The sequence below is a fragment of the Streptomyces sp. NPDC004610 genome, from assembly GCF_040609715.1.
Taxonomy (GTDB): domain Bacteria; phylum Actinomycetota; class Actinomycetes; order Streptomycetales; family Streptomycetaceae; genus Streptomyces.
Genome location: NZ_JBEXLA010000020.1, coordinates 118,326 through 172,617, shown reverse-complemented (window position 1 = coordinate 172,617; position 54,292 = coordinate 118,326). Strand labels below are relative to the sequence as shown.

Below are 54,292 nucleotides of genomic sequence, written 5' to 3'. Positions count from 1 at the left end.
GTCCGCGGCCGGGCCGCGGACCGGGTCGTCGGCGGGGGCGCGGGGTACGGGGCGGGAGGGTGAGGGGGAGTCTCCTCGGGGCGGGGGCGGGGGCGGGGGCGTGGATGCGGGCTGAGGGCTGAGGGTGGGGAGTGGGAGTCTCGGGGCGGGGGCGGGGGCGGGGGCGTGGATCCGGGCTGACGGCTGACGGCTGACGGCTGAGGGGGGAGTGGGCTGAGGGGGGGGAGTGGGCTGGGGTGCTGCTGCGTGGGGCGGAGCGGGGCGGTTCGGGGACGTAGACTGGTGGGCTGTTGTGCGGCCTCGCCGTCGGCTTTCGCTCTTCTCTCCCCCCTTCACGTACTGGAGTCGTCCCGCCATGCAGGCAGAACCTAGGAAATCGCTGGTCGGGGCCGAGTACGAGGTCGAGGTCGGGCCCGTCGCGCACGGGGGGCACTGCATCGCGCGGACCGCTGAGGGGCAGGTGCTGTTCGTCCGGCACGCGTTGCCCGGCGAGCGGGTGGTCGCGCGGGTGACCGAGGGCGAGGAGGGGGCGCGGTATCTGCGGGCGGACGCCGTCGAGGTGCGGGAGGCGTCGAAGGACCGGATCGAGGCGCCCTGTCCGTACGCCGGTCCCGGCCGGTGCGGTGGGTGCGACTGGCAGCATGCGAAGCCGGGGGCGCAGCGGCGGCTGAAGGGCGAGGTGCTCACCGAGCAGCTGAAGCGGCTGGCCGGGCTGACCCCGGAGGAGGCCGGGTGGGACGGCACGGTGATGCCGGCCGAGGGCGACAAGCTGCCGGCGGGCGAGGTGCCGCGGTGGCGGACGCGGGTGCAGTACGCGGTGGACGCGGGGACGGGACGGGCGGGGCTGCGCCGGCACCGTTCGCACGAGGTCGAGCCGGTCGAGCACTGCATGATCGCCGCGGAGGGTGTGGACGAGCTGGGGGTCGAGCAGCGGGACTGGACCGGTATGGAGTCGGTGGAGGCCATCGCGGCGACGGGGTCGCAGGACCGGCAGGTCATTCTGACGCCGCGGGAGGGTGCGCGGCTGCCGATCGTGGAACTGGACCGGCCGGTGTCGGTGATGCGAGTGGGGGAGAAGGACGGCGGGGTGCACCGGGTGCACGGCCGGCCCTTTGTCCGGGAGCGCGCGGACGGCCGTACGTACCGGGTCGGCAGCGGTGGCTTCTGGCAGGTGCATCCGAAGGCGGCGGACACGCTGGTGACGGCGGTGATGCAGGGGCTGATGCCGCGCAAGGGCGACATGGCGCTCGACCTGTACTGCGGGGTGGGCCTCTTCGCGGGGGCGCTGGCCGACCGGGTCGGGGAGAAGGGCGCGGTCCTCGGCATCGAGTCCGGCAAGCGGGCGGTGGAGGACGCGCGGCACAATCTGGCGGACTTCGACCGGGTGCGGATCGAGCAGGGCAAGGTGGAGGCGGTGCTGCCGCGGACCGGGATCACAGAGGTCGATCTGATCGTCCTGGATCCGCCGCGGGCGGGGGCGGGGCGCAAGACGGTGGAGCAGGTGGTGGGGCTGGGGGCGCGGCGGATCGCCTATGTGGCGTGTGATCCGGCGGCGCTGGCCCGGGATCTCGGGTACTTCCGGGAGGGGGGGTATCGGGTGCGGGTGCTGCGGGCGTTTGATTTGTTTCCGATGACGCATCATCTGGAGTGCGTGGTGATTCTGGAGCCGGTGGGGAAGGGGAAGGGTTCCTGAGCTGCGGTTTTGCGGGTGCCCGGTACTGCGGGGGCGCTTGCGGTTGGCGGCGAGGGGGGATCCCGTCGGCGTTCATCCTGGCCCCAGGCCAGGCCGGGCCGCGGACAGGCCGTAGTTCATCCCCGTCCTGATGAAGGCACGGGTACGCGGGCCCGTCCGGCCGACCCCTCATCCGGCCGGACGTGCGGTGGCGCGGTCGCAAGCTCACAGCTTGGCGCGGCGGTCAGCCAGCCGTGGACGCGGGGTCTTACCCGTGGATTCCGCGTCGGTGCCGTCGGTGCCGTTGGTGTCGTCCGTGCCGTCGGCGCCGCCCGTGCCGCCCGTGCCGTTGGTGTCCTCCGTGTCATCCGTGCCGCCCGTGCCGTCCGTGATCACCGGGCCGTGGGGAAGTATCCGGTCCAGCCACTTCGGCAGCCACCAGTTGGTTCGGCCGAGGAGTGTCATGGTCGCCGGTACCAGCACCATGCGTACGACCGTGGCGTCGATGAAGATCGCGGTGGCCAGGCCGAGCCCGAACATCTTGGTGGAGGGGTCCTCGGCGACGGCGAAGGACAGGAAGACCGCCACCATGATGAGCGCGGCCGAGGTGATGATCCGGGCGGTGCGTGAGACGCCCTCGACGATCGCCGTGTTGTTGTCGCCGGTGCGCAGGTACTCCTCGCGGATGCGGGCGAGGAGGAACACCTCGTAGTCCATCGACAGGCCGAACAGGATGGCGAAGAGGAACATCGGGATGAACGACACGATCGGAACCGTCGATTCCAGCCCGATGAGTGCGCCTCCCCAGCCCCACTGGAAGACGGCGACCATGATGCCGTAGGCCGCGCCGATGCTCAGCAGGTTCAGCAGTACCGCCTTGAGCGGTACGAGTATCGAGCGGAAGACCGGCACCAGCAGCAGGAACGACATCGCCAGCACGGCGGCGACGAGCAACGGCAGGCGTTGACTGGTGCGTTGGCCCACATCGGACAGGCTCGCGGTGGCGCCGCCGACGTGGGCCCTGGCCGGGCCGTGTCCGATCGCCGTGGGCAGTGCGCCGGTGCGCAGCCGGGCGATGGTGTCGGCCGTGGCCTTGTCCTGGGGGCTGGTGGTCGGGAACACCACGAGGGTCGCGATGCCGCTGGCCCGGTCGATGTGCGTCGGCGCGACGGAGGCGATGCCCGGATCCGCCGAGACGGTCGTGACGAGTCGGTCCAGTACGCCCGGATCACCGGCCGGGTCCGCGGCGATGACGAGGGGACCGTTGGTGCCCGGGCCGAACCCCTCGGCGACGAGGTCGTAGGCGCGGCGCTCGGTACGGCTGTGGGGCTGTGAGCCGTCGTCGGGCAGGCCGACGCGCAGGCCGAGCACGGGCAGCGTCGCGGTCAGCAGCAGCCCCGCCGCGCCGATCGCGTACGGCAGCGGGTGGCGGCTGACGTGGCCGATCCAGCGCCGCCAACCGGCGGCGGGAGCGGTGCCCCCCGCCGTCGTGTCCCGTCGCCGTGCGGGTCGGCCCGGCTTCCCCGTCCGCAGCGCCCGGCCGATCCGGCCAGCCCGGCCAGCCCGGCCGGTCCGGTTAATCCGGCCAGCCCGGCCGGTCCGGGTCAGGCGTGGGCCGGCCGCGCCGAGGAAGGCCGGCAGCAGTGTCACCGACGCGACCACCATGGTCAGCACGACGATCGAGACGGCGAGCCCGCCCACCGTCACGAACGGCACGTTCGCGACCGCGAGGCCGAGGATCGACACGACGACGATGCCACCGGCGAAGACGACGGGCCGGCCCGCCGTGGCCACCGCCCGCCCCGCCGCCTCGTGGGGAGCGAGCCCGCGCGCCAGGTACTCCCGGTGCCTGGCGAGCACGAACAGCGCGTAGTCGATGCCCACTCCGAGCCCGACCATGCTGCCCAGGACCGGGGCGAAGGCCGGGACGTCCGTCACCCCCGCCAGCACGGTCATCGTGGCCACTCCGATGGTCAGCCCGAAGACCGCCATGCCGATCGGCAGCGCGGCGGCGACGAGCGAACCGAACGCCAGGAACAGGATCGCCGCCGCGGCGAGGAGACCGATCAGCTCGCTCACGCCGCCGCCGGCTTCGGAGAAGGCGTAGAAGAGGTTCCCGCCCATCTCGATGCGCAGGGGCAACTCCGCGCGCAGCCGGTCGCCGAGACCGACGAGGGCGTCGAGGTCTTCGCCCGACAGCCGGCTCTGGTCGGGATACTGCACCCGGACGACCGCGATCCGCCCGTCGGTCGAGACAAGACCGCCGCGTACGGCGGTGTCCCCGCCCGCGTCGAGGGCCCCCGCCGGGTCGCTGGTGCCGAGCACGTGCGGCAGCCGCTCCACCTCGGCCTGGAGCCGCGTGAGAGCGGTGCGCGCGCTGCCGTGGTCGAGGAACGTCGTACCGCCGTCGAGGGGGGTGACGACCACTTGGGCGGTCATCCCCTCCTGGCCGGTACCGGCCCGTTCGATCAGTTCCGCGGCCCGTTGGGAGTCCAGCCCCGGAGCGGTCATCGAGTCCGCGGTCCGCCCGCCGAAGGCGAGCGCGGCGAGGACGGCGAGCGCGGCGGCGATCAGCCAGGCCGTGATCACCCGCCAGGGATGGCGGGCGGCGCCTGCGCCCAGGCGCAACAGGGCTTTCGAGAGCATCGGGTCCTCCAACCACGTCGTCGGCCGCACTGGTACGGCCGCCGCTGCCGAGGCTCGTCGCCAGGGCGCTCCGCCGCATCGGCTCGCGGGCCGTGGATCCGTCGGCCCCGGGGCGGAGTGACGCCCCGTCCTTTCGGCCGATGCGCGGCGCGGTGTGGTGCCTAGGCTGAGCACCGTGCTGCGAGACGACCTGCGAACCCTGTGGAGCGAACCCCGGCCGCCCGGTGCGCCCGCCCGGGTGTGGCGGGACTGGGCGCTGCTCGCCGTCGGCCTGGGCGGGGTGGTGCTGGAGGCCACCCTGCGCGAGCACGTGGTGTGGCGGCCGGTGGCGGTGGTGTTCGCCGTCTGGCTGTGCCTGCTGCCCTTGTGGCGTCGGACGCGGCCACTGGCGGTGGTCACGCTGGCGTTCGGTTCGGCGATGCTGTTTCACGTGGCCTCGCTCGTCGCGGCACCGGGCGAGTCGGTCGGCCTCGCCACCGGCACGGTCGTGATCGTGCTGGTGTACGCGCTGGCCCGGTGGGGGGCGGGACGGGAGATCGTGCTCGGCGGCGCGGTGATCCTCGCGGCCTGCACCCTGGGGACGGTCACGGACGGGACCCCGGTCGTCGAGAAGGTCGCGGTCTTCGTCTTCCTGCTGCTGCCCGGCGTGGTCGGGGCTGCCGTACGGCTCGGGGTTCTCGCTCGCGAGCGGCAGTGGGACCAGGTGCGTTCCCGCGAGCGCGAGCAACTCGCCCGGGAACTGCACGACACGGTGGCCCACCATGTGTCGGCCATGGTGATCATCGCCCAGGCGGGCCGGGTGCTCGCGGACACCGACCCGTCCGCCGCCGTCGAGGCGCTGGAGGGGGTCGAGGAGGAAGGGGCGCGCACGCTGGAGGACATGCGCGCCATGGTCGCCGCGCTGCGGGACCGCGGCGTCGGCGCCGAACTGGCGCCGCCGGGCGGCGTCGCGGATCTGGAGCGCCTGGTGCGGACCCCGGGTGGCCGCCTCAGGGTGGACCTGGGACTCGACGGCGAGCTGGACGCCTTGCCCCCGGCCGTGGACGCGGCCGTCTTCCGCATCGTGCAGGAGTCGGTGACCAACGCGATGCGCCACGCGGTCGACGCGACCGAGGTCGTCGTCCGGGTCACCGCCGAAGGGCACACGGTACGGGTGAGTGTGCGCGACAACGGTCGGCGGGTCGGCCGGGGCCGGGCGGGACCCGGGTCCGCCGGATACGGGCTTCCCGGATACGGGCCTGCTGGACACGGGCCTGCTGGAGACGGACTTCCCGGATACGGGCCCGCCGGACACGGCCTTGCCGGATACGGGCTCGCCGGGCTGCGTGAGCGTGCTGCCCTGCTCGGCGGCAGACTACGAGCCGGCCCGTGCGCCGACCAGGGCTGGCATGTCGAAGCCGAACTGCCGAGAGCGAGGAGTGACCGTGGGCATTCGCGTCCTCGTCGCTGACGACCAGGCCATCATCCGCACCGGGCTGCGGATCATGCTGAACGCCCAGCCCGGCATCGAGGTGGTCGGCGAGGCCGCCGACGGACACCGAGCGGTACAGCTGGCCCGCGAACTGCGCCCCGACGTCTGTCTGTTCGACATCCGCATGCCCGTACTCGACGGGCTCGAAGCCACCCGGCTGATCGCCGGCCCCGGCGTCGCCGACCCGCTCGCCGTGGTCGTCATCACCACGTTCGACCTGGACGAGTACGTCTACGGCGCGCTGCGTGCCGGTGCCCGCGGATTCCTCCTCAAGGACACGGGACCCGACCTTCTGGCCCAGGCCGTACGGTCGGCGTCCGACGGTGAGGCGCTCATCGCCCCCAGCGTCACCGTCCGTCTGCTCCAGGCATTCGCGGACCTGCCCGCCGGGCGGCGCGCGGCCCAGCCGGTCTCCCCCGTCACCGCCCGTGAGGAGCAGGTGCTCCTCGCCGTCGCCCGCGGGCTGACCAACACCGAGATCGCCGACGCACTCCACATCAGCCTCAGCACGGTGAAGACGCATCTGGCGAGCCTGATGGCCAAGCTCGGCGCCCGCAACCGGGTCGAGATCGCGATGTGGGCCTACGAAACGCGCCGTATCCTCCCCGGGACCTGAGCGGGGTGCCGTGCCGGGCCATGTGCTGCTGCCATGAGGCCCCGCCCGGACGTCAGCGCAGCGGTCGTCCCATCGTCGGCTCCCCGTGCCTCTTGGCCGACCTCCGACCTGGCTTTTCTCCTGACCCGTCCCGGTCGGTCCCTTTCCGCTGACGCATCATCGCGCCGTACGGCCCGCCGGGCGCAGGAGGACGGGCAGGGTGAGGACGTCGTTGCCGATGAACGACGGCTGGGGGGCCGGAGTTTTGCCCTCGTCCGCGAGGACGATGTCCGGGAACCGGGCGAAGAGGGCGGGCAGCGCCACGGCGGCCTCCAAGCGGGCGAGCGGAGCGCCGAGGCAGTAGTGGATGCCGTAACCGAAGGCCAGATGGTCTCTGTCCACGCGGTCGATCTCGAAGCTGTGCGCGGCGTCATGCAGGGACGGGTCCCGGCCGTGCGCGCCGAAGCCGATGAGGATGGGCTCCCCGGCCGCTATGGTGACGCCCTCGCCGAGATCGATGTCACGGAGCGCGAACCGCAGCGGGAGATGGACGACCGGCGGATGGAGCCGCAGGGTCTCCTCGATGACATCGGCCCAGCGGGCGGGCTCGGCCAGGGCCGCGCTCAGCTGCTGACGGTGGGTGAGAAGGGCCCGGACGGCGTTTCCGATCAGCGCGATCGTGGTCTGGCTCCCGGCGCCGATCATCAGGAGCAGGGTGGAGATCAGCTCCGGCTCGCTGAGCCGGTCCCCCTCGTGGGCGGTGAGCAGCAGACTGGTCATGTCGTCGCCGGGCTTGTGCCGCTTCGCCTCCACGAGTTGGTGCATGACGGTGACCAGCCCGGTCGCGACCCGCTCCGACTCCTCCTGGGGGACATCGGTGGCCAGGATCGCGTCGGCGACGGAGAGCACGTCGGGGCGCTGGTCCTCGGGAACGCCGAAGAGATCGCAGATCACCCGGGTCGGCACCCCGTGCGCGAAGTGCGCCCGCAGATCCACCGCGGCGCCGCCCTCCAGGGTGTCCAGGGCCTCCAGGTCGTCCAGGAGGTCGGTGACGACGGACTCGATCGCGGGCCGCAGCGACTCCATGCGCCGCGGTGCGAAAGCGGGGCTGATCAGCTTCCGCAACCGGGTGTGCTCGGCCCCCTCGGAGGTGGCCATGGAGTGCACGTCGAGCCAGGGGGAGAGCCAGGGGACGGCGCCCGGCTGGTAACCGGGCCAGGCGCCACGGGCGTTCCTGGTGATGTCGGGATGGGTGACCACGCGCTTGACGACATCGCCGCGGGTGATGGACCAGGCGATGACGTTCTGGGGCAGCCGGACCCGCGTGGCGGGCCCGGTGGTGCGGAGTTCCTCGATCTGCTCGTACAGCCGGTCACCTCCGTCGCTGTCCAGGACCGGGATGGAAACCTCGTGGCTGGTGGTCATGAGACACCTCCGGTCACACGGGCGGCCCGTCGGGGGAGCGGCGATGGTGGTGCGGTCGCGTTCCTGGTGCCGGGTCGTGCCGGTGCGTGGATGGATGGGCTTCGCGGCGACGGGGGAATCGGTACCGGGGATTGTGGGGGGCCGGGTCGGGTTCGGGTAGAGGGGGAATCGGCCTCTTGTCTGGTTTCTGAGGTGATTCGGGGTTGCCTGGGCGTCTGCACGTCCGCGGATGGGTGCGGTTCAGGCTGAGGTGGGTGGGGAGTCGTCCCTTGCGGAACACGGTGCGTGTGGGGTGGTGTTCGACGTCATGCCTCTGGGTCCGGACCGGATTCGAAGGCCGCGAAGCACTCACGCTTGGGGGCGCGCACTGGCCGCGTACTGCCCTGCTGGGCCGCCTATAGGCATCGGACACGGGTGGGGGACGGTGCGGGCGTTGCCCGCCTGGGGTCGTGAGCATGGATCCTGCGGCCATGTCCGCCCGGGTTCACTTGGACGCTCTCTCCGAGAGCATCACTGTGATCATCTCCTCGGCGGTCCCTGAAGCGGCCAGGTCCGTCGGGAACGGAGCTGATCGGGACCTGCCCGGCAGCGCCCGCCCAGATGTCTCGGGCGTGCGCGGCTGCGTGCGCCCTGGTGTGCCTCGGTCGCACCGGAGGACCGGGTAGAAGCGTTCTGCTCTCCGGGCACCGGGTGCTGAGCTGTAGAGATGACGCACGTCTCGAACCGCCGCGGTCGCGCGACCTTCCTCCACACCCTGTCGCCCGAAGCGCGCAGGGACTTCATCCAGCTCGGAAGCCGACGCCCCTACGTGGCCGGAGAGGCACTCCTCCACGAGGGCGACAGCGCAGAGGAATTGCTGGTCCTCCACAAAGGCGTGGTGAAGGTGACCGTCCGGCTGGAGCGTGGCCGGGAATCGCTGGTCGACATCAGAATCGGCGAGGACGTGCTCGGCGAGGGCACGGCGATGGGGGCAGGCCCTCGATCGGCCACGGTCACCTCGTGCGGCCATGCGTGTGCCACCATCGTTCCGCGCGATGAATGGGAGCCCTTCCTCCGCGATCACCCCGAAGCGTCACTGGCGCTCAACCGCATTTTCTCCGCCAGACTGCGCCGAGCCGACCGCCTGCGGCTGGAACTGGGCCGCTATCCGGTGCGGGTGAGGCTGGCGCGCATTCTCGTCGAACTCGCGGAGACGTATGGGGAGCGTGCCCGGCCCTACGGGAAGCCCGACCCGAACACGGTACGGATCGATGTGTGTCTGTCCCAGCCAGAACTCGCGGCCCTCACCGCGTGCGCCACGGACACCGTCCACCCGGCCCTCACCCAGTTGCGGAGAGACGGGATCATCTCCACCGAATCACGGCAGACCATCGTGCGGGACATGGCCCGGCTGCGCGAGGTGGCTCTGCTGCGTGTGCCCACCGCTCGAAGGGGGCGACCGCCCACGCGTCGGTGAACGTGCCTTCTGCTTCCGCGACGCACCCCAGTCGCCACAGGGACGGATCTCGGTGCGCCCGGCCTCCGGCACGGGAACATCGACTAGGTCAAGAATCTCGTACTAATACGGCATTGTGGCTGGCTCATGCCCCTTCCGCCCACAGTTGGCGTGCACCGCACCCAACCCCACTTGGAAGGTGGCGAGTTGTCATGCAAGAGATCTCTCCTCCCCGGGCGCCGGCCTCTCCGCCGCGCCGCCGACTGTGTCTGGCGGTGGACGTGGAACAGTACAGCCGGCTCGACACCCGGGCACAGTCGGTCGTCCAGTCCGCACTGGTCCGGTCACTGGACGAGGCGGCGGCGCTGACCGGTCTGGACAGGACGGCCTGGATGTGTCAGCCGCAGGGCGACCTGGAGTTCGCCGTGCTCCCCGAGGCCACGCCGGAAGACGCCGTGCTGGGCCCGTTCGTCCACCATCTGGCCGTCCGCCTCCGGGACCGCAACACCCGCCCGGCCGCTCATCGGGTCAGGTTGCGGATGGCGGTCGACGTGGGCGTGGTCGCGGACGCCGCCCTCGGCCATGCCGGTCCGGCCCCGGTCGCCGTGGCCCGGTATGTCAACGCGCCCCAGCTCAAAGCCGTACTTGCCGCCCTCACCACGGCGGATCTCGCCGTCGTCGTGTCGGACCGGCTGTACCAGGACGTCGTACGGTCCGGACGGCCGGACCTCGATGCCGCCCAGTACGTGCGGGTCCATGTGCGGGTGAAGGAGTTCGGCGGCTACGGCTGGGTCCGTGTGCCGGGCCACGCGCCGGACGACGTGCGGGCGGCAGTGGCGGTGGAGGCGCCGGAGTCGAAGCATGCGCCGAGGGCGGACGCAGCGGACCGGGCGAGGCTGTCGCAGTACGTCCACCAGGGTGCCGCCGTCGGCGGGGACGTCTTCGGCGGTCTTGACGTCGGCCTGCCCGTGCCCCCCGGGCGATCAGGTCCCGGGCTCCCCGGGCCGTCCGGTCCCGGCTCTCTCCGGTGACCCCGCCCCACCCCGCCCCGCTCCGGCGTGAGCAGGGGGACATCCAGTGGACGGACTTCGGAGTCAACGTGGGTCACACGGTGTACGGCGGCATTCACTTCCACCCACCCGTCCTCTCCGCCGGGCGATCCCTGGGCCGGGACGAGGCAGCGCGACCGGTCCGCCCGCTGCGGCACGCGGCCGTCAGGTCGGCCCTGGTCGATCTCGCCCATGCCTGCGGTCGCGCCGCCGACGCCCTGGCGCACCTGCTCCGGCCCGACGAGGCCGGAAAGGAGGAGAAATGACATCGACCGGACTCCCCGGCGTGGACACCGGTCTCTTCGCCCGGATCGACCTGGGCGTCCTCGGGACGGATGACGACCGGCGACCGGCCCTCATGGTGCACGCGGGCCCGCGTGCGGTTCTTCTCTCCCTGGAGGAGAGCCGGAGGGCCCTCTACGGTCCCGGACGGGACGCCGTGCTCGGCGCGGCGGTCTGGCGACAGGCCGTCACCCAGGCACGGCGGGAGCCGCCGGGAGGCGCAGGTCGGCTGCTCGTCGTCTGGCTGGCGCTCCCCGGGCTCTACCGGAATCTGCATCGTGTCCTGCGCCGCTGGCCGTGGATCGAACGGGCCGACCTGGAGGCGGAGGCCGTCCTCGCGGTACTCGCCGTCCTCGACTCGGCCGACCCCGACAGCCCGGACACGGGCCGCCGCCTGATCAAGGAGGCGGTGAACCGGATGTGGGCCTACGCGAGGGGCATCACGCGGGAGATCCCCGTGGTCGACATCAGCGCCTACGCCCAGGCCCGCAACGCCCCCCTCCCGGCGGAGACACGGCCCCGCCCGCCCGAGGGGTGGGAGGTGCACATCACGCCCCCGCCATGTCCCGAGGGCCTGTACGCCACGCTCCGCTTCGTCGAGCGGCGTCCCCGGCAGGACGACCGGCACAGCGCCGCCCGCCTGTCCGACCTGGTGGCCCGAGCCCGCCGCCACGAGGAGGCGGACCTCATCGGCACCCTGGTCCTGCGCCCCGCGGGAGCCCTGCGGTGAGCGGGCGGTCCGGCCGATGGCTCGGCTTCGCGGAGGCCCTCGACCTGCCCCTGTGCGTCGATCTGCGCACCGCCGCCCGCGCTTTCGGGATCTGCCCCGCGACGGCGTCCAAGCTCATCCGCCTCAACGCCTTCCCGTGCCCCGTGCTCCGGGTCGGCGAGCGCTACCGCATCCCCACCGCCGGTCTGCTGCGTGCCCTCGGCATCGAGGAGTTGCCGGTGTACGCCGTCCCCCCGGACGACGGCGCGGCGCCCGCGGCCCGGCCCCACGACCACCACACCCGTAGCCCGGAGGTTCCCTCATGATCACGTCACAGACGCTCCCGCAGGAGTCCGACCAGCCCCTGAAGTGCTTCGTCGTCGGTCCCATCGGCGACCCGCACGCCGCGCACGGCAGCCCCGAGCGCGAGTCGTACGAGCATCACCTCGGCATCTTCGAGCAGGTGATCGCCCCCGCCTGCGAGAAGTACGGCATCAGCGCGGTGCGTGCGGACGGCATCACACAGGCCGGTGACATCACCGAGCAGATCTGCCGCCACGTCGTCGAGTCCGATCTGGTCGTCGCGGACGTCAGCGGCGGCAACCCCAATGTGATGTACGAACTGGGGCTGCGCCACATCACCGGCAAGCCGACGATCCACATCGGAGAGGCCGGACAGCTCCCCTTCGACATCGCGACGATCCGGACGGTCCGCTACCAGCGGACCCGCAGTCATCTGGCCGGTGCGCGCAAGGAGATCGAGAGTGCTCTGGAAGCCGGGCTCCGGGACGGCTTCGAACTGCTCACGCCGGCCCGGGTGCTGCGCGGACTACAAGCCGATGACGGACCGGACTCCGCCTCGGAGACCGGCAGCGAAGGGAAGGAAGAGGACGAGGATGTGCCTGGTCTGCTCGACGACTTCGCCGTCATCGAGGACGGGGTGGACCACATGACCGCCGACATGGAGGCGATCACGAAGACCATTGAGACGATCCGCGCGCTGACCGATCAGTCCATCACCGAGATCCTCGACCTGACCCGGGCGAGCGCGCCCGTGAGCGCGCGGCTCGCCGCCGTCGCCCGGTACGCGGAGACCCTCAGCCCACCTGCCGGTGAACTGAGCACCGTCGCCGCCGCGTTCGCGGAGCGGATGGCGACGCTGGACAGCGGGGTCCGGGCCGCTCTCGGACTCATCGAGATGACGCCGCCTGACGAGCGCGGCGAGGGTGCGAGGCAGTTCCTGGAGCAGTTGATGTCCCTGGACGAGACCGCACAGGAGGCTCGGGGGCAGATCGGGATCTTCGGCACCTCGGCCGCGGCCATGGCCCGATTGAGCCGGCACCTCCGCAAGCCGGTGAAGGACATCTCCGCAGCGACGAGGCACCTGACCTCGGCCATCACAAGGATGGGAGAGTGGGCCGCCAAGGCCCGGGAGCTGGCAGGGCCGCACGGCCCAACCGCCTGACACTCGCCCTCACCGGGACCCGGACCTCTTCGGAGGCCCGGGTCCTGCCTACGACCGGATGCCGTCCGGGCTCTCCCCGCCGTCCGGCCGGGGCACCCGGCTCAGTCGAACACCCCCGCCAACCCCGCCCCACCCCCGCTGATCCGCCACGCAGGCACCCGTACCGTCCGCCCCACCGGGCACACCTTCGCCCCGTAGCCCCCCGACGGCAGGCCGGTCAGCAGGTCGGCTCGGGCGTGGGTCAGGCGGAGGTGGCGGGCCGGGTCGGTGGTGGGGGACGGGCCGGGGTCGATCAGGACCGCCGTGTTCTGTCCGGCCTCGGTGAACAGGAGGTCCACCGGGTGTCCGCCCACCGTCGTGGCCCGCTCCAGGTCGGTGATCCCGCGTTCCGTCAGGTGCTGCTGGAGGCTGTCGGCCAGTCCCTCGCGGAACGCGCTCACCGCCCCCCGCTCCGGCGGCGGCGGGATGTCGGCGCCGCCCGGCGTCCCGAGGGGGACCGAGCGGTCGGCGAGGAGGGCCGGCAGCCCGCTCCGCCCCTGCCAGAAGCCGTGGCCGCCCACCGTGATGAGCTGGGACTTGGCCCGGGTCACCGCCACGTTCCACAGATTGACCTGGCCGGCCACCCAGTGGGCCGTCCGGGGCGGAGTGTTGTCCGTGGCGACCGGGCTCAGCACCATCACATCGCGCTGCCCGCCCTGGAAGGCGTGCACGGTACCGACCCGCACCCGCTGGTCGTCGCGCCATACCCGGGCCAGCGCCTCCTTCTGCGCGCGGAACGGAGTCACCACGCCCACGGTCGCGTCCTCCGGCAGCGCCGCCAGCACTCCGCCCACCACCCGGCGTACGGCCTCCGCCTCCGCGTCGTTGCGCCAGGACCGACCGCCGCTGCCGCGGGCCGACTCGCCGTGCGGTACGTCGACCCAGCCCAGCACCGGCGCGGGGTCGGCCGCGCCCACCGGGTCGAGCGCGGGGACCTGGCGGCGGACATCCGTGAGCACGCGCAACTGACCGGCGTAGCAATGGCCGTTGACGATGTCGGCGATCTCCGGGTGACAGCGGTAGTGCTCGTCGAGGAGCAGCGCGGAGTCGCCGTGCTGCTCGGCCGCGTGGTACGAGGAGTGCAGGTGGTAGGTCAGCCGGTGGTGCTCCAGTTGCGCGGCGCTCAGCCCGGCCCGGACCCGCGCCTGCCGCTCCTGCTGCGGGGACACCCCGGGAATGTGCCCGAGTTGCATGGGGTCCCCGATGACCAGCACCCGGCGGGCCCGGAACAGCAGCGGCAGCACCGAGGGGATGGAGCACTGGCTGGCCTCGTCGATCACCACGAGGTCGAACAGCTTCGGGGTGAGTTCGAGCTGCCGCACCGAGTGGGTGCTGATGGCCCAGCCCTTGAGATGGGTCATCAGGTTCTTCTGGCTGCGCCGGACGCCCCTTTGGCCGCGCAGCGTCTGGAGGCGCTGGCCCATCAGCCCGCGTGCCCTCCCCAGGGTCTCGGCGGACACCGCCCGGGACAGCTCCGCCGACAGCTCGGACAGGGTGTCCGCCGTCGAGAGCCGCGCCTGCCTGAGCCCGTCCTCGTCCCACTCCTCGTGCCGCGCGACAAGTTCCCGTACGTCCCGCTCCACGGCCAGCGTGTCCGCGAGTGACTCCAGCCGTTCGCCCGGCACCGGCCGTGCGGTCGCCCAAGGCGGCCACTCCTCCCCGGACCCCGCCGCCACCAGGGCCGACAGCGTCCGGCTCCGGCGCCGGCCGCCGAGCGCCCACCAGCGGGCACGGGCCGCCTTCCGGGCCCGCTCCTCCCAGCGGGCCAGGGCGGTCACACCGTCCTCGGCCGCCGCCCAGGCACCCTCCAGCAGCGGCACCGGAAGCCCCAGCCCACCGGCTCGCTCCGCGCGCTCCCGAAGCAGCTCCAGCAGCCGCCCCTCCTCACGGACCCGCTGCCCGGCCTGCGCCCGCAGATCCTCGGCCCGCTTGCGGACCGTGCGCAACTGCCCGCCCACGGTGGCCGATCCACGCCGGGGCGGCTGCTCGGGCTCACCGAGGAGCCGCTCCAGCTTCGCCGCCTCCCGCTCCCGCGCCTCCTTGTTGCCCGTCCGCATGAGCAGGCCGGGCGCGACGGCGTCGCAGCGGTCGGCGACGACCTGCACGGCCTCGTTGTTCGTGGACGCGACCAGCACGGACTGCCCGGCCGCGACACAGGTCGCGACGACGGCGGTGACGACCTCGCTCTTGCCCGTGCCCGGCGGCCCGGTCGCCACCGTCACCGGCCGGGTCATCGCCGAGGCGATCACTCTCTCCTGGCTCTCGTTGCACGGCCCCGGAGCCACTACCGCGACGCCGCTCCTGCCCCCGTCGGCGGGGTCCGGTCCGCCGCCGCTCAGCAGCGCGTCCAGCGCCGTGCCGGGGATCTCCCCGACCCGCCTCGACATCTCCAGCAGGTTCTCCACCACGCCCTGGGCGGCCGTGGCCTCCGCACCCGACGGCACCAGCAGCATCGCCGCGTTGTGCGCGCCGGGTCGCAGCGCCTGCATCACCGTGCGGTCACTGAGCGCGGACGGGTCGAGCGGCTCCAGCTCCGGCAGGTCCAGCTCCTCCAGCAGCTGGCGTACGGCGCGCAGCATCTGTGCGTCGTTGCCCTCCTGCCAGGCCGGCTGCCACCGGGCGACCAACTCGGCCGCGTCCTCGGCTTCGAGCAGTTCGGACACCACGCCCGTGTGCAGGGACGGCACGCCGCTGGGGCGCAGCATGTCCAGGCCGTTCTCGTCCGGGGCGAGTTCCATCTGCTGGATCAGCAGGGGCGCGACCTCCACCGTCGTGCGCCGTCCGGCGTGTCCGCTGCCCCGGACGGGCAGGGTGATCGCCGGATAGCCGTACCAGTACTCCTGCTGGGTGCCCGGATCGTCGAGGCCCCCACGGCCACCCTGGGGTCTGGGCCCGGGCAGTCGGCCGGGCGCGCGGATGGCGGAGCCGCGACCCGACTGGATCTCCTCCTGGCCCTGTCCCAGCAGGAAGTACGTCGAGTCGCGGCCGCCGTCCCGGTCGGGCCGCATCGCAGCCGCCGCCTGCGCGGTCAGGCAGTTCGCGTAGTACTGGAGCAGTCGCTGCCGGTCGACGCCGTCCCGTTCGTCCAGCGCGGCCAGTTCCCTGGCCTTCAGCAGGGCCGGGGAGTGGCGGGCGGCCTCGGTCGCCTCGCGGGTCAGCGCCGGGAGGTGCACCGGGCGGGCCACCGACCGGGCGAGGGGCAGGCTGTGGGTGGCGCGGATGGTGGACTTGGTGGGCCGCTGGTCCTCGGGCACCTTGTTGCGGGTCATCTGCGCGGTCAGGTACTCGAACAGATCGTCCGGGGTGATCCACCCGCTGCCCTTGATCCATCCGTTGCGCAGTCCCTCCACGATCTCCCCGGTGAACCGGGACGTCCCGAGACCCGACCCCGCCGGGGCCATCGCCGACGCCGACTGAAGAGCGTCGGACGCGGTGATGAAGTACACACCGGTCGGCCGCAGCAGCGTGCTCGGCGTCTCGCGTACGGGCTCCCCGGCCGGTCCCTTGGCCGTCCAGCCCTGGACGACGGACCCGCTGGAGCAGCAGTCCAGGAGCACCACCTTCGAGGAGGCCCGGCAGGACTGGAGCATCCGCTCCAGGAACTCCGCCGGGACCGCCGTCCCCGGCAGATCGTCCGGGTCGGTGTCCCGGGTGAGGAAGTACAGCTGGTTGTCGTCCTCGCAGAACTCGCCGTGCCCGCTGAAGTACAGCAGCGCGGTCTCGCTGGCCTGCCGGGCCTCCAGGAAGGTCTCCAGGGCATGGAGCATCTCCGCGCGGGTCGGCTCCTGGACCATCTCGCAGTCGTTGAACATGCCGATCTCGACGTTCTGGAGCACGGCCTGCATGTAGTGCAGATCGGCCCGGACCGGCGGCAGGTCGTGGTAGGCGTCGCTGTCGTAGGTGGAGACGCCTACGAGCATGGCGTAGCGGTCGTTGTCCGTCATGCGCGTTCAGCCCGCGGTGGGGGTGTCGCCGCCCGCGAGGAAGCGGTCGATCCGGTCGTCGTCCTCGCGTGCCTGCCGCCCCGTGATCCGCAGCTCCGCGCCGTCGGCCCGCCGGACGACGATCGTCCGCTGCGGCACCCGGGACAACCAGAGCTGCACACACGCGACTGCCAGGGCGCCGCCGCTGATCAGCACCCCGACCAGCTCAAGGGACGGCGCCCCCTTGTCCGTCCCGCCCGCCGCCGCCCGGTCCCCGGGCACGTCCAGCGTCGCCGCCCCGGGATCGACCGCGGCCACCTCGGCGACCAGCTCCCGCGCTTCTCTGCGCGCCCGCAAAGGGTCCTCGTCCAGGAGAAAGATCCGGTACCCGGTGGGGGCTTCGGGCATGGTGGTCACAGCGTGCGTCTCCTCGTTCGCGCCACCTCTGAGGGAGGCATGGGCGGACGACGATATCCGGTGGATCTGACAACGGGCCCTGGCCTCGGACGATCCCGTCAGCCGCCGCCCGGAAAATGGCCGATCCGCGTCTTCGCCTCCGGCAATCGAACTCCGCCCACCCGGTCTTCGTGCACTGGCTCCGCCCTCGTCGAGGGGGAAGGGTCGTGATTCATGTGGTCCACGCTGACGTGCGGGTTTCCGCGCCTTCGGGGGCCAGTTGAAGCGGTTCCGGTTGCGCGCGGGACTGGAACGGCCCGAGTTCGGCGCGATGAATGCCGTCTACGCCGTTCCGGGGCTGTTGCAGACCGAGGAGTACGCCAGGGCGGTGTTCGCGATCCGTCGTCCGTTGCTCGATGAAGACCAGATCCAGCGGGGCTCGGGCGGGCGGCCGGCCAGGCAGGAGATCTATCGGCGCGAGGCGGCGCCGCTGATGAGCACTCGAAGGTCCGTCAGCTTGAGGCCCGTTACGGAATCCTGCGAGCACAGGCCCTCACACCCACTGAGTCACTGGCATACGTAGAGAAGCTATCGGGAGAGACATGAGCGTTCGGCCCGAACTGGCTTGGTTCGAGGGCAGTTACAGCACGGGCGACGGAGGCGAGTGCATCGAAGTCGCCGTCCGCCCGCACATCGTCCACGTACGTGACTCCAAAGACATAGCCCACCCCCCATCCGAGTGACCCCACCCCGAACCCGCCCCGGCGCGTGCGCCGTGCGCGAGTCTCGTGCCCGTTCGCCGGACAGGGCCGCTGTCCGGGTGCGTGCCCCCAGGGAGGTGTGGAGTGGATCGGTCGGTGCCGCGCGGCGGCGTACGCGAACGCCGTGTCCGGACGGGTGGTGGTCCAGGACGGAGTGCCGAGGCGGAGCCCCCGGCCCGGCCCGGCGTCTCGCGTGCCGGGCCGGGCCCCCGCTCAGAAGTCCCAGCTCTGGCTGAGCGCCCCGTTGCAGCTCCAGCTCACCAGGAGCTGCCCGTTCTCGGGCCGTCCGCCCAGGATGTCCAGGCACTTGCCGTTGAGCCGGCTGCGGATCTCGCCGCCGTTGCGGAACCACCGCTGGGTGGCGGAGCCGTTGCAGTCCCAGGTGTCCACCGAGCCCTGGTCGCCCTGGTGGGACGCGTAGATCTCCAGGCACTTCCCGTTCATCGAGGAGCGGATCTGCTCACCGTCCCAGAACCACTGCTGGTTCTGGCCCCCGTGGCAGTCCCATGTCACCACCGAGGAGCCGTTCTCCTGGTGGAACATGAAGATGTCGGCGCACCTGCCGTTCAGCTGGGACCTGAGCAGGGGTGCCGCGGCCTGCGCCGGCGTTCCCGCCAGGGTCGTGCCGACCGCGAGGCCGACCGCGATCAGCAGCGGCATCAGTCGTTTCGTGGCTCTCATGGTGTCCCTCCGCGGGGTCGGTGCGCGATTGCGCTGACCCATGGCTACCGGCCGGAGGTTGTCCGGCGCCGGAGACCGCCCGCCGGACATCAACCGCCGGACAACACCCCCGCGCCGGGCCCGCGCGGCGGCACGGAAGGAGACGCGCATGCCACGCGCCGAACGCCCGCTTGACCCCGGCACCGGCCCGCTGACCCGTTTCGCCGCCGACCTGCGCGCCCTGCGCGAGTCCGCGGGGCGGCCCCCGTACCGGACGATGGCGCAGAAGGCCCACTACTCATCCACGACCCTGTCGGACGCGGCGGGCGGGCGGACCCTTCCCAGCCTCGCCGTCACCCTCGCCTATGTCGAGGTGTGCCAGGGCGACCGCGGTGCGTGGGAGTCCCGCTGGCACGCGGTCGCCGCCGAACTCGCCGAGGCCCGGCCTGATGCGCCCGGTGCGCGCGGTGCGCCCGGTGGGCCCGGTGGGCTCGGTGCGCCCGGCGCCGAACCCGTCGCCACCGAAGTCGCCCCCGCACTCGTCCCCGAAGGGCCCCGCGCCCCGTACGCCGGACTGGCGGCGTTCCAACCGGAGGACGCCGACCGGTTCTTCGGGCGGGAGCGGCTCACCGAGGAGGCGTTCGCGAAGGTGCGGGACAGCCGGTTCCTGACGGTGTTCGGGCCGTCCGGCGCGGGCAAGTCGTCGCTGCTGCGGGCGGGGCTCGTCGCGCGGGCGCGGGCGGCGGGGTGGCCGGTGCTGCTGTTCACGCCGGGGCCGCGGCCCGTCGAGGAGTGCGCGGTCCGGCTGGCCGCGCTGACGGGAACGCCGCCCGGCGCGCTGCTGACCGAGTTGCGCGCGGACCCCGCGGCGCTGCATCTGCGGATCCGGCAGGCGCTGGCCGACCGGGAGCCGCGGACCGACGCGCTGATCGTGGCCGACCAGTTCGAGGAGGTCTTCACCCTCTGCCGGGACCGGGACGAGCGGGACGCGTTCCTCGCCCTGCTGATCACCGCCGCCACCGCGCGGACCAGCCGCACCCGGGTGGTGCTCGGGGTGCGGGCCGACTTCTACGCCCACTGCGTCCAGGACCCCCGCCTGGTCGAGGCGATGCGGGACGCGCAGCTCGCCGTCGGCCCGATGAGCAGCCAGGAACTGCGCGCGGCCGTCACCGGACCGGCCCGGCTCGCGGGGTGCACGGTGACCGGCCCGCTGCTGGCGGCCGTGGTCGCCGACGCGACCGGGCAGCCGGGCGCGCTGCCGCTGGTCTCCCACGCGCTCGTCGAGACCTGGCGCCGCCGCAGCGGCAACCGCCTCACCCTGGACGGATATCTGGCGGCCGGCGGCATCCAGCACGCGCTGGCGCGGACCGCCGAGACCGCCTACCGGGCGCTGTCGCCCGAGCGGCAGAGCCTCGCCAGGTCACTGTTCCTGCGGCTGACCGCGCTCGGCGACGGCACCGAGGACACCCGGCGCCGCATCCCCCGCGCCGAGCTGGACCCGGGCCCCGACACCGCGTACGTCCTCGAAGCCCTCGCCCGGCGGCGGCTGGTGACGCTGGACGAGAACGGGGCCGAGATCACCCACGAGGCCGTCATCCGGTGCTGGCCGAGGCTGCGCGGCTGGCTGGCCGAGGACCGGGACCGGCTGGTCCTGCACCGGCGGCTCACGGACGCCACCGCCGACTGGGAGGCGCACGGCCATGACCCGCACGCCCTGTGGCGCGGCGCCCGGCTCGCCGCGGCCCTGGACCTGTCCACCGCGGACCCCGGCGGGCTGACCTCCCGCGAGCGCCGCTTCCTCGACGCGAGCGGCGACGCCCAGGCCGGGGAGACGGCGGCGGCCCGGCGGCGCACGGTCCGGCTGCGGCAACTGGCCACCCTGCTCACCGTGCTGATGGTCACCGCGGTCGCCGCCGGGGCGCTGGCCGTCGGCTCGCGCGACGCGGCCGTCCGGCAGCGCAACGTCGCCCTCGCCCGCAAGGCCGCCGCCGACGCGGCCGAGCTGCGCCACCGCGAGCCCGCGCTCGCCGCGCAACTGAACCTCGCCGCCTACCGGCTGGCGGCCACCGACGATGTCCGCGACCAGCTGATGAGCACCTTCGCGACCCCCTACGTGGCCCGGCTCACCGGCCACACCTCCGATGTGGTCTCCGTCTCCTTCGCCCCCGGGAGCAAAACCCTGGCCACCGCGAGCTGGGACGGCACGGTCCGGCTGTGGGACATCGGAAACCCCCACCGCCCCGCCGGTCTGGCGGTCCTGAGACTGCCCCGGCGCCCGCTGTCGGTGGCGTTCGGCGGGGACGGCCGGGTACTGGCCGCGGCGAGCGACCGCGCGGTACGCCTCTGGGACGTGACGGACCCCCGGGCGCCGACCGTGCTGAGCACCCTCCCGACCCAGCCCACCGCCCCGACCTGGGTGGCGTTCCACCCCGACGGCGGCCTCGTCGCCACCGGCCACGCCGACGGCACGACCCGCCTGTGGAACGTACGGGACCCCCGGCGGCCCCGGCGGCTGGCCACGCTCCCCGGTCACTCGGGCGCGGTCACCTCGGCGGCGTTCAGCCCGGACGGCCGCAGGCTGGCCACCACCGGCGACACCACCGCCCGGCTCTGGGAGGTCACCGACCCCGGACGCCCCCGCCCGCTCGGCGTGCTGCGCGGCCACACCGACACCGTGACCTCGGTGGCGTTCAGCCCGGACGGCGAGACGATGGCGACGGGCAGCTGGGACCACACCGCCCGCCTCTGGCCGGTCGGCGAGGGAGCCGGCGACGGCGAGGGTGAGGGAGTCGGCGACGGCGACGAGGACGGCGAGCGGGTCGGCCCCGCCTCCACCGAACCGCCCGCCCCCGCCCCCACCTCCACCGAACTCCTCGGCCACGCCACCATCGTCTGGTCCGTGGCGTTCCACCCCGACGGCCGGACCCTCGTCTCGATCGGCGGGTCCACCCTGCTCTGGGACGCCGCCGACCCCGCCCGCCCGCAGCGGGTCGGCGCGATCCCCGGCGGCGCCTACCAGGCCGCGTTCAGCCCGGACGGCCGTACGCTCGCCGACTCCGACCGGGTGCTGGATCTGCGGGACCTGTCGATGGGGACCCATGAGGATGTCGTCGCGTCGCTGGCGTTCGCCCCGGGCGGGCGGGTGCTCGCGAGCGCCGGCTGGGACGGCACCGTACGGCTGTGGCGGGTGACCGGGCGCCGGTCGCTGTGGCCGCTGGCGCCGCTGCGCGGGCACACCCGGTTCGTGCGGTCCGTGGCGTTCGGCCCCGACGGGCGCACCCTCGTCAGCGCCTCCGAGGACGGCAGCGTCCGCGTCTGGGACGTGACCGATCCCCGGACGCCCCGGCAGTTGTCCCGCTTCAGCCCCGGGGCCGGTGAGGTGGCCGGGGCGGCCTTCGCCCCGGACGGGCGGACGCTCGCGGTCTGGGCGATGGCCGAGACGGCGCTGTGGGATCTGAGCGACCCCCGCCGCCCCCGGCGGCTCGCCCGGATCACCGAGGGCGCCCCGGATGTCACGGCGGCCTCCTTCGCCCCCGACGGCCGCACGCTGGTGACCAGCACCGGGGAGTCCGGCTCCCCCCGCTTCTGGGACATCGCCGACCCGCGCGCCCCGAGGGAACTCCCGTCCCCGGCGCGCTCCGCCCCGCTGAGCGGCGCCGTCCTGGCCCCCGACGGCCGGACCCTGGCCGCAGTCCACCGCCCGGACCGGGCGGTCTGGCTGCTGCCGGCCGACCGTGGCGCCCGCCCGGTGGAGCCGGGTGAGGAGGGGGCGGTGCCGAGGCTGCGGGCCTCCGGTTCCTGGCTCTACGCGCTGGCCTTCTCCCCGGACGGCGGGCGGCTCGCGGGCGGGGCCGCCGATGGCAGGGTCCCGCTCTGGGACACCAGGAGCGAGGCCCCGCCCGTCCTCCTCATCGGCCACTCCAACCCGGTACCGGCCGTGGCGTTCGGCCCGCGCGGCGACACCCTGGCGACCGGGGGCAACGACTTCACGGTCCGGCTCTGGGACACCGATCTGGACCGGGTGATCACCCGCGTCTGCGCCGGCGCCCACCCCCGGATCACCCGCGCCCAATGGGCCCGCCACTTCCCGGGAGTCGACTTCGACCCGCCCTGTCCGGCCCCCTGAGCCCCGCCCCGCCGACGCCCGCCCTCAGGACGCCCACCCCGAAAAGCGCATGATCAGATCACGTACGCTGGCCGTCGAAGCCGCTCCACGCTGCCCCGCAGCCCGACGCCGAGAGGGAACCCCGATGGCTGGCAGGAATGCCCCACCATTTCTTGTCCTGCACGACCTGGACGCCGTGAAGGCGGAGATCACCACCGCCCTCGCCACCGCGGACGACACCCAGCGCCCCGGACTGGAGGCCGCCGCGCGGATCGTCGACCGGCATCTGACCCACTCCGACGCACAGCGGACCCAGGACTGGGTCCGCCGCTTCGTCCAGGACACCGGAATCGATGTGGAGCGGGAGCCGGTCAAGGCGGTGAAGGCCCTGCGCGAGGCCGTCCCGGGACTCGGGCTGATCGCGGCGAACGATCTGGTGACGTCGGTCCGCTAGACGGCTCCCGGGAGGGGGGAGGGGCGCCGCGGTCGCCAGAGCGACGCCCCCCCCCGCGCTACTGAAGCCCGGTATGGAGCGAACTCATCAGCAGACCGCCGGGTGTGTCGCCCGACATCTCCCAGACCATTCCGCCCAGTAGCCCCTTCGATTTGATGTACTCCGTCTTTCTCGCGATCGACCAGGTGTCGTCGAACGACCACCACGTGCCGTTGTTGCCGGTGTAGCCGTAGGTGGAGATGGACTGGGCGTCGTGGACGACGGTCATGTTCGGGTAGTTGGTGATCAGGTTCTGGTAGCCGCGGGTCCCGGCCTCCTCCGGGAACTGGCCGGGTGCCGCCCCGGTCGCGGTCTGCCACTCGCCGTTCACCCCGCCCGCGGCGACCCCCTGCCAGCCTCGGCCGTAGAAGGGGAAGCCGATGGTGAGTTTGCGGGGGCTGACGCCTGCGTCGGTGTACGCCTTCACCGCGCTGTCGATGCTGAAGTCGTTCGGGTAGGGGGACTGGGCGTCGGCGTAGAGGTTGGCCTGGTGGCCGGTGCGGTTGGGCTCCCAGGAGTTGTCGCTGCCGGCGCCGTGGAAGTCGTAGCCCTGGACATTGGCGAAGTCCAGGTCCTCGAAGATCTTCGAGGTGTCCCAGCCCGCCTCGATCTTCTTGGGGTCGGCCGGGGTGAACGCGGTGAGCAGCTTGTGGTCGCCGCCGAGCGCGTCGAGCTGGTCGCGGAACTCGGCGATCAGGGCGGTGTTGTTGGCCTTGTCGGCGGTGCTCCAGTGGTTGCCGGGGTGGCCGTCGGGGGAGCCGGGCCACTCCCAGTCCAGGTCGATGCCGTCGAAGATCCCGGCGCCGGTGCCCGGTCCTCCGGCCCCGTTGTAGGCGGGCAGATCGCCCTTGATGTAGAGGTCGATGCAGGATTTCACGAACTTCTTGCGGGACGCGTCGGTCGCGGCGACATCGGAGAAGTACTTGGAGAACGTCCAGCCGCCCAGCGAGATCACGATCTTCAGATGCGGGTACTTGGCCTTGAGCTTCTTCAGCTGGTTGAAGTTGCCGCGCAGCTTGCCCCAGCCGTCGTCGGCCACGCCGTCCACCGACTGGGCGGCGGAGAAGGCCCGCCCGTAGTCCGCCTCGGCGTCCCCCGCGCCATCGCCCTCGTTGGGGTCCTGGGGGTTGCCGGAGACGCCCTTGACGACCCCGTTGAGGCAGGTCAGATTGACCGGGTCGATATTGCCGAAGGCGTAGTTGATGACATCCAGTTTGGCGGCGGCACCCGAGGTGTCCAGGTTCTTCACGAAGTACTGGCGGCCGTAGATGCCCCACTGCACGAAGTAACCGACCGTCGCGTAGCGGCCGTTGCCGACGGCCTCCTGGGTGGTGACGGGGAGGGTGTTGCTGGCGGCCGAGGGGTTGTCGGCGGTGTCCCGGGCCTTGACGGTGAAGGTGTAGGCCGTGGCGGGGGAGAGGCCGGTGACGGTGGTCGTCAGGGTGCCCACCGGGACCGTGGCCACCAGGACGGCGCCCCGGTACACGTCATAGGCGGCGACGGCGACATTGTCGGTCGACGCGTTCCAGGCGAGGGCGACGGTGCTGGAGGTGACGGCGGTGGAGCGCAGGTTCCCCGGGGCCGACGGCGGCACGGGGTCGGTCGCCGGGTCCACGGTGGTGACGGCGACCGGTGCGCTCGGGGCGCCGAGGTTGCCGCGGGTGTCCTTGGCGCGGACGGTGAAGCTGTAGGCGGTGGCCGGGGTCAGTCCGGAGACGGTGGCGGTGGTGGTCGCGGTCGCCGCCACGACGGCGTCGCCGCGCAGCACCTCGTACCCCGCGACCGGGAAGTCCCCTCGGGTGGAGGCGTTCCACTTCAGGCTCGCGGTGCGGGCGGTGGTGCCGGTCGAGGCCACCCCGGTGGGCGCGGAGGGCGGCGCGGCCGGGCTGCCGTCGCACTTGTCGCCGTTGATCAGACAGCCGGTCGGCGCGGTGATGGGGCCGCTCGCCACGAACCAGTAACTGTAGGGCTCGGTGCCGCCGTTGGCCGGGACGGTGGCGTTGTAGTGGGCGTTGGTGACGGTGACATGGGAGCCGCTCACCGTCGCGGTGCCGTTGTAGTGCTGGCTGATGGTGACCCCGGCCGGGAGGTCGAACTCCAGGGTCCAGCCGGTCACCGGGGCGGCGCTGTTGTTCCGGATCGGGAAGACGCCCCGCCACCAGGAGCCGTTGTCGGCGCTGGTGAACGAGGCGGTGAGGGCACCGGCCGCCTGGGACGGTGTGGCGACGCCGATCAGCCCGCCGAGGGCGAGCGCGAGCGCGGTGAGGGTGGCGATGAGACGGCGCCGGGTCGGCGCCGGATATCCGGTCGAGCTGGCTCTGGCTCTGGTTCTGACTCTGCTGAACACGGCTCTCCTTGGGGTGGGGACGGCCGTGAGACGCGCACCTGTCCGGGGCGCCTTGGCCGGGAGCGGGCACGTGTGCCGGGGATGGTGGGGTGGTGGTGCCGTGCTGGTGCCGTGCGAAGAACGTCAGTTGCGGTGCCGTGCGGTGCCGTGCGGGGCTGTGCTGTGCCGTGCCGTGCGGGGCTGCCGGTTGCCGTACGAGGTGAGAGGTGACTCCCGTACGTCCGTGTACGTCCGTACGTTGTCGTTGTCGTACGTCGCCGTACCCACGTCAATGAGCGCCGGACGGGATTGGACTGGACCAATCGCGCACACTTTTCGCCACGCCGCGCTCCCGCCCCTGGCAGGCGTGCCTGGAAAGGGCTAGACCAATTGCCGTGATTTTACGGTCTCTTGGTACTCCCTGTGCGTTCCCTGATCCGCGACGCCCGCGCGGATGCCTGACGCGTCTGGTCTATACCAAGCGCTTCCGTCCCCGTATCCTCATCCGCAGCCAGGAGCACACTGTCCCCCACCCTGTCCCCCACCCCCTGTCCCCCACCCCTCAGGTCTGCGCGCCGGCGCGGGCGGCCCCCTGAACGAGCCGCGATCGGCCCCGGCACTCCCGCACTCCCGCAGCCGCGCGACCTGCCGATCACCGCCTCCAGGAGGATCCCGGTGAGAGTTCGCACCCGAAGCACGGCGATCATCGGCACCATCGGTCTCGTCGCCTCCCTCGCCCTGACCACCGCATCGGCCGATGAGCGCGCCGCCCCCCGACCAGCGGCGAACATCGCCCTCACGACCGTGGCCACCGCCAAGAACCCCATCGCCGGCACCGCAGGACCCGGCGGAAAACTCTGGATCGCCGAACGCGCCGGCACCGTCAGGATCCTGGGCGACCAGGGGCTCGGCCAGCCCGTCCTGGACATCTCCGCCGAGACCACCACCGACGGTGAACGCGGGCTGCTGGGCATCGCGTTCGACAAACGGTTCGCGTTCTTCTACATCTCGTACACCGACCTCGAAGGCACCAGCACCGTCGACGAGTTCGCCGTACGGCACGGCAGGATCCAGCCGCAGACCCGGCGCACGGTCATCACCCAGACCCAGCCCTACGCCAACCACAACGGCGGCGACATCAAGATCGGCCCCGACGGCTATCTCTACATCGCCCTCGGCGACGGCGGCTCCGGCGGCGACCCGCACGGCAACGGCCAGAACCTCGACACCCTGCTCGGCAAGCTGCTGAGGATCGACCCGAGGGGCGCCAAGCCGTATGCGATCCCGTCGGACAACCCGTTCGTGGACGTCCCGAACGCGCGGGACGAGATCTGGGCGTACGGGCTGCGCAACCCGTGGCGGTTCTCCTTCGACGCGGGCAAGGGCGATCTATGGCTCGGTGACGTCGGCCAGAACGACTGGGAGGAGATCGACTGGGCCCCCGCCGACAGCGACGGCGGCCAGAACTACGGCTGGGGCCAGATGGAGGGCACCCACCCCTTCCGCGGCGGCACCGAACCCGCCAACCACGTACCGCCCGTCCACGAGTACGACCGCACCAACTGGGGCTGCTCGGTGACCGGCGGCTTCGTCTACCGCGGCAAGGCGATCCCGGCGCTGAAGGGTCAGTACGTCTACAGCGACTACTGCGACGGCACCGTCCGCTCCCTCCAGCTGAGGAACGGCGAGGTCACCGGCACGACCGACCTCGGCGTCAACGGCGGCGAGGTCATCTCCTTCGCCCAGGCCGGCAACGGCGAGCTGTACGTTCTCGCGATCGGCGGGAGCGTGTTCCGCATCGACCCGGCGTAGGGGGTACCCGGGAACGGAAGGGGGCGGGGACCCGACGACATCCAGGTCCCCGCCCCCGCCCCATCCCCCTCCTACGGGGCTATCTCAGAACCGGTCCGGAGCCCCGGGAAGGACATCCGGCCGCTGCTGGCCGCGCCGGGCGTCCGCGTCGCCGGACGCGGGAGTCGCCTCGCAGGCCACGTCCCTCTTCGGGAGCCTGCCGGTGAGGAGATAGCGCTCGACCGTGCCGTCCGTGCAGGCGTTGGCGCTGGGGTAGACGCCATGGCCCTCGCCGCCGAGGACGGTGACCATCTTCGAGCCCCTCAGCCGGGAGTGCAGGGCCTGGGCGCTGGGCAGCGGGGTCTGGGAGTCCCACTCGTTCTGCACGACGAGGGAGCCGACCCGGTTCCGCACCTCGGTCACCGGCTCCACGGAGTCGTCCCAGAAGGCGCAGGGCTTGATGCTGGACGCGAAGTCGCCGAAGAGCGGGTAGCGCGCCCGGTCGGCGAGGGCGTCCTCGCGATAGGTCTCGGGGTCGCGGGACCAGGCGGCGGAGTTGTCGCCGCAGACCACGGCCCAGAAGCTCGCGGTCATATTGTCGGCGGGGACCTCGACGAGGTCGGGCAGGGTGTCGGCACCGGCGCCACTGCCGGCGGCGGACACCGGGTCGGTGGGGGGCGTGAGTGCGGCGGCGGAGAGCGGGTCGGTGAACGGGGTGAGCGCGGCGGCCGAGGCCGGCCGGCCCTCCGCGGCCTGCTTCAGCTCCACGATCGCCTCGGTGGCGGTGACCGGCGTGAACACCAGCCCGCGCATCCCCATCCGGATCTGATCCGCGGTGATGGGCTGGCCGCCCAGGTCGATGGGCTCCTCCTCGGCCTGCTCGACCAGGTCCCAGAAGGTGCGGTCGACGTCCTTCGGGGTGTCGCCGAGGTCGTACCGCCCGTCGCGCTCCGCGGCCCACTCGGTCCAGCGGTCGAACGCGGGTTCGGCACCCTCCGCCCACCACTGGATCATCCCGCGCCAGGCGCGCGCCGGGTCGACGCCGCTGTCCAGGACGATCCGGTCGGCGCGGCCGGGAAAGAGCTGGGTGTAGACGGCCCCCAGATAGGTGCCGTACGAATAGCCCAGATACGAGACCCTCCTCTCACCCAGGACCGCCCGGATCAGGTCCATGTCCCGGGCCGTGTTGCGGGTGGTGATGTGCGCGAGGGTGTCACCGGAGTTCTCCCGGCACTTGTCCGCGACCTCGCGCGCCCAGGCGACATCCTCGGCGTACGTCTCCTCCTTGTACGGCCGCAGCCAGTCCTCCTCCTCCAGGGTCAGATCGCAGGTGACCGGGCTGCTCTGGCCCACTCCGCGCGGATCGAACCCGATGAGGTCGTACTCCTGCTGGACGGACTGGGGAAGGACCTCCTGGAGGTAGAGGGGCAGGGTGAGCCCCTCACCCCCCGGACCACCGGGATTGGACAGCAGCACCCCCTCCCTCTTCTCGGGCGAGGTGCTCTTGATCCGCGATATCGCCAGGTCGAGCTGCTTGCCGCCGGGCTTGCGATAGTCCAGTGGGACCTTGATCGTGGCGCACTCGAACTCCGCCGGGCTGTCGGGCCGGCAGCGCGTCCACTGCGGGTCCTGCCGCACATACCGCTCCAGCCCGCTCGCGGCTGAGGTTGCGGCGGTGGCGGCCGAGGCCGTGGGGGAGATGGCGAGCACGGGGGCCAGCGTCGCCATGACACTCACCGCCAGCAGGGGCGCGAGACGTCGTCTGCGCACGATATCGGTCCTTCCGATCGGAGACTCGGATGTTGTCCAGTACTGCTGCTCGGATACTGCTGCTCGGACAGGAAGGATCTTCCAGCACCGGACGGGACGGCGGATCCTGCCTCGGGGTGTGCGTCCCCTCCCTCCTGGGGACGAGACAACAACCGCATGTAGTACCCGAGTTGTAGGGGCCGCCGCCGGGTCGGCCGAACCGCCGGTGGCCGGATCCGAGGGGTGGGGACGAGCGCGGAGCGAGGGGGCCGGACCGGGCGTAGCGTGGGTGTGTGAGAAGGGTCCGCGGTCTGCTGGGGCACCGGAACCGGGACGAGCGTGACTGGCTGCGGGGAGCGGAGCCGCCACGCTGGGTGAGAGTGCTGCCGGTCGCCCTGTTCGTAGTGGTGACGGCGGCGACCCTTATCAGCCGTGACGCCCTCGACATCGGCTTCCTGCTGGGCGCGATCCCCCCGCTGACCGTGCTGTCGTACGGCCCGCTGGCCACCGCGGTGATGGGCGGGCTGGTGGTGACCGTGCTGAATGTGCCGAGGACGCATCTCAACCAGCCCGGCAACACCGACCTCCTCGCCCTGGTCTTCGTCGTACTACTGAGCGTGTTCGTCTCCTACGTGCGCAGTCACCGGGACGCCCAGCTGATCACCGAGCGGGCGGTCGGGGAGGCGGTGCAGCGGGCGGTCGTACCGCCGCTGCCGGAGCGGGTGGGCCGGATCGGCTGCTTCGGCCTGTACCGGGCGGCGCAGCGGGGCACCCTGGTCGGCGGCGACTTCTTCGACGTCCGGGACGGCCCCTACGGGGTGCGGGCGGTGATGGCGGACGTCCAGGGGCACGGGCTGGGCACGGTCCCGACGGTGGTGTCCCTGCTGGGGGCGTTCCGGGAGGCGGTGCTCGACCAGCGGGACCTGGCGGGGGTGGCGTCCCGCATGGACCGCCGCCTGACCACGGACGCGCCGGACCCCCCGGACGGCCCGGACGCCGGGACGACGGAACTGTTCGCCACGGCGGCCCTGCTGGAGTTCGCGCCGGACGCCCGCTCGGTCCGGATCGTGGTCCGCGGCCACCCACCACCGCTGCTGCTCCGCGACGGCCGGGTCCGCGAGATCGGCGTCCCACCGGGCCTCCCCCTGGGCATCGCCGCCCTCGCGGGCGACCCCCCGAAGGAAATCACCCTCTCCCTGGAACCCGGCGACCACCTGTTCCTGGCCTCCGACGGGGTGTGGGAGGCCAGGGACGACTCGGGTGCGTATTACCCACTGCGGGAGCGGTTGTTGTTGATCGCGGGGGAGGTGGGGGTGGCGGGGGAGGGGGGTGATGTCGGGGCGGGTGGTGAGGTCAGGAGGGCGGGGAAGGCTGATGCCGGGGTGGCTGGTGAGGTCAGGAGGGCTGGTAAGGCTGATGTCGGGGCGGGTGGGGTGGACCCGGATGCGCTCATGGCGGGGGTGTGGGCGGATCTGGTGGAGCGGTGTGGGGAGGTGGGGGACGATGTGACGATGTTGGTGCTTGTGCCGGGGGTGGGGGGTGAGTGGGGGTAGTGATCTGTCGCTCCTGTTCTGTTGGAGAGTTGAGTCGTGGATTCGTCGGTCTGACCCTGACCGTCGAGGTACATCAGATGCCGCTGTCGACGAGTGAGCGACGCTTCGGCAGACGGCGTCTCTTGGCTGGCAGACTGCTGGAACGCATGAGCGTGTGCTGAGGGCCCACCAGATGTGGAGTGAGGCGCAGGGGTAGCCGCTCGGTCAGGTGCAGAAGGCGATCGTCTCCCAACTCCGCCTTCCATACGCGGTAGCTCAATTCGGGGTAGGCAGGGTTGATTCCGATCTCTCCTTTGGGGAATGTGCCATTGAACGGCAGCGCGATGCCCAGCTGGTTCCAGTAGTTCCACACCTGGAGAGCCTGGTTCCCGTCGTAGAAGCGATGGAAGTCCGGATATCGGTCGAAACGGCGAAGCTCGCGGTGGATGAGATGCCCCAGCAGAGGCCCGAAGAACCTGGCTGCATGGGGGAGATTCCAACGAACGCGATGCCACATCCCGGGCAGGACCTCCGGACCGAGGAGGCGGGCAACAGTGAGGTAGCTGATGCGTGCGGTGAGGTGAGCGCGGGCGTGAGCCGGTTCGATCGTCGGGTCGATGCGGGTGAGGAAGCCGTCCAGGCGGGCGAAGTCGAGGCGGAACCGGGTCAGGTCGAATCGCCCGGTCGTGCCGGGGAATCCTTCGAAGAGAAGCCGCTTGGAGAGCCAGTTGTTGAATTCTCCGTGCTCCGCGAGCCGCCGGGTCCGAGCGGACCTGGAGTACAGCATGAGGTACTCCGACAGCGCCTCGAAGTAGACGTAGCCCAGGACGGGGAGCCGCGGAAGGGTCTCGGCCAGTAGGCGGGGGAAGGCGGCGTGCTCCGCCGGTTCCGGGGCGGTGGCAACCGCCGCCGCCAATCGCAGGAAGTCGACCGAGTTCTTGACCCGGCCCAGCACTTCCTCGTGCAGTTGGGTTCGTTCCCGGGGCCACATCAGATGCTCGCGGTTCAGGTGGTTGCGCAGATGAATGGGGCCCAGTCGCAAGTAGTCGATACCGCTGAGACCGCGAAAGCCGTGGCGTGCCTGGTCGACCTCCAGTACAAGGGGGGTGGCGGTGCGTCCGGGGCGCCCGGAGTACGCCAAGGTGGTCGGAACCTCCCTGGTGAGGATGAACTCGGCGAGGTTGTGCATACGCAGGCCGCTGGCCGTGGGAGCCAGCGGGGCGCAGTAGACGCTGCCCACCAGACATCCGCCGGAAGGGCGTAATTCGCCCGTACGCCTGATGCGGTCCATGGACGGGGTGACATGGAGCAGATGGTGTGTGTCGGCATTCCGCAGCGAGTCGAACATGCCGTTGCGGAGCAGCAGGGTCCCGTTGGGAGAGGAATCGGTCAGCCGGGCGTGCCAGGCGGCCGTCTGCTCGGCGAGTGGTCCGCTGAGGCGCTCCGTGTCCGGGCCGATCGGGCAGGCATAGGTGACATGGGCGTCGGCCCACATGTCATGAAGGTCGGGCACAGGCTCCGGGGTGGGACGGTTCATTCCGTGGGTGCTCCGAGGTCGTCTGTGAAAATGCCCAGGTCGAAGGTGAGTTGAACCGCCTCGTCCTCTTCCGCCGGCTCCGAGATCTGGTCCTGCTTGGTGGGCAGGACGTACTCGGCTGCCTTGCGGGCCAGCTGGAGGGGCAGCGGCAGGGCGAGCAGGGGATCGCGTCCGGGTGACTGCCGCAAACCGTGTGCGAGCGCCGCCCAGAGTTCCGGGTCGTCGTCGGACTGACAGGCGGCGACGACGAGCTCCAGACAGGCCGGGTTCCACGCCTGCCGTGCGGTGTCGATGGTCAGGCCCGACTTTCCGGGGCGAAGCGCCCAGCGTGATGCTGCCACGGACGCCTGCTGGCCCGGACCGCCCTTCTCGCTGGTACTGCTGAACACCCGATGCCGCGGATCGCAGTCGGGCCGTTTCCACAGGCCGGTCGGAAGGCCGATTCTCGGCTTTCCTCCGGAGTCGGCCGGGTCCCCGACCGGTTCCTCGTGACCCCACCACTGTGGTGTCTCGTTGCCCGTGTTGTCCCGGACACGGACGACTCGGAGGCCGGGGCCCTGGAGCGACACCCTGTCGGCTCGTCTGCCATGGAGCTGGATCAGATCCGGCTGGATCTGCCCGTTCTGCAGCCATGGCCACAACTCCCTGGTGTTCTGGGCATGGAGGAGCAGGAGCGTGGGCCGGTCGCGCAGGCCGAACAGGACTTCCTGGATGGTCGGAGCCAGCGCGATACGGCGCTCTTCGATACGGCTGCTCGATTCCGTCCCCGGACCGTCCGACTCCTGAGAGCCTGCGATGTCGTCCGTATCGGCGGACTCGTCCCTCACCTCGCCAGAGGCGTCGTCGTGGTCCTCGGCCGCGGGTAGTTCCGCCCATTCGGCCAGACGCAGCAGCAACTCCGGATAGGGGACCCAGGTGCCGGATCGGTGGTCCCAGCCGGTGATCCGTTCCGCCGGCGGCTCGGTGGGCCGGACCCGCACCGCCACAGGGACCAGGCCCGCCTGCTGGGTCGGCCCATCACTCCGTCTCCTGACCAGCCAGAGAGCCGCGTACTGGGTGTCCGCGGGCACGACAGGACCGAGTCGGTGTTCGGGTACGGCGCGGTGGCCCAGTTGCCGCAGACCGTCCTTCCAGCAGGACTCGAACTTCATCGCCCTGGCCTTCTCCCGCTGGGAGGGGCGACCGATCGGCCGCCGTGGATTCACCGCGAACTGAGTCACGCGCCCGGCATCGCGGAACCCCAGGCGCAGCGCAAACTTGGGGTCTGCGGAGCGCGGTGTGTACGTCTCCTTGTCCCGGATCTCCACCAGCGCCAGAGTCACCCGGTTCTCGGTGAGTCCCTTCGGCATCCGTTGCACCACCTGGTCACGGCGGGCTGCCAGTGCGGCGCGCAGGGCATCGGTGCGTACAGGGCCGTCAACGGGAACCGAAAGCCTATCGGCCAGCCCGCCCACCTGGGCCAGCCGGAGTTCCACCGTCAACTCCGGGGTTCGCCAGGTCCGGATGGTCCAGTTCTCCGGCACCTTCTCGGCGGGCGTCGTGGACTCTTCCTCGTCCGGGAGCCCCAGTACGGTGCGGAGGGCCTGCACTCCTGCATCCCGGTTGGGCTCGGTGAGCCAGAGGAACTCAAGACGCAGCGGACGCCCTTCGAGGGCGTCGGCCACCTCACCGCGCAGTGCCGCTGTGTCCTCGGCCTCCCTGGCACCGGGAGTCGTCGCGCCCCGGCGGGGGAGCGCCCGCTGGCGGGGGTACCGGTCGGCGTGTACGTGATCGGGTACCCGTACCACTCCTTCCGGCAGTGCCTGTTCGAACCACTCCATGAGTGGTACCCGGTCCCCGGGCATGAGCCCGGACTTCACCCCGTGATGGCCCATGGCGGTGCTGTGCACCACGGCCGCGGTGACCTTGCGGGCCGGGTTCAGCCAGCCCGCAGGGTTACGCAGAAGTTCCTCCGGCTTGGGGAGCGGTTCGCGGAGACGGAGCCGCGAGAGCATGCCGTCGGGACCACCTGCCTCCCAGCGCCGTCCTTTCAGATCGCGGTCGTACGTCAGACGTGCCACGGAGAAGCGGGCGGAGGCGGCCCCGGTCGCATCGGCGTCGATCCAGGGCGCGTCGGCGAGCAGGTACACGGATGCCGCCCGGCGAGCCGGTAGATATAGACCGTTCTGTCCGGTCCTGGTCGCCCACCGCCGTACTCCGGAGCGCACATGGATCTGGGGGGCAGCGGCAAACGGGACGGTCTGGAGGGTCACGGTGAGTACCGCCGAGAACCACCATGTCCGACCCTTGCTGTCGTCGTACTGGTCGGGAGGCCAGGAGAGCAGTTCCGCACCCCGATCGGAGGGACGGCGGGCCACTCCGCGGAAGGCCAGGGTTCCGCCGGGGTAGGCGAACGGTTCAGCCTGCTCCAGCACCAGGCCGGCGAGCGCGTCGGGCAGCAACTGGTAGAGGCGGTCCTCAGGGTCCGCCGTCCCGCCGGCCGTGATGGTCTCGGACAGCAGGGGAACGTCCCGCTTCTCCCAGCGTAGTTCGTCGAACCGCAGCTCCTGCAGAACATCGCGGACCTGCGTGCGGTGCTCGGGACACAGGTCCCGGACCCAGGTGGTGAGCAGGGCCGTGAGGACGTCACGCGGGACCGGTACCCGGGCATAGAGCCAGGGCTCGTCCCGGGTGACATCGATCCACTTCGCCACCGAGACCACTTCGGGAGCCAGCGCCTGAAAGAGCCCGTTCAGTCGACGCACGGGTACGCCATGGCAGGCGTCCGGCTTGCTGAGCCTCCTTCGGTACAGGTCCAGCAGGAGCTTCCGGTGGCGTTCCGGAAGGGACAACGTGTAGTACGTGACCGTCCAGTTCGCCTCGGGGAGAGGAGCGTAGCGCGCGAGACGAATGGCCTTGAAGGGCGTCATGCGGTTCCTCCGGCGGTGCGGCGCGGGGTGTCGGGCCGGTACGGGGCGACGGTGTCCAGCGCGTGGTAGAGCGGTTCGTAGAGGGTCGTCACGAGGTGTCGGTCGGCCCGCGTGTGTGGACCCTTCTCGTCGAAGTAGGGGGCGAGTACATGGCGCAGGCTGGCCAGGAGACCGGAACGGAAGTCGTCCTCGCCACGGCCCGATGCTTCCCGCTCGGCGAATCGCGCGTCGACGAAGACCACACGGGCCGGGACCCCACCACGAACCAGGCGTCCGATGACCTGCCACATCACCACGAGCCGGTCCCAGGTGAAGGCGACTTTCTCCGTATCGTCCAGTGCCCGCCAGGCCATGTTGCGGGTCAGTAGATGTTTCCAGTGGATACGGGCCGCCCGGCGGAACGAGCGGCCCGCCTCGTCCAGGTCGGCAGCCGCCGAGACCAGGTCGGCGAACCCGCCGTCGGGTGCCGTCATACGCGTCACCCAACTGTTGATGCCCTGAACGGCGATGCCGATGTCGTACGGGCGAGGGTGGGGACGTGCGAGGAAGAAGACGGAGCCGATCGCCGCCTGGCCCACGCTGTTCAGGATGTTGTGACCGCGTTCCACCGACATCAGAGGGGCGATCAGGATCTTCGCGTCCATCTCTCCGAATGCCGCGACTTCCCCGCGGGGCAGCGTCCCCGACGCGGCGCCCGCGGTGCGATCGCCGGGATCGGCGCCGCCGAACGACACCTCCAGTTCGGCGTCGTCCGGGATCAGCCGGATCACCTTGCCCTTCCACGGTGGCATGCCGTTGAGGACGTCGAAGGCCCGACGCGCCTCCTCGTACGAGCCCACGAGCAGGAGCAGCCGCTTTCGGTGGCGACCACCGATAAGTCGCAGTTCCTCCTCGAAAGTGCTCTCCAGCGCTCCCTCGCGTGGCCGGGCCAGCCCTTCGAGCATGTGTTCCAGCACCTTCGGCCGCAGGTCGGGACGGGTTCCGGACAGATGGAGCGGCTTGCCGTCGGGCCCGGTCACGAAAACCTTGCGAAATGTGGTCCGGAGCAGCGCGGCCTGATCCCTGGGTGAGGCCTTGAGGATGGCCCCCACAGGCGCCAGTACGTGTGCCCCCGCGGCGGTTCCGGCCCAACTGGTGCCCGACATGAGCAGCACATGAGGGGTAGGGCTGCCGTCCAGCGCGTTGACCTGGTGCAACCCGGTGAGCAGGGCACGGCCCACGCCGGTGCAGCGGAAGAAGCGGAGTTCGGCTCCGGCGGGCGCTTCGTCGTCCAGGTTCTCGGTGAGCAACTGAAAACCCAGGATGTTGCCCATCGGGGACTCCGGCAGGAGAGGGCCGTAGTCGAGCGGAGGCCGGCGGGAGAGCTGATTGTCCGTCGTCTCCAGACTGAGCGTGGCTTCCACCGCCGGCCACAACTCGGTGAGAACGTCGAGACGCTGCTGGAGGACGCAGACCAGCAAGGTGAACTCGAAGCGCAGCGTTCTGTGGCAAGAGTGCTCGTCGTCCCCATGAGGGATGCCGGACACCTGCGTGAGTGTCTCGACGGCCTGGGCACGGGTGGCGTCCTCGTCCAGTGTGTGCAGGAGGGCACGGGCGAGATCGATCAGCGCGGTGAGTTTGGGATCGTCCGTCCGGTGTCCTCCGAGCGGGTCGTCACGGAAGGCGTCCAGCACCGCGGTGACGGAGGTCCGCTCGTCGTCGGCCCGCCCCTCGGGTCCCTCGGCGGGCCCGCTCGGCTCATTGCCGAGGTCGTCCTCGTCGTGGGCCTCCTCCTCGGTCTCGTCCTCGTACTCGTCGTCGGCCTCGTCGTCCGGGGCGCTTGAGCGGGCCTTCGGCACGGGGAACCAGGCATCGAGCAGCTTCTGCTGAAGGGTCCAGGAGCTGAAGTAGTCGTGCCGAATCCAGTCCCGGAGGCTCTGGTGACGCATCAGCATGGAGTACAGCCGGTTCGTGGCCGCGGTCGATGCCGTCAGGGAGGACGACCAGCGGTCCACCTCCGCCTCGGACAACTGAAGTCGGCCCTTACGCGCGAACTCGCCGGTGGTGTGCGTCTGGAGCGCGTCGAGCCAGGAGTCCGGCGCCCGGCCCACGAGTGTTGCCGAGGGCACGAACATCGAGTCGAGCTGCATCTGCACGCGGTCCGCCTCGTCGACCACGATCAGATCGCTCCGGACACAGGCGACCTCCAGGAAACGGGCCCGCTCGCGGTTCTGGTGGCGGGGCGTCAGCCCGTAGACGAGGCTGGCGGGGTTGGCCACCCAGATGTCCGCGTCGACCAGATCGTGTGCACCCCGGTGCCGGGGGCAGGCTCCCCAGAGTGGACAGCCCTCCCCGTTGCTCGGACGGTCATCGCGCCCGGTGGCCGCGTCGGCCGAAGCGTCGGGTCCTGCCACGACGGTGTGATCCGTGCCCGACTCCTGCTGTTCCCCGTTCTCCAGCCCGTTCGACGCCGGGCTTGTCGGCTGGAGCCGGGTGCAGGGGGCGTCCGAGACTTCCAGCGGCTGAAGCGCCTCGCTGCCCCGCAGCGCATCGAGGGGGCATGCCGTACTGAGATACCTGAACTGCTGTGCGTCATGACTGAGCAGAGGCCCCGCGCCGGAACCGGCGAGCCTGCGGTGCATACGCTGGACGTTCCGGGCCCGGGTGGAGACACCGAGCACCGGCGCGACCTTCAGCTCCAGCTCGCGGAACAACTCGACCAGTCTGAGCTGCTCGGCCACGTCGCCGACCACGATGGTGACCCGCCGTCCATCCCGGACGACCTGCACGGTCAGTACATCGCGCAGCGTGCTCTTGCCTGCGCCGACCATGCCCACCAGATGCAAGAGCCCGGTGATGGAGAAGGTGTCGCTCGTGGAGAGCGACCGGAACTCCTCTCGCACGGAGTCGAGAACATCCAGACTGATCCGCTGTACGCGCCGCTCCCATGTCTTCCGCGGGTCCGTGACGCCGAGCTTCTGGTCCATCCACTTGGCCGTCGCCAGGAGACCGTCGAGTGTCGTCCTGATCGGATCTCCCGCGGTGGGCGGGGGAACGAGCTCATGCCGTCGGATGGTGGCGACCGGCAGGTGCTGCGGCAGCCGGACGGAGGTGAGGAGCTTGCCCTGTGGGAAGCGGTACGACCTTCCGGTGCGTGCGATCGCCAGTCTTGTCCGCGGATGGAAGGGTGGAGCGGACGCGAGAGCCTGTTCGTACTCCTGCCATCGTCCGGTCAGCACCGCCGGTTCGTTCCGCACCGCGGGGGCGTTGAAGTCGGGGATGCGGTAGCCGCGCAACTCGACGGGGAAGGACGCGTACTGCCGCAGCGCGCGTTCCCAGGTGCGGGGACGCCGGAGCGTCCACAGCAGGTGCCGGGCCACGCGGAGCGTCCGCTCCCGTTCCGGTGTCCTCTCCCGGACGAGCGCGAACGGGTAGCCTCCCAGCAGGGGCCACACGGCGATGGCCGGTTCCTCCGGGCAGAGCCGTTCCAGCAGGTAGAGGCCGAGCTCGACACGGAAGAGCCGGGTGGCGCGTGAGGGCTTGCGGTCGGTCGGCCAGTTGTTGCGGATTTCCTTGACGCTGTGGGGTTTCCAGAAGGTTCGGTCGCGCATCAGAACAGGGCTCCCGTCGGTTCGTCGTCCGGGGAACGGGTGCCGGATGCATCGGAGCGGCGCCCGGAAGGCACGGAGGTGCTTGCTTCGCGGATGGCCAGGACGAGTTCTCTGTCGGACATGAGAAGCGGCGACGCGCCCTGCCGGTACCTCTCGAACGTTGCGCGAAAGTTCGGCTGTTCACTCAGTCGCGCGGCCGGAACCACCCATACACACCGGTCATGAGGCGGGCCGGATCCCGGTGGGGCGGCCCGTCGGCCCAGCAGAGCCGGGGTCGTCCAGTCCTTGTGCTCGACGGCCCATGCCGTGCCGTCGGCCAGGAGGACCCGCATTCCGTAGGCGCCGTAATCGGGCCACAGTTCGACGTCCGCCCCTGCCTTGGCCATCCTCCGAGCCAGTTGCAACTCCTGGATTCCGGGGGCGGACACCCACTGGCGCAGCGGCCGGATCAGCAGGTGGACTCCTCCGTCGTGATCAGTTCGGTACTCACGGCCGGCCCGGACGGAGTCCCGCTTCTGGCAGATTGGTCGCTCGCACCACATCCCGCCCTCCGTGGTCGGGTGCAGCAGCGTTCCGCAGCGGTCGCACGCGGTGCAGACTCCACGCCCGGAGTGGATGTAGGAAGCGGGTACCGGTTGGTAGATGTCGCGCAGAAGATCTCTGAGCGGTTCCAGTTCGCCGAGAGGGGCGCCGGGGAGGGTGACGAGGTCACGGTCGGTCAGGACGGGCCGTCGGATCAGCAGACGGCGGAAGGCCTGGTAAGCCTCCGGATAGTCCTCCTCCCGGCAGCGTCTGGCCGCCGCGGTCATGAACGGCTGTTCGGAGAGCGCGGCTGACCTCTCCCCGTCGACGGCCCATTCGTAACAGAGCTGGGTCGGCTGGCGGGTGTCCCTGTCGAGCAACCGTGATCCGAAGCGGATGGCGTCGGCGGGGAGGGTGAACGGCCATGCCTCGACGGGACGGTCTGCCGCCCACTCGATGAGATCGGGCAGGCTCTCGGGGGGATCGGCCTTGAGCAGGAGACAGGCGAGAACGGTGGTGTCGAGTGCCTGCTGCGCCTCGGTGGGGTACGGATGGCTCAGGGACTCCGTGCCGTAGGAATCGCCCAGGCGGACCAGAGCAGTGGCGACGCCTCTGAGCAGGCGGATGCCTTCCAGCTCCGACCACGCTGGGGCAGGGGTGGCTCGGTCGCGTTGCATCTCAGCCCTCCGGGGCGAGGAGCTCGGACGGGGCGATCGGACGGCACCAGGCAGCCATGTCACAGGTGAGGCAGTGTGCGCCGGGGCGGGCCGGAGCCGTGGTGTCCGCATGCCATGCGGCGGACAGTTCGTGGATGGCCTGGCGGGCCGCCGTTCGGTTCTCGGGATCGAACGGGTCGATGATCGTGAGCCCCCCGGCAGGCCCGAGGACTTCCAGCTCCACCCGGGCCCCGGAGGTGTCGTCGTTGACAAGGGAGCTGGTGCTGAGCAGGACGGCGAGTGCGAGTTGGGGGCGTTCCCGGAAAATGCCGGTGCCGGTATCCATGGGCGGCCGGCGCCGGGCATCCGTCTTGGTCTCCCGGTAGACCCAGGACGGTCCGTCGCGGTAGAGCATGTCGGTCTTGGCGATTACCAGGACGTCCGCCGCGGTGTCATGCAGCACGAGTGTCCGCTCGTGGATCACCTCGTCGACGCTGGAGAGCCGGTAGGGACAGTGACGGGCATGTGCTGCGACCATCTGAGCGCCCAGTTCTGCCTGCTCCTGCGGCACTGTCCAGCGCCCCACCGACCAGCTCGTCCTCCCGTCGGGCGCGTCCTCGGGCCGGCAGGCGACCCCTGGATGGTTCTCGTGGCGCTCCTGAATCCACGCGTGTACCGCGTGTCCGCGGACGACTTGCGGTGTCAGGGAGCGTCCCTCCGGGTCGGGCAGCCGCAGGCGACGCAGACGCTCCCGAGCCGGGCAGCTCTCGTCGCGTCCGGGGCGGCCCATGTAGGAGCGGCCGTTGGTGACCGACCAGGAGCGGCGGGGTTTCGTGTCGTCCTCGATACCGAGAATCCCGCCGAGTCGATTCAGCGCCGGGCAGGTGGGCGCGTACCTGCAGTCCGCGCAGTCGTTGCCGGGCAGAAAGGTGTTCCCCGAGACGGCTGCCGTCAACTGAGGGGCCCCGTGGTCGGCGTAGCGTCGTTCGATTTCCGCGATGCTGTCGCGAAGCAGTTCCCGACGTGTCCCGTCGAGACAGCTCACTTCGCTGATCCGCACCTCTTGGGGCCGCGACCGGGCCGCCTCACCGGCGTCCTGGAGGGGCTGGGCATCGCTGCTCCACGAACGCTGCCCGGGTAAGCGGTACGGATGCCCGAAGCCGACGACATAGGCTGCTGCGGCCCGGTCCGCGCGGTCGGCGTCGTCGTCGGCGTTCCGGTCAGAGCGCAGCTCGTCCTTGTGCCGTGCCACGGGTACGCACAGTTCCCGCACGCGACCGTCCGCCGAGATGTAGGAGCGCCCCCAGACGCACTGTTCGTACCGTTTGGCTCCGCGGGCGTCCTGTCGTTCCAGTTTCGTGACGACGATCCAGGTACCGGCGAGCGGCAGGAGGTCCCGGGGTCTGCCACGCAGGAAGTGCTCGACCGCGAACCGGGTCCATGCGGTGAGCCCGGGGTCTGCCTCGGGGTGTTCGGCCGTGGCGGCGAGAGCCCTGCCAAGAGCCTCCTCGGGTTCGATGCCGTCATGTTCGATCAGGTCGAGGGCCGTACCGGTCGGCCCGAGGTTGAACGTCTCACGGGGGTCGGTCTTGTAGGTGGCGAGCGGGCCTCGCGGGAGCCGCAGGCCGGTGCGGGCCTTCATGGCCGTCCGGTAGGGGCAGCGACCGCTGTCCTGGCGCAGGGAGGAGCCCGCGAACATGCGGATCAGCCGGTTGGAGGTGGGCCAGGTGCTTCCGGGTGGTGGTGTCCAAGTCGCCATGTGTCTCTCCGTGGCGTTGGCCTTGATGGAATGCTCCATGGGAGCATGGTCTTGTGAATAGAGTCAACTAGCTAATTCGGGTGATGTCTATCAACAAGGTTCGCGATAGGATCATGCGGAGTTGGTGAGCGAGGAGGGGCACGATGGCGAGCGAACCCACGGTCACGGCGGCGGACATTGCCCGGATCGCCGGGGTCGGTCCGGCGGCCGTGAGCAACTGGCGCCGTAGGTACGCGGAGTTTCCCAGCCCGGTGGGCGGTACGGCGGGAAGTCCGCTGTTCCTGCTGTCCGAAGTGGTGAATTGGCTGAAAGAGCACGGCAGGCCGGTGCGGATCACACCGGCCGACGAGGTGTGGCGGACGATGAACGCGGCGCGGGACCCCGCGCGTCCGGGCGCCATACTCGCCGCAGCCGGATTCCGTCTCCTGCGTGAGGAGCCGCCCGCTCACCTCACCGAGGGGGTGCCGGCCGCTCTGGGCGCCGACCTCGACGATCTGCGAGAGACCCTGGGCGCGGCCGAGGCATTCGAGGAACTCGTCCAGCGTTGGGCGGAAGCCCACGCGCGCCAGTTCGAGGCGACACCGTCCCCGGTGGCCGAGTTGATGTGCGCGCTGGCCGGTCCGGCTGCGGGCGTTGCTCCGGCATCCGTGTTCGATCCCGCGTGCGGGACCGGTGGGCTCCTCCTCCGAGCTGCGAAGAGCGGGACGGCGATCCTGCTGGGGCAGGACTCCGACCCCGACCTGGCCGGGATCGCATCAGTGAGGCTGCGCCTGCACGGCTGTGTGACCGTGGGCGTGGCATCGGGTGACTCCCTGCTGGAGGACGCTCATGTCACGGCACGCGCCCAAGGCGTGGTGTGCAACCCTCCCGCGAGTCAGCGGGACTGGGGCCGGGCGGAGTTGGCCTACGACACACGGTGGGTCTACGGCCTGCCACCCAAGGGCGAGCCGGAACTCGCGTGGCTCCAGCACGCCCTGGCCCATCTCGATGACGGCGGCCGTGCCGTGCTGCTGATGCCGGCGAGCGTGGCCTCCAGACCGTCGGGACGCCGCATCCGGGCGGAACTGGTCCGTCGTGGGACGCTTCGCGCGGTGGTGGCCCTGCCACCTGGTTCTCCCCGCCTTCCGGGAGTTCATCTCTGGCTCGCTGAACCCGCCGGGGTGGCGACCCCGGTGGAAGGTGTCCTGTTCATCGACGCCGAGTGCATCACGGAAACCGAAGCGGTCTCATCCGTCGGTGCGCCGGACTGGGATGCGCTGCGCGACACGGTGTCTTCGGTCTGGCACCGGTTCCGCGCCGGACAAACGGTCGACGACGACTTCGCCAGCAGCGTGCCGCTGACCGACCTTCTCGGCGGCGATGTCGACATCACACCGGCGCGGCACGTCAGGACCACCGCGCAGGGCACGGTCGATCTCACGGTGCTGGAGAACGACCATGCGGCCTGGCTCCGGTCGCTGAAGGGGCTCGCCGACGCGCTGCCCGCCGTCCAGCCCGCAATGGTGATGCCGGCGGATTCGGCCGAGACCGAGACAACGACGCTCGTCTCTCTGGACGACCTCATCCGCACCGGCGCCCTGAGGGTCTGGCGGGGTGGCGTGGCACGAGAGAGCACCGAGGCTGCGCCCCTCGGCGTACCGCTGCTCGCACTGGAGGACGGGTTGTCGCGCACCCGGCCCAGCGGCCGTACCCACGCGCCCGGGACCGAGCTGATCGGTGAGGGAGATGTACTGGTCTTCGCCGCCGCTCCGGAGGGCGCACGTCCCGCCGAGGAGAGGGAGTACGGTGCAGCGCCCGGAGCCGGGGTCACCGTCCTGCGCCCCGAGCGCGCCTCCCTGGACCCTTGGTTCCTCGCGGGGGCCATGACCGGAGGCCCCGGGGCATCGGTCGGCGCCACCGGTCGTCGGACCCGGCTGGACACCGGGCATCTCTTCCTCCCGGTGCTGATGCCGGAGGAACAACAGACGATCGGTGGGGCGTTCCGGGACATCTTCCGGTTCGAGCAGTCCCTGATCGCCATGGCCGATCAGGGCCGCCGGGTGGCCCGCAGACTTGCGGAAGCGCTTGCGGCGGGCCTGGTCGTCCCGGTCGACGACGAGCAGGAATGACATGATCCGGAGAGACGGTGGTATGAGGTTCGAGATCCGCGCGGGACGTGTCCTTGGGTCGCGCTACCGGCTGGACAACCCGATCAAGCCCGGCGGCATGGGCATGGTCTGGCAGGCGTACGATCAGCGGCTCGGGCGCCCGGTCGCGGTGAAGTTCATGGTTCCCGACGGCATGATGACACCCCAGCGACGCCGGGAGATGCTCCGGCGGTTCCAGCAGGAGGCGGCGGTCACCGCACGGTTCACCCACGTGGGAGTGCCCGCTGTTTACGACATGGGAGACGAGGACGGATATTTCTACCTTGTCCTGGAACTCGTCACGGGCATGTCGCTGCACGATCTGATGCAGGAGAACGGAGTCCTCGAACTCCCCATCGCAGCCAGTGTCATCGTGCCCCTCTGCGATGTCCTGTCCGAGGCGCACCGGGAGGGCATCGTCCATCGCGACGTCAAGCCCGAGAATGTGATGGTTTCCGAGCGGGGCGATACGAAGCTCCTCGATTTCGGGATCGCCCGCGTGCCCGGAGAGCTCGGCGACAGCCGGCTGACGAGAACGGGCAGCGCCGTGGGTACCCCGCTCTACATGTCTCCCGAGCAGTTCAACCGCGAAGAGGCCACCGGGCGGTCAGACCTCCACAACCTTGGCATGCTGCTGTACGAGATGCTCACGGCCCGTATGGTGATCACCCAGGAGCAGGATCTCTGGGAACGCCAGAGGTCCGGCCGTGGCACACACGCTCCGCTCGGTACTCTCACGGTTGCGCTGCCACCCGCGGTACTGGAGCTGGTCGACCGGCTGCTCGCTGTCGACCCCGCGGCACGGCCGGCCACGGCGGACGAGGTGAACCGTGTGCTGCGCCCCTATCTGCCCGCGCCGGGCGACCCACCCCCCGCCGAATTCCTGACATGCGACCCCACCCGGCCGTTCCGTGCCCTCTTCGCCCCGGAGGAGCACCGCGCCCCGGCGGTGGCCCGCCCCGGGGCCACCCCGCGGACGTTCCGGCTGAGGACGGACGCCAGGGAGCTGCATCGGGACGCCCGAAGGCTGCTCACCGAAGAGCCTGCCAAGGCCATCGACCTGCTCACCGAGCGGCTGCCCGCGTTCGAGAGGCAGTACGGGCTGAGGGCCACCGAAGTGCTCGACCTCCGCATCGATCTGGCGACAGCGCTGTTCGCCCGGGGCGACGGAAGAGCGCGGGCCGTCTGCGAGGAGATCCTCCGCGACACGGACGGCATTGAGGTGCTCGCGGTCTATCACCAGCAAGCACAGGCACTGCTCTCCTCCGAGGACTGACACGGCGGCACGGGTGTCAGGTTTCGACCGACTCCTGTGCCCGTTCCTCGTACCGGTCCGCCCATGCCGCGATGCTCCTGCTGATCCGGTCGAGGGCGTCGCGTACCTCCCTCACCTGTCCGGGATCCCAGCCGTCACAGGTGACGAGGCTCGGCCCATCCTCTTCCAAGGGGACTGCAGCCATCGCCGAGACGCTCTTGCGGAGCGTCTCGGCGCTCTCCCGCACGCTCGCCCAACTCATGGAAGCGGCTTTGAAGCCCACCTTGTGGTCCGGTACGGGGGAGGGGCCGCCACCGTACCTGTGCCGGACCACCGCGTCGGTGAGACTGCGGGGCCGGCCGTCGTCCGCGAGGACCGGGGCCCCCGTATGGTCCACTTCGAGGAGCTGGCCGCCGCCCCGTCCGGCGCGGACGATCTCGTACGCCTGAAGAACACCGTGACGGCGGGAGAGCATGGCCCGCAGCACTGTGGCGGCCCCGCGGTCGTCGTCGTCCCCGCCGCCACCGAACACTTCCCGCTGGAGGGCCATCGGTTCGGCCATCGCCATGTGGAAGGCGGCCTTCACGGCGAGTTCCGTCTGCGCGGGACCTAGTCGGCCACTGTCACCCAGCCCGTCCGCCGCCTCGGCCAGCGCTGCGTCGCGCAGTTGTTCCAGCGTGCGGCCATTCGGCTTGGCTCCTTCCAGTGGGGTGTCCGCCGGAAGAGTCTCGATCTCGGGCAGCCGGTACGCACGCTGCAGTACGGCGCGGCGCGGGCGGAGGAACGCGGCGTCCGCGTTTGAACCGGTGCGGGCCGGCCGCAGGATCAACTCCACGACGACATCGACCCGTTCTTCCCGCTTGGGCCGCTGCTTGGCGGTCAGGGCCCGGATGCCTCTGTTGACCCGCCGCGCCGTTCTGGTCCCACCGCCGAGCAGTGACCGGACGATCTCCGCGGCGCGGACGTCGTACTGACCGCTCAGCCCGGCCGCGACCACCTCCCGCTCCGGAATGGTGCCCGCGAACCACCCCTTCTGCGCGACGGTGATGTGCGCGGCTCCTGAGGGCCCCGGGTCGGCGAGGCTGTCCAGGACGGCGTCCGCCTTGGCCTCGTTCTCCACCGCCGCTCCGTAGGGACGGGGCGGCCGGATGTGGGTGAGGCCGATGAAGTTGCGGACGGCTGTGTGAAATGCCTGGTCCGATTGAGTGTTCGGGGAGAAGCCGACGACTACCCGAGCGGGTACGGTGAGGACGCGAAGCCTGTTGCGTTCGTCCTCGGTGAGATCCTGCCAGCCCTGGCGCCGCATCAGACGGGTCCACCGGCTGATCTCACCGCGCAGTATCCGGCCGTCGCCCCACTCGTAGGCGACCCGCGCGGGCTCGTATCCCATCAGCTCGTGCGCGGCACTGATGCGACTGGACCCGTCGGCGGTGATCAGCAGTGCGCATGGCGCATGACTGCCTCCATGAGTCACTGTCAGAGGCACTACGGTCAGCGGCTGGAGAACGCCCTCGACGGCGATGTCCTGAGCGAGCGGATTGTCTCTGAGCAGCCGGTTCTTCGCGCTCTCCAGGCGCCCGACGATCACAGCGGGTGACTCGACATGCATTGTCAGCTCGGCGGATCCGGACGGGGACGACAATGGCTCCCTCATCGTCGTCCCCCAGGTGCCGGCGCCGCCCAAGGCGTACTGCCGGTGCCCGTACTCCCGGGGGTTGGCCGGGTGGGGGAGCACCGCCGCCGACCACAGCCGGGTCTCCGCGATCAGCAGAGTTCCGCCCTGGACTCGCAGTTCCACCGGTTCGGCGAGCTTACGGCGCATGTCGTCCGGCCGCACGGCGGCGCGAGACAGCGCCCTTGCGCCGATCTCCGTGAGTCCCTTCCTGATGAGGGAGCCGGTGAGGTTGTCGACCGCAGCGGTGCGGGGCAGGACACAGAGGGGGGGCCGCCAGCCGGGTACGACATCCTCGTCCGCCACGTCTCCTGAAGGCTGCTCGGAGCCGGAAGGCATGTCAAACACGGGTGAGGGCCTCTGTGATGCGGTCCGACAGGATCAGGGCGCGCCTCGCCCGCAGACGGTCCACATGCGCCGCGGGTGAGTCGCCGACGACCCGGATGAACCGTGCGGCGTACTCGGTGAGCGCGGCGCGTACGTGGTACCACTCCTCCGCCGTGAGCGGAACGTTGTACAGCCGCTCGCCATGGATACTGACGACGTCGCAGTGCTTCTCGCGCTCGGCGATCGCTGCCCACCGAGCGGCCATCTGTCCGAGAGTGCCCGCCGACCGGTCATTCTGAGAGTGGCTCGCGGTGCCGGTGGCACGGTAGTCCACAGCCGCTTGGTGCAGCACGGAAGCCGTGAGGCTGACCTGTGCCTGGTCAAGGGCAATCCAATGTTGGTTGGTCGGGTCGGTCACCGGACCACGCTCCCTCGGTCGATCTCTCGTCGGTGCTGGCGGCTTGCTGCCCTGTGGCGAACACGGCGGGCAGAGCGAGAGAACGCGGGCGTGGTCGAGCCCAGGACCTCCACCTGTGTCGGTCCGCGGTGTGATGCTCCGTGGACGTCAGGTGCCGCACGAACCGCGCATCATCCGGCCCTGGGGGAGAGGTGGTGGACAGCCTCGTTCCCGAGGAACGCAGTGCGGCGACACGGCGGCTCGCGGCTGTGCTGGGGCGAGCAGGCCGCATCTCCATGGTGCGGGGGCATCGAGCGGGTCGCTCGGGGCGAACTGTAATGGGATGAACACACAGGGTGCAAAGAGGAGGGGTGGTCAGTCGAACATCGGGAGTGCGTCGTCGGTTGTGTTCTCACCGACTGGGTCGGCCTGGGTGCGGTCGGGGGGCCGGAAGGGAAGGCGAGCCACTGTACCCACGCCGTCGAGTGGCCTCTGCGGGGTGTAGGCAGGGGGTAGCGGGACAAGTGTCCAGCCCGGCACTCGACGGGGCCGTACCCGAGGAGGGCGGCTCTTCTGGCGGCGCGCGGCTACTCGGGAACGTCGACGCGGGCCCTCACCGCCACCCTCAGGCTCTCCACGGTGGAACGAGCGGAGTGTTGCTGAAGGGGGGCCTCAAAAGGTCGAAGGTGCCGGGGAGTTGGGTGATCGGGCGACCCCGTGGTGCTTGCCGGACTGGTTCAGCCCGTGGTACATGGGCTCTCGGTGCGCGCCAACCTCGACACGGCTCCGGAGGAACTGCCGACGACCGCCCGGCTCACCCCGTGAGGTGGCTGGGCCGGGGCGGTTCCTGTCGCGGCCCCCTCCCTGAGCCGTGCCGAGTCCGTGCTGTCGCCCAAGGGTCCGTCAGGGCGTGCAGATCACCCCGCTGCACTGTGCCGGCTCCGCGTTGCCGCTCGCCCTGTTGGCGCCGCCGTCGGCGTTGCCCTGTTCGGCGTAGATGCCCCAGCCGAGGTTGTCGCGGGTGGTGTTGCCCTGGAGGGTGTGGATGAACTTGGAGACATGGATGCCGTCCGCGGAGTTGCCGTTCGCGGTGTTGCGCAGGATCCGGTTGCCGGTGCCGGTGGCGGCTTCGCCGACGACGTAGATGCCCCGGGAGTCATTGCGGTTGACCTGGTTGAGTTCCAGGGTGTTGCCGAGGGACGATTCCACGCTGATGCCGTCGCCCGTGGTGTCGTTCGCGATGTTCGAGCGGATGGCGTTGTGGTCGGATTGGCTCAGCTCGATGCCGCCGGGATTTCCGCTGACGTCGTTTCCGGTGATCGTGGTGTGGTGGGCGTATTGGAGGGCGATTCCGCTGTCGCCGCTGCCGTGGAACGTATTGGAAAGGACGCGGTTCCCGGTGGAGTCGGAGAGGGACAGGCCCGCGTCCGAGTTCTGGGTGGCGGAATTGCTCTGGACGAGATTGTCGTCCGAGGCGAGCCGCAGGACGATCGCCCCGTCGCTGCTGCCCTCCACCGTGTTGGAGAGGAGGGTGTTGGTGCTGGAACCCTCCAGGACCAGGGCGGCGTCCCCGCTGTCGGTGATGCTGTTCCGCTCGATACGGTTGCTCGCGGAATTCTCGATGTAGACACCCTCGCCCTGGTTCGCCGCGACCGTGTTGTCGGCGATCGTGTTGCCATCGGCACCGCTCAGGACGATGCCTCTCTGGGACTGCTGGGTGACGGTGTTGTTCCGTACGCGGTTGCCGGTGTCCGCGTTGTCGAGTTCTACGCCCGCCCATTCATTGAGCCGCAGGGTGAGTTTCTCGACGATCGTGCCCGAGGTGCCGGGGGTGAGCTGGACGCCGTGGTCGAATTCCTGGACCTCCGCCGGGGTGGCCGCGGAATTGGTGACGGTGGTGCGGTCGAAGCCGTTGGTGCGGATTCCGGTGCCCAGGCCGACTCCGTCGACGGTGTGGCCGTTCAGGTCGATGGTGAGGTCGTGCGCGCCCACGATCAGGCCGTCGCCGGGGCAGTCGAGCAGATCGGCGCCGAGGACGACGTTCGTCGTGACGGTCTGACCGCAGGAGACCTGCTGAGCGGTCAGCGCGGTAGCGGTAGCGGTAGGTGCGGCTGTCAGGACGCCGAGCAGGCCGGTGGTGGCGGTGACTCCCGCCGCCGCGAACCATCCTGCGGACAGCGTTCGGGAAAGGCGCATCATGCCGGGACTCCCTATGCCGGGGCATCGCGCAACGGCCTCACGGCCCGGCCTTGTTGCGGCGCGGGCCCCCGAGGGGCGCGACGAGGCGGACCGCCCGCCTCCCGCTCAGCGTCAAGTGAAAGTATGTCGAAGGCTATGAAGCGGCAAAGAATGACTCAAGACGGGTGAAGGTTGACGGCAATCGGTCCTTGGGGGAGTGGGGGTTGTGTTACGCGGGTGGCCTCGGGTTGCCTCGGGTGGTTTGTGGTGGGGAGTGAGGGGTGGGGGTGGGGGGATCGGGTGGTGGGGGCGTGTGCGGCGCCCGGCCGTCGGCTTCCGCCGCCGGGGCCGGCCGCCAACTGCCCCTGTCTCACTCCGACTTCCGGAACACCGCCGACAGATCGTCCCCCGTCTCCGGCGCCAGCCGCCCCGCCGTCTCCGGGGCCAGCAGGCCGACCTTCGTCGCGAGTTCGCGGCCGTGGACATCGACCGCCGCTTCGATCAGCGAGGCCAGTGCCTCGATCGCCGTCCGGGCGCGGACGTGAGCCACGGCCGCGCAGCCCGCGGCGGCGAGCGCGGCCGGCCACCACCAGCAGGCGAGCAGGGCGTACCCGGCGGCCCAGGCGGCCAGCCGGGCCGCGGCGGTGAACGAGTCGTGGGCGGACTGGATCTGGCGCACGGCCGGTTCGGGCAGGATCAGCCACAGGCGCGGCCACAGGACCGCGAGGTCCACCCCGTACGCGGTCTCCACGCGATCGGCGGCGGCCTGCATCCGGTCGCCGTACCAGGTGGGGCGGGCCGGTGGGCGCGGGGCGACCCGGTCGCGGGCCTCGGTGCGGGCCCGGATCCCGGCGAGGGCGTCGGCGGGGACCAGGACCGCGCCGCCGGGCCCGTCGGCCCTCGGGCGCAGCGCGGTGACGGCGGCGCCGAGGGCGTCGTCCCGCCGCCGCCAGGTGCGGGCGCGGCGGGCGGTGAGGGTACGGGAGAGCCGGTCCCGGCCGTCCCGCAGCCAGTACCGCTCGATGCCCCCGCCGAGGAACTGCGCGGCCAGCGACGCCGCGGTCGCCGCGAGCAGTGCCAGGGCGATCAGCAGCGCGGCGGTGCCGGTGCGGTCGAGGGCGGGGTGGGCCGCCAGGTCGTCCAGGGTGGCGCGCAGCCGGTCGAGGTCGTTCCAGTGGCCGTGACCGAGCGTGGTGCCGACGGCGGTGGCGGCGAGGAACAGCGCACCGGGCAGCACCAGCAGATTCAGCCAGCGCTCGGTGAGCTTGCCGCCGAGGGTGGCGAGAAGGGGGTTCATGTGCGGACCCGGTGCGGGGCGTCCACTTGAGTGCTTCTCACGTCCTCACCCCCAACCGCCCCTTCCGCATCCGCGTCTCGTTCACCGCGCACTGCGGGGCCGGCCACAGATCGCGGGCCCGCTCCACGCGCGGGCACTGGGCCGGGCCGGGGCAGACGGCGACCCTGAGGTGCGGGAGGACGCCGGGGGCGTTCGTGCCACGGGAGGCGTAGACCAGGCCGCGGGCGTCCGCGGTGCGGCGCAGGGCGGTGTCCAGGGCGCGGTACGCGGCGCCGAGTTCGGCGTCGGACGCGCCCGCGCGCAGCAGGTCGCGGGCCCGCTCGGCGGCCTCCCGGACGGCGGGGTCGCCCAGTTCGGCGGGGGAGCTCAGCAGGGTGCACAGGGCCGCCGCCGCGCGCGGGTCGGGCGGCGAGGGCTCGTCGGCGGGTGCGGTCATGGCCCCAAGTGTGCCGGAAACCGGGCAGAGTTGAGGGTGGGGGCACGGGCGCACCGGGGCCGGTGGTGCCGAGCGGGGAGTGGAGTGCGGAGGCGGAGAGTGGAGGGCGGAGGGTGGAGGGCGGAGGCGGGGAGTGGAGGGCGGAGGGTGGAGGGCGGAGGCGGGGAGTGGAGGGCGGAGAGTGGAGGCGGAGAGCGGAGGGCGGAGAGCGGAGGCGGAGAGCGGAGAGCTGAGGGTGGAGGGCGGAGAGCTGAGGGTGGAGGCCGCATGAGGTACGACCGGGAGTGGTTTCTGGAGGCCGTCCGGGGGCGGGTCGGTCGGGCCGGGACGGCGTTCGGGGTGCTGGATCCCGGGATGCTGCTCGGGCCCGACGCCGACGCCGAGCTGAGCGGGCTGCTCCGCACCACCGATCCGGCGACCGACCTGGAGGCCCGGCACGCGGCGGGGCTGCTGTGCTTGGTCCGCGCCGCCGCCGAGCCGGTCGAACGCGCCGCGGTCCACGGGGCGATGGCCGGGACGCTGATGTTCCCGGTGTGGGTCGCCGACCCGGGGTCGGTGCCGCCCGAACTGGCCGAGCACTTCGCCGCGACCGACCCGGCGACCCGGCCCGACCCGGCCGACGCCGATGGCCCGGAGATCTGGTGGGCGCTCTGCGCCACCGCCGTGATCCTGCTGGAGGGACGGCAGCACGGTCCGCCGCCGGACGCCTCCGAGGAGACGCGGCGCCTCCACGAGCTGGCCGCGCGCACGGAGACCGATCTCCGGTTGCCGGGCGCCCTGCGGGTGGCCGCCGGGATCGGCGGCGGGTTCCTCTCGGTCCTCGGCACACCGCCGTACGACCCGGTCCACGACCGGCGCCGCCGCACCCTCGCCCGCGCGCTGCACCTCGCGGAACTGGACTGGCCCTGGTTCGATCCGACGACGGACGGGAGCGGCGTAGGGGGCGGACAGAGGGCGCCTAGCGCCCACGGCAGAGGCGGCAGAGGCGCCGGAGACGGCAGAGGCGGCCGAGAGGGCGCGGGAGGCGCAGGGGGCAGAGAAGGCAGAGACGGCGGAGCGCGCCCCCAGGACGTCCAGCACAACGCCTGGGACATCGACCGCGCCGACCCCGACCCCGTCCGGCACGCGCACCGGGCGCTGAAGGCCGTACCCCCCGCCTCCCCCGAGCGGCTCCTCGCGCTCGCCGCTCTCGGTGACCGGCTCCGGGAGCGGTATCTGGAGTCGTACGACCCGGAGGATCTGTACGAGGCCGTCGGCATCGGCCGGGATCTGCTCGCCCAACTGCCGCCCGGCGGCCACGGGCAGGTGTCGGCGCTGGTCTCGCTGGGGCGTGCCCTGGTGCTGGCGCGTCAGCTCGACGGGGCGACGCCGGACCAGTGCGACGAGGTGGTGGACCTGTGCCGGCGGGCCCACGACCGGCACCCGCAGGGCCCCGTACCGGCCGGGCACGGTCTCGCGACGGCGCTCCTCCTGCGCGCCCAGCACACCGGCGGCACCGCCGACCTCGACGAGGCCGTGGCGGTGCTGGAGCGCGCGCACCCGGCGGCGCGGGACGACGAGCAGCGCGCCACCGTCTCCCACGGGCTCGCCAACGTCCTGCGCGCCCGGTACCTGGTCACCGGCGATCCCGCCGACCTGGAGCGGTCCGCCGCGCTCAGCGGCGTCGATTCCGCCGCCCCGCGCCCCGAGTCGGACGGTCCGTCCCCGCTCGTGGCCGCCATGACCCTCTACACCCGGTACACCCGCGACCCCGCACGGCACGGTGCCGACCTGGACGAGGCGCTGCGGCGGCTCCGCGCGATCGTGACCGGGCTGCCGACCGGTCACCCCGACCGGCCCACCGCGCTGGACGACCTCGGTCTCGTCCTGCTCGCCCACCACCAGCGCTCCGGCTCACCGGCGGAACTCAACGAGGCCGTCCAGGCGTTCCGCGACTGCGTCGCCGCCACCCGTCCCGGACACGGCACGCTCGGGCTGCGGCTGCTCAACCTCGCCGCCGGGCTGGGCCAGCGCCACCGGCTCACCGACGACGGGGAGGATCTGCGCGAGGCACAGGCGTACCGCCGCCAGGTCGCCGGGCTGCCCGGTACGAGTCCCGATCTGCGCGCGGCGCTGCTCAGTTCGACCGGCATCGGCCTGACCACCGGCCCGGAGCGCGCCGCCGATCCCGTCGCCGACCTCGACGGGGCGGTGGCCAGGCTGCGCGAGGCCGTCGCCCTCACCTCGCCCGGCCACCCGCGGCTGCACCAGCGCCGCCTCAATCTCGCCGTCGCGCTGCTCTCCCGCATGGGCCACGCCGAGCGCTACGAGGATCTGCGCGAGGTGCGGGAGCTGACCGCCGAACTGCTCGCCGCGCTGCCCGCCCACGCCCCGGAGCGGCCCGGCACGCTGGCGGTGGCCGCCGCCGCCCGGATGCTGAGTCCGCGCGCCCTGCTGTCCGCCACCGCCCGCCGGGAGGCCGTCGCCCTGTACCGGGAGGCGGTCGATCTGACCCCGCCCGGCGACCCCCGGCGGTCCCAGCGGCTCTTCGGGCTCGCCGGGCTCGTCCACGCGTCGGCCCGGGGCCGGGACCGGGACCGGCTGGTGGAGGCGGCGGGACTGTTCCGGCAGGCGGCCGGGGAGGAGCAGTGCCCTCCGTTCCAGCGGCTCGAAGCGGCCCGTCTCCAGGGCGATGTCCTGGCCGGGCTCGGCGACTGGGCGGGCGCCCTGGACGGCTATGTCACCGCCGTCGATCTGCTGCCCGCCGTGGCCCCCCGGCATCTGGTCCGCGACGACCAGGAGTTCCTGCTCGGCCGGACGGTGGGCCTGGGCGCCGCCGCCGCGGCCTGCGCGGTGCGCTGCGGGCGCCCCGGCCTCGCCGTCGGCCTGCTGGAACAGGCCCGGGGCGTGCTGCTGTCCCACGCCTTCGACGCGGACAGCGACCTCACCCGGCTCCGCGCCGCGGACCCCGCCCTCGCCGACCGCTTCGAACGGCTCCGCGACGCGTTCGACTCGGCGACCGGGGGAGCGGAGTTCCTGCCGGAGGATCCGGCGCCGTCCCCGGCCACCGGTCCCATCCCGCAGTCCGCATCCCACGTTCGGTTCCGCGACGCGTTCGACTCGGCGAC

The 54,292-nt window shown here is 71.6% G+C and carries 35 protein-coding genes and 1 pseudogene; 18 read left to right on the top strand and 18 right to left on the bottom strand.

The window, feature by feature from the left end; genetic code table 11:
- The first annotated feature begins 355 nt into the window (after nt 1–355).
- Nucleotides 356–1,693: a class I SAM-dependent RNA methyltransferase gene (locus ABZX40_RS22910; protein ID WP_355740952.1), complete on the top strand. Its 1,338-nt coding sequence runs from the start codon at nt 356–358 to the stop codon at nt 1,691–1,693.
- A gap of 204 nt (nt 1,694–1,897) precedes the next feature.
- Here the strand turns inward: ABZX40_RS22910 and ABZX40_RS22905 are convergent, their stop codons facing one another.
- Complete coding sequence (locus ABZX40_RS22905; RefSeq protein WP_355740954.1) at nt 1,898–4,318, bottom strand: MMPL family transporter; 2,421 nt, start codon at nt 4,316–4,318, stop codon at nt 1,898–1,900.
- A 175-nt stretch (nt 4,319–4,493) separates the two neighbouring features.
- On the opposite strand from ABZX40_RS22905, the gene ABZX40_RS22900 reads away from it, so the two are divergent.
- Both ABZX40_RS22900 and ABZX40_RS22895 read left to right on the top strand, forming a co-directional pair.
- Nucleotides 4,494–5,768, top strand: a complete 1,275-nt coding sequence (locus ABZX40_RS22900; RefSeq protein ID WP_355740956.1) for a histidine kinase — start codon at nt 4,494–4,496, stop codon at nt 5,766–5,768.
- A complete protein-coding gene (locus ABZX40_RS22895) occupies nt 5,743–6,405 on the top strand; it encodes a response regulator transcription factor (protein ID WP_355740958.1) in 663 nt (220 codons plus the stop codon). The genes ABZX40_RS22900 and ABZX40_RS22895 overlap by 26 nt, the downstream gene beginning before the upstream one ends.
- 156 nt (nt 6,406–6,561) lie before the next feature.
- On the opposite strand, the gene ABZX40_RS22890 is transcribed toward ABZX40_RS22895, so the two are convergent.
- Nucleotides 6,562–7,809, bottom strand: a complete 1,248-nt coding sequence (locus tag ABZX40_RS22890; protein ID WP_355740960.1) for a cytochrome P450 — start codon at nt 7,807–7,809, stop codon at nt 6,562–6,564.
- A gap of 706 nt (nt 7,810–8,515) precedes the next feature.
- On the opposite strand from ABZX40_RS22890, the gene ABZX40_RS22885 reads away from it, so the two are divergent.
- The 6 genes from ABZX40_RS22885 to ABZX40_RS22860 all read left to right on the top strand — a co-directional run bounded on the left by ABZX40_RS22885 (nt 8,516) and on the right by ABZX40_RS22860 (nt 12,749).
- Nucleotides 8,516–9,265, top strand: coding sequence for a Crp/Fnr family transcriptional regulator (locus tag ABZX40_RS22885; RefSeq protein WP_355740961.1), 750 nt, complete (start codon nt 8,516–8,518; stop codon nt 9,263–9,265).
- Between the two features lie 254 nt (nt 9,266–9,519).
- Nucleotides 9,520–10,275 (top strand): hypothetical protein, encoded by a 756-nt coding sequence (locus tag ABZX40_RS22880; RefSeq protein WP_355740963.1) that lies wholly within the window; start codon nt 9,520–9,522, stop codon nt 10,273–10,275.
- Nucleotides 10,272–10,559 (top strand): hypothetical protein, encoded by a 288-nt coding sequence (locus ABZX40_RS22875; RefSeq protein ID WP_355740965.1) that lies wholly within the window; start codon nt 10,272–10,274, stop codon nt 10,557–10,559. The genes ABZX40_RS22880 and ABZX40_RS22875 overlap by 4 nt, the downstream gene beginning before the upstream one ends.
- Complete coding sequence (locus ABZX40_RS22870) at nt 10,556–11,305, top strand: hypothetical protein (protein WP_355740967.1); 750 nt, start codon at nt 10,556–10,558, stop codon at nt 11,303–11,305. Before ABZX40_RS22875 ends, ABZX40_RS22870 begins: the two co-directional genes overlap by 4 nt.
- A complete protein-coding gene (locus tag ABZX40_RS22865; protein WP_355740969.1) occupies nt 11,302–11,610 on the top strand; it encodes a DNA-binding protein in 309 nt (102 codons plus the stop codon). Before ABZX40_RS22870 ends, ABZX40_RS22865 begins: the two co-directional genes overlap by 4 nt.
- Nucleotides 11,607–12,749 (top strand): hypothetical protein, encoded by a 1,143-nt coding sequence (locus ABZX40_RS22860; RefSeq protein WP_355740971.1) that lies wholly within the window; start codon nt 11,607–11,609, stop codon nt 12,747–12,749. Before ABZX40_RS22865 ends, ABZX40_RS22860 begins: the two co-directional genes overlap by 4 nt.
- A 101-nt stretch (nt 12,750–12,850) precedes the next feature.
- On the opposite strand, the gene ABZX40_RS22855 is transcribed toward ABZX40_RS22860, so the two are convergent.
- Together ABZX40_RS22855 and ABZX40_RS22850 are read right to left on the bottom strand one after the other, a co-directional pair.
- The gene (locus ABZX40_RS22855) at nt 12,851–16,732 is read right to left on the bottom strand and encodes an AAA domain-containing protein (protein WP_355740973.1); all 3,882 of its coding nucleotides are present in this window, start codon (nt 16,730–16,732) and stop codon (nt 12,851–12,853) included.
- A 6-nt stretch (nt 16,733–16,738) separates the two neighbouring features.
- On the bottom strand, nt 16,739–17,119 hold the full coding sequence (locus ABZX40_RS22850) for a hypothetical protein (protein WP_355741178.1): 381 nt from the start codon (nt 17,117–17,119) through the stop codon (nt 16,739–16,741).
- Between the two features lie 319 nt (nt 17,120–17,438).
- On the opposite strand from ABZX40_RS22850, the gene ABZX40_RS22845 reads away from it, so the two are divergent.
- Together ABZX40_RS22845 and ABZX40_RS22840 are read left to right on the top strand one after the other, a co-directional pair.
- Nucleotides 17,439–17,690, top strand: coding sequence for a Scr1 family TA system antitoxin-like transcriptional regulator (locus tag ABZX40_RS22845; RefSeq protein WP_355741180.1), 252 nt, complete (start codon nt 17,439–17,441; stop codon nt 17,688–17,690).
- A gap of 19 nt (nt 17,691–17,709) precedes the next feature.
- A pseudogene (locus tag ABZX40_RS22840) lies at nt 17,710–17,832 on the top strand (DUF397 domain-containing protein); the annotation flags it as partial.
- A 249-nt stretch (nt 17,833–18,081) separates the two neighbouring features.
- Here the strand turns inward: ABZX40_RS22840 and ABZX40_RS22835 are convergent.
- On the bottom strand, nt 18,082–18,549 hold the full coding sequence (locus tag ABZX40_RS22835; protein ID WP_355740975.1) for an RICIN domain-containing protein: 468 nt from the start codon (nt 18,547–18,549) through the stop codon (nt 18,082–18,084).
- A 148-nt stretch (nt 18,550–18,697) separates the two neighbouring features.
- Between ABZX40_RS22835 and ABZX40_RS22830 the strand changes: the two genes are divergently transcribed.
- A complete protein-coding gene (locus tag ABZX40_RS22830) occupies nt 18,698–22,654 on the top strand; it encodes a hypothetical protein (RefSeq protein WP_355740977.1) in 3,957 nt (1,318 codons plus the stop codon).
- A 124-nt stretch (nt 22,655–22,778) separates the two neighbouring features.
- On the top strand, nt 22,779–23,087 hold the full coding sequence (locus ABZX40_RS22825; protein ID WP_355740979.1) for a hypothetical protein: 309 nt from the start codon (nt 22,779–22,781) through the stop codon (nt 23,085–23,087).
- 58 nt (nt 23,088–23,145) lie between these two features.
- Here the strand turns inward: ABZX40_RS22825 and ABZX40_RS22820 are convergent, their stop codons facing one another.
- Nucleotides 23,146–25,473, bottom strand: a complete 2,328-nt coding sequence (locus tag ABZX40_RS22820; protein ID WP_355740981.1) for a glycosyl hydrolase family 18 protein — start codon at nt 25,471–25,473, stop codon at nt 23,146–23,148.
- A 123-nt stretch (nt 25,474–25,596) separates the two neighbouring features.
- Entirely contained in the window at nt 25,597–25,740 is a 144-nt protein-coding gene (locus ABZX40_RS22815) for a hypothetical protein (protein WP_355740982.1), read from the bottom strand.
- Between the two features lie 387 nt (nt 25,741–26,127).
- Between ABZX40_RS22815 and ABZX40_RS22810 the strand changes: the two genes are divergently transcribed.
- Nucleotides 26,128–27,264 carry a PQQ-dependent sugar dehydrogenase gene (locus ABZX40_RS22810; RefSeq protein ID WP_355740984.1) on the top strand — a complete coding sequence of 379 codons (1,137 nt, stop codon included), beginning with the start codon at nt 26,128–26,130 and terminating at the stop codon, nt 27,262–27,264.
- An 84-nt stretch (nt 27,265–27,348) separates the two neighbouring features.
- On the opposite strand, the gene ABZX40_RS22805 is transcribed toward ABZX40_RS22810, so the two are convergent.
- Nucleotides 27,349–29,013 carry an alpha/beta hydrolase gene (locus ABZX40_RS22805; protein WP_355740986.1) on the bottom strand — a complete coding sequence of 555 codons (1,665 nt, stop codon included), beginning with the start codon at nt 29,011–29,013 and terminating at the stop codon, nt 27,349–27,351.
- A gap of 272 nt (nt 29,014–29,285) precedes the next feature.
- Between ABZX40_RS22805 and ABZX40_RS22800 the strand changes: the two genes are divergently transcribed.
- Nucleotides 29,286–30,545 (top strand): PP2C family protein-serine/threonine phosphatase, encoded by a 1,260-nt coding sequence (locus ABZX40_RS22800; RefSeq protein ID WP_355740988.1) that lies wholly within the window; start codon nt 29,286–29,288, stop codon nt 30,543–30,545.
- Between the two features lie 73 nt (nt 30,546–30,618).
- On the opposite strand, the gene ABZX40_RS22795 is transcribed toward ABZX40_RS22800, so the two are convergent.
- From ABZX40_RS22795 to ABZX40_RS22775, 5 genes are read right to left on the bottom strand one after another with little or no spacing between them, the layout of a single operon-like run.
- Complete coding sequence (locus ABZX40_RS22795; protein WP_355740990.1) at nt 30,619–32,019, bottom strand: hypothetical protein; 1,401 nt, start codon at nt 32,017–32,019, stop codon at nt 30,619–30,621.
- A gap of 38 nt (nt 32,020–32,057) precedes the next feature.
- The gene (locus ABZX40_RS22790; RefSeq protein WP_355740992.1) at nt 32,058–34,970 is read right to left on the bottom strand and encodes a DUF3962 domain-containing protein; all 2,913 of its coding nucleotides are present in this window, start codon (nt 34,968–34,970) and stop codon (nt 32,058–32,060) included.
- The gene (locus tag ABZX40_RS22785; RefSeq protein WP_355740994.1) at nt 34,967–38,560 is read right to left on the bottom strand and encodes a signal recognition particle; all 3,594 of its coding nucleotides are present in this window, start codon (nt 38,558–38,560) and stop codon (nt 34,967–34,969) included. Before ABZX40_RS22785 ends, ABZX40_RS22790 begins: the two co-directional genes overlap by 4 nt.
- Nucleotides 38,560–39,759, bottom strand: coding sequence for a Fis family transcriptional regulator (locus ABZX40_RS22780; protein WP_355740996.1), 1,200 nt, complete (start codon nt 39,757–39,759; stop codon nt 38,560–38,562). The genes ABZX40_RS22785 and ABZX40_RS22780 overlap by 1 nt, the downstream gene beginning before the upstream one ends.
- A 1-nt stretch (nt 39,760) precedes the next feature.
- Nucleotides 39,761–41,536: a PD-(D/E)XK nuclease family protein gene (locus ABZX40_RS22775; RefSeq protein WP_355740998.1), complete on the bottom strand. Its 1,776-nt coding sequence runs from the start codon at nt 41,534–41,536 to the stop codon at nt 39,761–39,763.
- 104 nt (nt 41,537–41,640) lie between these two features.
- Between ABZX40_RS22775 and ABZX40_RS22770 the strand changes: the two genes are divergently transcribed.
- Together ABZX40_RS22770 and ABZX40_RS22765 are read left to right on the top strand one after the other, a co-directional pair.
- Complete coding sequence (locus ABZX40_RS22770) at nt 41,641–43,605, top strand: N-6 DNA methylase (protein ID WP_355741000.1); 1,965 nt, start codon at nt 41,641–41,643, stop codon at nt 43,603–43,605.
- 22 nt (nt 43,606–43,627) lie between these two features.
- Nucleotides 43,628–44,899 carry a serine/threonine-protein kinase gene (locus ABZX40_RS22765; protein WP_355741002.1) on the top strand — a complete coding sequence of 424 codons (1,272 nt, stop codon included), beginning with the start codon at nt 43,628–43,630 and terminating at the stop codon, nt 44,897–44,899.
- 16 nt (nt 44,900–44,915) lie between these two features.
- On the opposite strand, the gene ABZX40_RS22760 is transcribed toward ABZX40_RS22765, so the two are convergent.
- The 5 genes from ABZX40_RS22760 to ABZX40_RS22740 all read right to left on the bottom strand — a co-directional run bounded on the left by ABZX40_RS22760 (nt 44,916) and on the right by ABZX40_RS22740 (nt 51,185).
- Complete coding sequence (locus ABZX40_RS22760; RefSeq protein ID WP_355741004.1) at nt 44,916–46,889, bottom strand: hypothetical protein; 1,974 nt, start codon at nt 46,887–46,889, stop codon at nt 44,916–44,918.
- A 1-nt stretch (nt 46,890) separates the two neighbouring features.
- Nucleotides 46,891–47,295 carry a hypothetical protein gene (locus ABZX40_RS22755; RefSeq protein ID WP_355741006.1) on the bottom strand — a complete coding sequence of 135 codons (405 nt, stop codon included), beginning with the start codon at nt 47,293–47,295 and terminating at the stop codon, nt 46,891–46,893.
- Nucleotides 47,296–48,177: 882 nt separating this feature from the next.
- Nucleotides 48,178–49,473: a right-handed parallel beta-helix repeat-containing protein gene (locus ABZX40_RS22750; RefSeq protein WP_355741008.1), complete on the bottom strand. Its 1,296-nt coding sequence runs from the start codon at nt 49,471–49,473 to the stop codon at nt 48,178–48,180.
- A gap of 349 nt (nt 49,474–49,822) precedes the next feature.
- Nucleotides 49,823–50,749 carry a hypothetical protein gene (locus ABZX40_RS22745; RefSeq protein ID WP_355741010.1) on the bottom strand — a complete coding sequence of 309 codons (927 nt, stop codon included), beginning with the start codon at nt 50,747–50,749 and terminating at the stop codon, nt 49,823–49,825.
- 37 nt (nt 50,750–50,786) lie between these two features.
- The gene (locus ABZX40_RS22740; RefSeq protein WP_355741012.1) at nt 50,787–51,185 is read right to left on the bottom strand and encodes a hypothetical protein; all 399 of its coding nucleotides are present in this window, start codon (nt 51,183–51,185) and stop codon (nt 50,787–50,789) included.
- A gap of 267 nt (nt 51,186–51,452) precedes the next feature.
- On the opposite strand from ABZX40_RS22740, the gene ABZX40_RS22735 reads away from it, so the two are divergent.
- The coding region (locus ABZX40_RS22735; RefSeq protein ID WP_355741014.1) for a CHAT domain-containing protein at nt 51,453–54,292 on the top strand (2,840 nt) is incomplete at its 3' end.

What these genes read in the sequence shown, in the direction of transcription:
- ABZX40_RS22890 (WP_355740960.1), bottom strand. Translation starts at nt 7,809, where the DNA reads ATGACCACCAGCCACGAGGTTTCCATCCCGGTCCTGGACAGCGACGGA.
- ABZX40_RS22825 (WP_355740979.1), top strand. Translation starts at nt 22,779, where the DNA reads ATGGCTGGCAGGAATGCCCCACCATTTCTTGTCCTGCACGACCTGGAC.
- ABZX40_RS22785 (WP_355740994.1), bottom strand. Translation starts at nt 38,560, where the DNA reads ATGCGCGACCGAACCTTCTGGAAACCCCACAGCGTCAAGGAAATCCGC.
- ABZX40_RS22855 (WP_355740973.1), bottom strand. Translation starts at nt 16,732, where the DNA reads ATGACGGACAACGACCGCTACGCCATGCTCGTAGGCGTCTCCACCTAC.
- ABZX40_RS22775 (WP_355740998.1), bottom strand. Translation starts at nt 41,536, where the DNA reads ATGGAGCATTCCATCAAGGCCAACGCCACGGAGAGACACATGGCGACT.
- ABZX40_RS22760 (WP_355741004.1), bottom strand. Translation starts at nt 46,889, where the DNA reads ATGCCTTCCGGCTCCGAGCAGCCTTCAGGAGACGTGGCGGACGAGGAT.
- ABZX40_RS22795 (WP_355740990.1), bottom strand. Translation starts at nt 32,019, where the DNA reads ATGTGGGCCGACGCCCATGTCACCTATGCCTGCCCGATCGGCCCGGAC.
- ABZX40_RS22905 (WP_355740954.1), bottom strand. Translation starts at nt 4,318, where the DNA reads ATGCTCTCGAAAGCCCTGTTGCGCCTGGGCGCAGGCGCCGCCCGCCAT.
- ABZX40_RS22870 (WP_355740967.1), top strand. Translation starts at nt 10,556, where the DNA reads ATGACATCGACCGGACTCCCCGGCGTGGACACCGGTCTCTTCGCCCGG.
- ABZX40_RS22740 (WP_355741012.1), bottom strand. Translation starts at nt 51,185, where the DNA reads ATGACCGCACCCGCCGACGAGCCCTCGCCGCCCGACCCGCGCGCGGCG.
- ABZX40_RS22885 (WP_355740961.1), top strand. Translation starts at nt 8,516, where the DNA reads ATGACGCACGTCTCGAACCGCCGCGGTCGCGCGACCTTCCTCCACACC.
- ABZX40_RS22830 (WP_355740977.1), top strand. Translation starts at nt 18,698, where the DNA reads ATGCCACGCGCCGAACGCCCGCTTGACCCCGGCACCGGCCCGCTGACC.
- ABZX40_RS22845 (WP_355741180.1), top strand. Translation starts at nt 17,439, where the DNA reads ATGAATGCCGTCTACGCCGTTCCGGGGCTGTTGCAGACCGAGGAGTAC.
- ABZX40_RS22780 (WP_355740996.1), bottom strand. Translation starts at nt 39,759, where the DNA reads ATGCAACGCGACCGAGCCACCCCTGCCCCAGCGTGGTCGGAGCTGGAA.
- ABZX40_RS22745 (WP_355741010.1), bottom strand. Translation starts at nt 50,749, where the DNA reads ATGAACCCCCTTCTCGCCACCCTCGGCGGCAAGCTCACCGAGCGCTGG.
- ABZX40_RS22860 (WP_355740971.1), top strand. Translation starts at nt 11,607, where the DNA reads ATGATCACGTCACAGACGCTCCCGCAGGAGTCCGACCAGCCCCTGAAG.
- ABZX40_RS22750 (WP_355741008.1), bottom strand. Translation starts at nt 49,473, where the DNA reads ATGATGCGCCTTTCCCGAACGCTGTCCGCAGGATGGTTCGCGGCGGCG.
- ABZX40_RS22790 (WP_355740992.1), bottom strand. Translation starts at nt 34,970, where the DNA reads ATGACGCCCTTCAAGGCCATTCGTCTCGCGCGCTACGCTCCTCTCCCC.
- ABZX40_RS22910 (WP_355740952.1), top strand. Translation starts at nt 356, where the DNA reads ATGCAGGCAGAACCTAGGAAATCGCTGGTCGGGGCCGAGTACGAGGTC.
- ABZX40_RS22835 (WP_355740975.1), bottom strand. Translation starts at nt 18,549, where the DNA reads ATGAGAGCCACGAAACGACTGATGCCGCTGCTGATCGCGGTCGGCCTC.
- ABZX40_RS22850 (WP_355741178.1), bottom strand. Translation starts at nt 17,119, where the DNA reads ATGCCCGAAGCCCCCACCGGGTACCGGATCTTTCTCCTGGACGAGGAC.
- ABZX40_RS22770 (WP_355741000.1), top strand. Translation starts at nt 41,641, where the DNA reads ATGGCGAGCGAACCCACGGTCACGGCGGCGGACATTGCCCGGATCGCC.
- ABZX40_RS22765 (WP_355741002.1), top strand. Translation starts at nt 43,628, where the DNA reads ATGAGGTTCGAGATCCGCGCGGGACGTGTCCTTGGGTCGCGCTACCGG.